This window comes from Pseudomonas peli (assembly GCF_050563605.1).
GTDB classification, from domain to species: Bacteria; Pseudomonadota; Gammaproteobacteria; order Pseudomonadales; family Pseudomonadaceae; genus Aquipseudomonas; species Aquipseudomonas peli_A.
This window is the reverse complement of record NZ_JBNXUH010000023.1, coordinates 1-55674: the sequence shown is the minus strand read 5'-3', so window position 1 is coordinate 55674 and position 55674 is coordinate 1. Positions and strand designations below refer to the sequence as shown.

The window sequence follows — 55674 nt, the reverse complement described above, 5'->3', positions numbered from 1 at the left end:
GATCAAGAGCCCTGAGCTGAACGCCAACTGCGGGCCAGGCGGCAAGATCATTTTCTACAGCGGGATCATCGAAAAGCTGAAGCTCACCGACGATGAGATCGCCGCGATCATGGGCCACGAAATGGCCCACGCCCTGCGCGAGCACAGCCGTGAAGCGATGTCCAAGGCCTATGGTGTCGAGCTGGCGAAACAGGGCGCGGGTGCCTTGCTCGGTCTGGGTTCCGACAGTTTGGCCCTGGCCGATGCAGCGGTGCAGTACGGCATGATGCTGCCGAACAGTCGTGGCAATGAGAACGAGGCTGATCTGATCGGCCTTGAACTGGCGGCCCGTGGTGGCTACAACCCCAATGCTGCAGTCAGCCTGTGGCAGAAAATGGCCGCCGCCAGCGAAGTTGCTCCGCCTGAATTTATGAGCACGCACCCAGCGTCGAGCAGCCGAATCGCTTCTCTGCAGGCAGCGATTCCCAAGGTGATGCCGTTGTATGAGCAAGCGCGCTAAAGCGCAGTAAACAAAAAGCCCCCGATTGGGGGCTTTTTATTGGGCGTTATTTGCTCAGGGCAGTGCCTTGGCGGCAAAGGGCTGGGTGGCCAGGCCCAGTTGTGAGCGGAAGCTTTCCATGTCGAACATGGTGCAGATTTCCTGGATTTCATTGCTCGGGGTAATGGTCCAGAAGGCCATGGCCGAGATGCTCAGCACCTTGTCACTGGGCGGGTAGCCGAGTGCGGGCTTCTGGATGGTGCCGATCAGGGTGCTCCAGGTGACCACTTTGTAGTCTTCGGCAATGCATTCCTCGATCACCACCTGCAGATCCGGCATGGCATGACGGATGTCCTGCACCATCTGGGCAAAGGCGGGGCTGGTCAGCGGCCTGCCGATAAACGAGCTCTTGTAGAGAAAGTCTTTGCTGTGCAGCTGCTCGGCCAGCGCGGTGCGGCCTTTGTTCCACGACAGGTCGATATGGTGGCGTACCAGTTTTTTTCGATCATCCAGTGACATAGGTGTCTCCCTGACGGCTGAGTGGGCAGGATGTTGCGCACTGTAGCAGCCGTCTGGAATCCGAGGTATTGGCCGAAACGCCAGTGCCCTGGCGTCAACTTGATGTCAAATCAGCCCGCTGAACTTCAGTGCCTGATACCCCGCATACACCGCCAGTGCAGCAAAGGCGCAAGCTGCCAGGCGGCGAATCAGGGTCAGCGGCAGGCGTTCGGCGGCGAAATTCCCGGCCAGCACCACAGGTACGTTAGCCAGCAACATACCCAGAGTGGTGCCGATCACCACTAGGATAAAGTGCGGGTACTGAGCGGCCAGCATCACTGTGGCGATCTGGGTTTTGTCGCCCATTTCCGCCAGGAAGAAGGCGATCAGCGTAGTCAGGAATGGGCCGTAGCGCTTGAACTTGGAGCTTTCGTCGTCATCCAGCTTGTCCGGGATTAGCGTCCACAGCGCTACGGCAACAAAGCTGGCGGCGAGAATCCAGCTCAGGGTGGCGGGGGAGAAGAAGCTGGCAACCCAGTTGCCGATAGCGCCTGCGGCGAAATGATTGGCCAGGGTGGCGACCACGATGCCCCAGATGATCGGCCAGGGTTTGCGAAAGCGCGCGGCCAACAGCAAAGCGAGCAGCTGCGTCTTGTCGCCGATTTCGGCCAAGGCAACGATAAAGGTTGGAACAAACAGGGATTCGAGCATCAGGCTTTCCTAAGGGGCGGGTCGACACGGCTATGACACGTACAGCCTTCCCGCCCCGGGTAAGGTGTGCGTGTCATAGGTCTTGTCAAACCGCAGACCCCTCTGAGTGGGCCTTGGGTCGCACGCGCCATGCTCTGCTGAGCAAGTATGTTGACGCGTGCCGGGCGAGCTGGCGCTCGCGGGAGACTACTCCCCTAGGACGCGCGCATTCTGCCCGCGCATCCGTGATAGGGCAAGCCCCGTTTCAGCCTTTGCGGGCGCGGTAGATGCGAAAGCCCTTGGCGTCGGCCAGGGTCAGGCAGGGACCGAGGTGCTGTTCGATCAGCGGCGGGTATTTGAGAAAGCTGTTGGCGACCAGGCGCAATTCGCCTTTGCTGGCGAGGTGCTGACTGGCCTGACGCAGCAGGTGTTCGGTGGCCTGGTAGTGGGTGTGCACGCCTTGGTGAAAGGGCGGGTTGCTGAGGATCGCACTCAGGCCCGTGGGCGCCGCATCGATGCCGTCACCATTGATGACATCGGCCTGTAGGTCATTGGCGGCAAGAGTCAGGCGGCTGCTTTCGACGGCAAAAGCGTCCACATCCAGCAGGGTGATCTGGCTGTCCGGATAGCGGCGTTTCAGCGCCGCGCCGAGTACGCCGGCTCCACAGCCGAAATCCAGAATATGTCCGCTTGGCAAGCCATCGAGGTGTTCAAGCAGCAGCGCGCTGCCAACGTCCAGGCGACCATGGCTGAATACCCCTGGCAGGCTGAGTACCTGCAGCGGCCCGTCGGCCAGGGCCAGTTCATAGCGTTGCGCCAGGCTGTGCAGATCCGGCGTGGCGGGTGCGTGTTCAACCCGTACTTGCCAGAGCTGACAGTGCCGTGCGCTGTCGAGCTTGCGTGCCTGGCCAAAGTTCGCCAGCTGCTTGGCGGCGCGTTCAATGCCGGCGCGTTTCTCTCCGACCAGAAACAGTTCGCGCCCGCCGAGGCGGGCCGCCAGGGCATTGAGCAGGTATTCGGTTAGCTCGCGGGATTTCGGCAGAAACAGCACGGCTGCCTGGAAGTCGCATTCGCCAGGCTGGGTGCCAAAGTGGCAGCGATTGCTGAAACGGGCGTCCAGCAGCGCGTGCTCGCCGGCATGCCAGCTCCAGCCGTGGGCCTCGGGGAATTGACCGAGCAGGTCATCCGCCGGCAAGCCGGCAAGCAGCAGTGGGCCGTTGAATAGATCGGCCTGGCGCAGCAGTACTTTGCTTCGCGGGTCCATAAGCGCTCCTCGAAAAAAGTCGCGTAGCTTAGCTGACAACGCGCATGGGCGTGCCGTTGAAGAAGGCCAAAGCGTTTTCACTGAGCTGGCCGACGATGCGTTGCCGTGCTTCGCGGCTGCCCCAGGCGCTGTGCGGGGTGATGATCAGTCGCGGAATATCCGCAGCGAGCAAGGGGTTGCCGTCTTTCGGCGGCTCCTGGGTCAGTACATCGGTTGCGGCGCCGCCCAGGTGGCCTGCGCGCAATGCGTCAGCCAGGGCCTGCTCGTTGATCAGGCCGCCGCGCGCGGTATTGATCAGGAAAGCTGCGGGCTTCATCAGACTGAGTTCGCGGGCATTAATCATGTTCAGGGTGTCGCTGTTCAGCGGGCAATGCAGGGTGAGGGCATCGACCTGGGGCAGCAGCTCATCCAGTGGCAGACGGTCGGCACGCGCAGGGCGGCCGGGCAACTGGCCGAGCAGCACTCGCATGCCGAAGGCTTCGGCCAGTTTGGCGACTGCGCCACCTAGCTCGCCATGGCCAAGCAGACCAAGGGTTTTGCCGTACAGTTCGACGATTGGGTAATCGAGCAGGCAGAACTGCTGCGCCTGCTGCCAGCGGCCGGCGCGAACGTCCTGTTGGTAATCGGGCAGGCGTGTGGCCAGGGCAAGAAGCAACATTAGGGTGTGTTGCGCCACCGATGGCGTGCCGTAACCCTGGCAGTTGCATACGCTGACGCCGTGGGCGCGGGCGGCAGCCAGGTCTATCGGGTTGGTGCCGGTGGCGGCCACCAGTACCAGCTTCAGCTCCGGGCAGGCGGCGAACACTTCGGCATTCAGCGGCACCTTGTTGCTGATCGCCACCTGCGCGCCCTGCAGGCGTTCGATGGTTTGCGCCTGGGTGCTGTGCGGGTACAGCTGCAGGTCGGCAAAGCAGGCGCTCAGGTTGGACAGGTCGAGGTCGCCCAAGTCGAGTGAGCTGTGGTCGAGAAAGACGGCGCGGTGACTGTTACTCATCAGCTGTATCTATCCTGCGGGTTTGGGCGGGGAGTAAGGTGGCGAGCCTAACAGAATCATTTCGACGTCGCGGAGCCGCCCCATGTACTGGACTGAGTTTTTAGCTGTGGCCCTGATCCACTTGCTGGCCGTGGCCAGCCCTGGCCCGGATTTCGCGATTGTGGTGCGCGAGAGTGTGGCGCATGGTCGGCGTGCCGGCATCTTCAGTGCGATTGGCGTGGGCTGCGGGATTTTTATCCATGTGGCCTATTCGTTGCTGGGTATCGGCTTGATCGTGTCGCAGTCGATTGTGCTATTCAACGCCCTGAAGTGGTTGGCGGCGGCTTACCTGCTGTATATCGGCATTCGGGCGCTGCGGGCCAAACCGGCAAGCCCGAGCGATGCCGAGTTGAGCCTGGATGAGGGCGAGCGCTCGCCGCGTGCAGCTTTTGTTGCAGGCTTTGTAACCAATGGCCTGAACCCCAAGGCCACGCTGTTCTTCCTCTCGCTGTTTACCGTGGTGATCAACCCTCATACGCCGCTGCCGGTGCAGGCGGGCTACGGCGTTTATCTGGCGGTGGCCACAGCGCTGTGGTTCTGCATGGTCGCTCAGTTGTTCAGTCATCAGCGGGTGCGTGCCGGTTTTGCGCGGATGGGCCACTGGTTTGATCGGCTGATGGGGGCTGTGCTGGTGGGGTTGGGCGTCAAGCTGGCATTTAGCGAGTTGCGCTAAACCGAACGCTGCAACGAAAACGCCCCGCATTGCGGGGCGTTTTCATTAGTGCAGAGTCGATTTACTCGTCTTTGCCTTTGCTGCGCATCGCGCGCTGCACTTCGCGGTCGGCGTCGCGTTCTTTCTCGGTGTGGCGCTTGTCGAAGTCTTTCTTGCCCTTGGCCAGGGCAATCTCGCACTTGATCAGGTGCGCCTTCCAATAAATCGACATGGCCACGCAGGCATAGCCTTTTTGCTGGACGGCACCGAACAGCTTGTCCAGCTCGCGTTTATTCAGCAGCAGCTTGCGGGTGCGTGTCGGGTCAGCGATCACATGGGTGCTCGCCGCCGTCAGCGGGGTAATGTGGCAGCCCATCAGCCAGGCTTCGTCGTTCTTCAACAGCACGTAGCTGTCGACCAACTGGGCCTTGCCGGCGCGCAGACTTTTCACTTCCCAGCCGGCCAGGACCAAGCCTGCCTCGAACCTGGATTCGACGAAGTAGTCGTGCATCGCCTTCTTGTTTTGCGCGATGGTGCCTTGCGGATGTTTCTTTTGTTTAGCCATAGGGCGCGCATTATAGGGAGTCACTGGCGCGGGCGCTATGTGTGCGGCGGGGCAAAATCAGCTTTGCCGGGCAGCCTGATGCTGCGCGGTGTCGGCTGCGCTTGAGCCGCCCTGGCGAATCCCCGACAATGCGCGATCTTTTTTCACTAGAGCGGGCTAGCCGAGCATGGCGAACGATAAGGTTTCGATACACGGTGCCTGGGCCAGCCGTTGGGTGTTTATTCTGGCGGCGACCGGTTCGGCTGTTGGCTTGGGCAATATCTGGAAGTTTCCCTATATGACCGGCATGTACGGCGGCGGGGCTTTCGTGATGATGTACCTGGTGTGCATCTTTATGGTCGGTCTACCGATCATGCTTGCCGAAACCCTGATTGGTCGGCGCGGCCGGCAGAGCCCGGTGAATACCCTCAAGACCCTGGCTATCGAGTCGGGCGCTTCGCCGAAATGGTCCTGGGCGGCGCTGGTGGGGATGGTTGCTGCTCTGCTGATTCTGTCGTTTTACAGTGTGGTGGCCGGCTGGTCGCTGGATTACATCCTCAGCATGGGCGGCGGGCAGTTTGCTGGCGTCAGCGCGGAGGGTGCTGGCGCTGCGTTTGGTGCGCTGACGGCTGACCCATGGCGGCTGACCCTGTGGCATACGCTGTTTATGCTGCTGACCGGCTTTGTTATCGCCCGTGGCGTGGTGGCCGGTCTTGAGCGCAGCCTGCGCATCATGATGCCGCTGCTATTTGTGCTGCTGCTGGTGCTGCTGGGTTACAGCATGACCACCGGGCACTTTATGCAGGGCTTCCATTTTCTCTTCGATTTCCAGCCAGATCGCGTGCTCGATGGCGTGCTGGCGGCCATGGGGCATGCCTTCTTTACCCTGAGTGTCGGTGTGGGCGCGATCATGGTCTACGGCTCGTACATGCCGAAGAACGCCTCGATTGGCGGCACCATTCTCACCGTCGGCATCCTCGATACTCTGGTGGCCCTCACCGCCGGGATGGCGCTGTTTCCCATCGTCTTCGCCGGTGGTCTGGAGCCTGGCGCAGGGCCGGGGCTGATGTTTGTCACCCTGCCGGTGGCGTTCGGCAATATCGCCTTTGGCCAGGTGATGGGCACGCTGTTCTTTATCCTAGTGCTGATCGCTGCCTGGACCTCGTCGATCTCCATGCTGGAGCCTGCGGTGGCCTATTTGGTCGAGCGTACCAAGCGCAGCCGAGTGCTGGTGACCAGCGTGTTGGCGTTCCTCTGTTGGGTGGTTGGCATGGGCACGGTGTTGTCCTTTAACTTGGGGGCTGAAGCGAAGTTCTTTGTCTTCGGCGAGGATGGTTTCCACCTGTTCCAGTGGGGCGCTGAGGGCGGGCGGAATTTCTTCGACACCATCGATTACCTGACCAGCCGTATTCTGTTGCCGTTCGGTGGCCTGGCGTTCGCCATATTCGCCGGCTGGGTGCTTAAACGTGAAGCCGTGCGTGAAGAGCTGGCAATGAAAAGCCCGCTGCTATTCAACGTGGTGTATTGGTTGATTCGTGTGGTCGCGCCAATTGGCGTGCTGATCGTGTTTGTCGCAGAGTTGAGCAAATGATCGCCTGCATCCTGTTTAGCCAAGTGGTTGGGTTATGAGTACTCATATTCAGCGTTCGGCGCTGTTGCCTTATCCCGCGCGGGCGCTGTTTGATCTGGTCAATGATGTGGCCAGTTACCCGCAGTTCCTGCCCTGGTGTTCGGCCAGCGAAGTGCTTGAGGCCAGCGACACGCATATGCGTGCCAGTCTGGCGGTGGCGAAGGGCGGCTTGAGCCAGCGCTTTGTCACGGCCAACACCCTAGTGCCGGGCGAGCTGATCAAGCTGACCTTGGTCGAAGGGCCGTTTACTCAGCTATATGGGCATTGGGAGTTCAAGGCGCTGGGCGAAAAGGCCTGCAAGATCAGCTTGGATCTGACTTTCGATTACGCAGGGCCGTTGGTACGGGCGACCCTCGGGCCGCTGTTCAATCAGGCCACTAATACCCTGGTCGATGCATTCTGCCAAAGGGCCAAGCAACTTTATGGATAAGCCAAATATCGTGGTCGAAGTGGTTTATGCCCTGGCCGACAAGCAGAAGTTGCTGCGCCTTAGTTTGCCTTATGGCACCACGGTGCGTCAGGCAGCGGTGCAGTCCGGGATGCAGGCGCATTTTCCCGATCTGGATCTGCACAACAGCCCGCTGGGGATTTTTGGCAAGGCAGTGAGCAAGCCCGATGAGCGCGTGCTGGAAGAGGGTGAGCGGGTGGAGATCTACCGGCCGCTGATTGCCGACCCGAAAGAAGTGCGCAAGCAGCGTGCTGCCAAAGCGGCGCAAGCCAAGGCCGACGATGCCGGTCACTAGCCGCTAAAAACTAGGCCTGCTGGAATGCAGGCGTAAAAAAGCCCGGACATGTCCGGGCTTTTTTATCAGCAAATATTACTGCGGCGTGCTTTCCAGGGGCTCTGGAGTAGGTACTGGCACGACTTTCACGTCGTCCACTTCGCGCTGAATTTGTTCAAGCAGCGAGCCTGGAGCGGGTTTCTCTTCAACCTGCTGCTGAGTGGCTTGCGGAGTGGTAACGCCGCTGTCTTCACCCAGGATGGCCTGATCGCGGCTGACGCCCGGCATAAAGTCGCCAGACAGGCCGACCAGTTGGTCTTCGGCGTTGAAGTTCACGCTGACGCGCTCCTGCAGGCGCTTACCACCACCTGGCTGGATGCTGTACAGGTAATCCCAACGATTGGCGTGGAAGGTGTCAGTGAGCAGGGGGTTGCCCATGATAAACCGCACTTGCTTGCGGGTCATTCCCGGGCGCAACTGGTCTATCATGTCCTGCGTGACGACATTGCCCTGTTGGATGTCGATTTTATAAACCCCGGGGAATGAACAACCGGCGAGTGCGAGTAGCCCCGTAAGGGTGAGGCTGGTCAGCAGGAGTTTGGTTTTTTGCATCGGTGGGCGACTTCCACTATCTTGGCTGGGCAATATAACCCCGGATCATACCCGCAATAAAGGAAGCTGCGAAGCCGCTTCCGTGAGAAAGCAGACCATGGTTGAAAATAGCGAACTACGCAAGGCTGGCCTGAAAGTGACCCTACCACGGGTCAAGATACTGCAAATGCTCGACTCTGCCGGTCAGCGTCACATGAGTGCTGAAGATGTCTACAAGGCACTGATGGAGGCGGGTGACGACGTAGGTTTGGCCACCGTGTACCGCGTACTGACCCAGTTCGAAGCAGCTGGTCTGGTGGTTCGCCATAACTTCGATGGCGGTCATGCGGTCTTCGAATTGGCGGACAGCGGCCATCACGATCATATGGTCTGTGTCGATTCCGGTGAAGTGATCGAGTTCTTCGACGCCGAGATCGAAAAGCGTCAGAAAGAAATCGTCAAAGAGCACGGCTTTGAACTGGTTGATCACAATCTTGTGCTGTATGTGCGCAAGAAAACCTGATTGATGCAGGCATAACAAAGGCGACCCTAGGGTCGCCTTTGTGCTTTCTGCGTGGCGCTGAATCAGGCCTGGGCGCTGCCGACCATCTGCCGGGCATGGGCCAGGGATTCTTCGGTGAGGTCAACGCCGCCGAGCATGCGTGCGATTTCCTCGACTCGCTGCGCTGGGCTCAGTTTACTGACTGCGGTGCGGGTGGCATCGCTTTCGCGAACTTTGTGCACGAACAGATGCTGGTGTCCTTGCGCCGCGACTTGCGGCAGGTGGGTGACGGTCAGTACCTGGCCGCGTTCGCCGAGGCGGCGCAGTAGCTGGCCGACCACTTCGGCGGTGGGGCCGCCGATGCCGACGTCAACTTCATCGAATACCAGGGTTGGCACCCGCGAGGTTTGCGCGGTGATTACCTGAATCGCCAGGCTGATACGTGAAAGTTCGCCGCCCGAGGCGACCTTGGCCAGAGCCTTCAACGGCTGGCCAGGGTTGGCGCTGACCAGAAACTCCAGCTGCTCCAGACCGTTGGGGTGCGGTTCGCTGTTGCTGTTGGCGCTGAGCTTGATATTGAAACGCCCGCCTGGCATGCCGAGGGTCTGCATTTCCTGCTCGACCGCCCTGGCCAGCTGGCTGGCAGCGTTGTTGCGCAGGGTGCTGAGTTCCGCCGCTTTTTCCTGGTAATGCCGCTCGAAGGCGGCCAGTTCGTCGCTCAGGCGTTCGGCAGCCTGGTCATCGGCGTTAAGGCTTTCCAGTTCCTCGAACAGCTGTTGCTGCATGGCGCCCAGCTCTGTTGGCTGGATGCGGTGTTTGCGCGCCAGGGTGTAGATCGCGTCCAGGCGCTCTTCCATCTGGCGCAGGCGTTCAGGGTCGGCGTCGAAATGGTCGAGAAAACGGTTCAGTTCGCCGACGGCTTCTTCTACCTGGATCTGCGCGCTAGCCAGCAGGTTGGTGGCTTCGCTCAGTGCGCCGGGCTGACCCTGGAACGCGCTGAGGCGATTGAGGCTGCTGGTCAGGGCGGACAGCACGTTGCCAGCGTCATTCTCGCTGCACTGCTCGATCACCAGGCGGCAGGCGCTGAGCAGGCTTTCGGCGTTGGTCAGGTTCTTGTGTTCCTGTTCCAGGTTGTCCAGCTCGTCTTCGCCGAGTGCCAGGTTGTCCAGCTCTTCCAGTTGATAGCTGAGCAATTGATGACGCGCGCGTTGTTCGTCGCCGATGCTGGAAACCCGCTCCAGCTCATTCTTGGTCTGCTTCCAGCGTTGTGCGGCGAGCTGCACCTGGCGCGCCAACTCCTGGCTGCCGGCGTATTCGTCGAGCAGGCGGCGGTGGGTATCGGGCTTGAGCAGAGATTGGTGCTCATGCTGGCTGTGGATGTCGATCAACAGTTCGCCGAGGGCCTTGAGATCGCCTTGCGGGCAGGGTGAGCCATTGATATAGCCACGTGAGCGGCCTTCGGCGGTAATCACTCGGCGCAGGATGCATGGGCCGTCATTGTCCAGATCACGCTCGGCCAGCCAGGCGCGCGCTTCGGGGATGTCGTGCAGATCGAAACTGGCGAGGATGTCCGCCTTGTCCGCACCGGGACGTACCACGCCGCTGTCGGCGCGATCACCCAGGGTCAGGCCGAGGGCGTCGAGCATGATCGACTTGCCGGCGCCAGTTTCCCCGCTGATCACGCTCATGCCGGCGTCCAGCTCTAGATCAAGGTGTTCAACGATGGCGTAGTTGTGTACGGACAGGTGCACCAGCATGGCGAGGGCCTCCCAAGTTCATGTCTGGTTATTTATACAGTGTTTTTTTGTGGGCTGACAATCCGTCTGTTGTCCTTGAAACCACATTTTTTGACCCCATATAGCGGTCAGGTACGTGAGTTGAGGCTCGCGTCGGATTTATAAGAGGAGAGACGCATGGCTGACGAACAGACCCTGGATACGCAGAACCCCGATGTACAAACAGCTGCCGAAGCGGCTGCGGGTGATGACCTGGTTGCCCGCGTGCAAGCGCTGGAAGAGCAACTGGCCACTGCGCAGGATCAGTCGCTGCGCATGGCTGCCGATCTGCAGAACGTGCGCCGCCGCGCCGAGCAGGATGTAGAAAAGGCGCACAAATTCGCTCTAGAGAAATTCGCCAACGACTTGTTGCCGGTGGTGGATAGCCTGGAGCGCGGTCTTGAGCTGTCGAGTCCGGATGATGAGGCGATCAAGGCAGTACGTGAGGGCATGGAGCTGACGCTCAAGCTGTTAGGCGACACCCTCAAGCGTCACCAGTTGGAAGCGATTGACCCGCATGGCGCGCCGTTCAACGCCGAGCACCATCAGGCGATGGCGATGCAGGAAAGCACCAGCGTCGAGCCTAACAGCGTGCTCAAGGTGTTCCAGAAGGGCTACATGCTCAATGGTCGTCTGCTGCGCCCCGCCATGGTGGTGGTCAGTAAGGCACCGGTGGAAGCGCCGCCATCGATTGATGAGCAGGCTTGAAATTCGCCGAGCTGCCCCCATTAAACAGTCAAGCGTTTTAGTGCTACCGCCGCTGACAACGATCAGCGGCGGGATTATCAAAGTTTCGGGAGAGTGAATATGGGCAAAATTATTGGTATCGACCTGGGGACCACCAACTCGTGCGTCTCGGTTCTGGAAAACGGTGTCGCCAAAGTTATCGAAAACGCTGAAGGCGCGCGCACCACGCCGTCGATCGTGGCTTATGCCAACGATGGCGAAATCCTCGTTGGCCAGTCGGCCAAGCGTCAGGCAGTGACCAATCCGCATAACACCCTGTACGCGGTGAAGCGTCTGATCGGTCGTCGTTTTGACGAAGATGTCGTGCAGAAAGACATCCAGATGGTGCCATACAAGATTGTCAAAGCTGACAACAACGACGCCTGGGTTGAAGTGAACGGCCAGAAAATGGCGCCGCCACAAATCTCGGCTGAAATCCTCAAGAAGATGAAGAAGACCGCCGAAGACTACCTCGGCGAGCCAGTGACCGAAGCGGTAATCACCGTGCCGGCCTACTTCAACGACAGCCAGCGTCAGGCTACTAAAGATGCCGGCCGTATTGCCGGTCTGGATGTAAAACGCATCATCAACGAGCCTACCGCGGCTGCACTGGCGTACGGTATGGACAAGGCCAAGGGCGATCACACCGTGATCGTTTATGACCTGGGTGGCGGTACCTTCGACGTATCCGTGATCGAAATTGCTGAAGTTGACGGCGAGCACCAGTTTGAAGTGTTGGCCACCAACGGTGACACCTTCCTTGGCGGTGAAGACTTCGATATTCGTCTGATCGACTACCTCGTTGACGAATTCAAGAAAGAAAGCGGCATGAACCTCAAGGGTGACCCGCTGGCCATGCAGCGCCTGAAAGAAGCCGCTGAGAAAGCCAAGATCGAACTGTCCTCGAGCCAGTCGACCGACGTGAACCTGCCGTACATAACTGCAGACGCCACCGGTCCTAAGCACCTGAACGTGAAGATCTCCCGCGCCAAGCTGGAATCGCTGGTTGAAGACCTGGTGCAGCGCACCATCGAGCCGTGCCGTATCGCGTTGAAAGACGCCGGTATCGACATCGGTGCGATCAACGACGTGATCCTGGTCGGCGGTCAGACCCGCATGCCGCTGGTACAGAAGCTGGTGACCGATTTCTTCGGTAAAGAAGCGCGTAAAGACGTCAATCCGGACGAAGCTGTGGCCATGGGTGCTGCTATCCAGGGCGCGGTACTGTCGGGCGACGTCAAAGACGTGCTGCTGCTCGACGTGTCTCCGCTGACCCTGGGTATCGAAACCATGGGCGGTGTGATGACGGCACTGATCGAGAAAAACACCACGATTCCAACCAAAAAATCGCAAGTGTTCTCGACTGCCGACGACAACCAGGGCGCCGTGACCATTCACGTGCTGCAGGGCGAGCGCAAGCAAGCCAGCGGTAACAAGTCTTTGGGCAAATTCGACCTGGCCGAGATTCCGCCGGCTCCGCGTGGCGTACCGCAGATCGAAGTAACCTTCGATATCGACGCCAACGGCATCCTGCACGTTGGCGCGAAAGACAAGGCCACCGGCAAGACTCAGTCGATCGTGATCAAGGCCAACTCCGGTCTGTCTGAAGAAGAAATTCAGCAGATGGTCCGTGATGCCGAAGTCAACGCCGAGGAAGATCGCAAGTTCGAAGAGCTGGCGACCGCGCGTAACCAAGGCGATCAGCTGGTGCACGCCACCCGCAAGATGATCACCGAGGCCGGCGACAAGGCTACTGCTGACGAGAAGACTGCTATTGAAGCCGCATTGAGCGCGCTGGAAGTGGCGATCAAGGGCGACGACAAAGCTGAAATCGACGCCAAGATGACTGCGCTGTCCGAAGTGACCGCACCGCTTGCGCAGAAGATGTACGCCGAGCAGCCGCAGCCAGGCGCGCAAGCCCCGGGTGCTGAGCAAGCCAAGGACGCAGGCGACGACGTGGTCGACGCTGAGTTCGAAGAGGTCAAAGACAACAAATAAATAGGCGCAAGCTTATGCCGCTCTGGCCGGGCGTGACGCGAGTCGCGTTCGGCATGATCCGCCGCGCGGGAGCTTGCTCCCGCGTTGGCGTGTCTGGAGTAGACGATTTAAAGGTGTTGAAGACTTATGGCTAAACGCGATTTTTACGAGGTGCTCGGTGTCGAGCGCGGTGCCAGCGAAGCGGAGCTGAAAAAAGCCTACCGCCGTCTGGCCATGAAGTATCACCCGGACCGCAATCCTGACGATAAGGCCTCGGAAGAGAAGTTCAAGGAAGCCAACGAGGCTTACGAAGTGCTTTCCGATGCGGCCAAACGTTCGGCCTACGATCAGTACGGGCACGCTGGTGTCGACCCGCAGATGGGGGGCGGCGGTGGCGGCCCGGGTGGGGCGAACTTCTCCGACATCTTCGGCGATGTATTCAGTGATTTCTTCGGCGGCGGTGGGCGCGGCGGTCAGCGGGGCGGCGCACAGCGCGGCAGTGACTTGCGCTACACCCTGGAGCTGGACCTGGAAGAAGCGGTACGTGGCACTACGGTGACCATTCGCGTGCCGACGCTGGTCAATTGCAAACCTTGCGATGGCTCGGGCGCGAAGAAAGGCACCACGCCGGTGACCTGTACCACCTGTGGCGGTATTGGTCAGGTGCGCATGCAGCAAGGCTTCTTCTCGGTGCAGCAGACCTGCCCGCGCTGCCACGGCAGCGGCAAGATGATCACCGACCCTTGCGGCTCCTGCCACGGCCATGGCCGGGTGGAAGAGCACAAAACCCTGTCGGTGAAAGTGCCGGCTGGCGTCGATACCGGCGACCGCATTCGTCTGTCTGGCGAAGGCGAGGCGGGTGCCATGGGCGGCCCGGCGGGCGACCTGTACGTGGTGGTGAATGTGCGCGAGCACGCGATCTTCCAGCGCGACGGCAAGCACCTGTACTGCGAAGTGCCAATCAGCTTTGCTGATGCGGCTTTGGGCGGCGAGCTGGAAGTGCCGACCCTGGATGGTCGGGTCAAGCTGAAAATTCCGGAAGGTACGCAGACCGGCAAGATGTTCCGTCTGCGTGGCAAAGGCGTGGCCCCGGTGCGTGGCGGCGGTGCAGGCGATTTGATGTGCAAGGTGGCGGTGGAAACTCCGGTCAACCTGGACAAGCGTCAGCGCGAGCTGCTCGATGAGTTCCGCAAAACCCTGGAGGGCGACAGCTCGCATTCCCCGAAGGCCAATGGCTGGTTCGAAGGCGTTAAGCGCTTCTTTGGCGACCTGTAAATCCCGCTGACAGGCTGCGCGGTCGCTAAGCGGCTGCTGCAGCCGGTGGCGACAGCTTGGAGCTGATAGCTATGCAACGTATTGCTGTGATGGGCGCCGCCGGGCGCATGGGCAAGACCCTGATCGAGGCTGTGCAGCTGGTCGATGGCGCAAGCCTGTGCGCGGCGATTGATCGTGCCGACAGCAGCCTGGTTGGCGCGGACGTCGGTGAGCTGGTAGCGCAGGGCAAGATTGGCGTCAATCTGTCCGGTGATCTGACTGCGGTGCTTGATCAGTTCGATGTGCTGATCGACTTCACTCATCCATCGGTCACTCTGAAAAACCTGGAGATCTGCCGTCAGGCTGGTAAGTCCATGGTGATCGGCACCACCGGTTTTTCCCCGGAAGAAAAGCAGCTGCTGGCCGAGGCCGGCAAGCAGATTTCCATCGTGTTTGCCGCCAACTTCAGTGTCGGCGTCAATCTGTGTCTTAAGTTGCTCGACACTGCGGCGCGGGTTCTGGGCGATGACGTGGATATCGAAATCATCGAGGCGCACCACCGTCACAAGGTCGATGCGCCGTCCGGCACCGCCTTGCGTATGGGCGAGGTAGTGGCCAATGCCTTGGGGCGCGATCTGCAGAAAGTCGCGGTGTATGGCCGTGAAGGTCAGACCGGTACGCGCGAGCGCGAAACCATCGGCTTTGCCACTGTGCGCGCCGGTGATGTGGTGGGTGATCACACCGTGTTGTTTGCCGCCGATGGCGAGCGCGTGGAAATCACCCACAAGGCATCCAGCCGTATGACCTTCGCCAAAGGCGCAGTGCGTGCGGCGTTGTGGCTGCAAAAACGTCAGCCTGGTCTGTATGACATGCAGGATGTTCTGGGTCTCAACTGAGGCATTGTGTCGCAGGAAGGGCTTTTAGCTGGGTCATAGTCGCAACTGGCGGTGGACCAAAAAGGCACTTTCCTGTAAGCTTTCTGCTTTAGTGTGTCCACTAAAGTTGCGCAGAATGAATCAGATAAAAAAGCGGGGTGACGGTTGATACGTCATCCCGCTTTTTTACAATCTGCGTTTGCTTCACGTTTTGATTTCCGGAGGTTTTCTTGAGTAAGCCAGCCCTTAAACCTGCCATTTTGGCTCTTGCTGATGGCAGTATTTTTCGCGGCGAGGCCATCGGTGCCGATGGCCAAACTATTGGAGAGGTGGTTTTTAACACCGCCATGACCGGCTATCAGGAAATCCTTACCGATCCTTCCTATGCCCAGCAGATCGTCACCCTGACCTATCCGCACATCGGCAACACCGGCACCACGCCGGAAGACGCCGAGTCCAACCGCGTGTGGGCAGCTGGCCTGATTATCCGTGATCTGCCGCTGACCTCCAGTAACTGGCGCAACAAGCAGCCGCTGGATGAATACCTCAAGGAAAACGGCACCGTCGCCATCGCCGGTATTGATACCCGCCGCCTGACCCGCATCCTGCGTGAGAAAGGCTCGCAGAATGGCTGCATTCTGGTCGGCGATGACGCCACCGAAGAGAAGGCGCTGGAACTGGCGCGCAGCTTCCCCGGCCTTAAAGGCATGGACCTGGCCAAGGTGGTCAGCTGCACCGAGCGTTACGAATGGCGCTCCAGTGTGTGGAACCTGGAAAACGACAGCCACCCGGAAATCCCGGCCAGCGAGCTGCCGCACCACGTGGTTGCCTACGATTACGGCGTTAAGTGGAACATCCTGCGCATGCTGGTCGAGCGCGGTTGCCGCGTGACTGTGGTGCCGGCGCAGACTCCAGCTAGCGATGTGCTGGCGCTGAATCCCGATGGCGTGTTCCTGTCCAACGGCCCAGGCGATCCCGAGCCGTGCGATTACGCCATTGCCGCGATCAAGGACGTGCTGGAAACCGATATCCCGGTATTCGGCATCTGCCTTGGTCACCAGCTGCTGGCCCTGGCCTCCGGCGCCAAGACCCTGAAAATGGGCCACGGCCACCACGGTGCCAACCACCCAGTGCAGGACCTGAAAACTGGTGTGGTGATGATCACCAGCCAGAACCACGGTTTTGCCGTGGATGAAAGCAGCCTGCCAAGCAATGTGCGCGCCATCCACAAGTCGCTGTTCGACGGTTCCCTGCAGGGTATTGAGCGGACCGACAAGGACGCCTTCAGCTTCCAGGGTCACCCCGAAGCGAGCCCCGGCCCAGCCGATGTGGCGCCGCTGTTCGACCGTTTTATCGAAGCCATGGCCAAGCGCCGTTAAGCCAGCCGACTGACCCAAGGATTCGAGAGAGAGAACATGCCAAAGCGTACAGACATTAAAAGCATCCTGATCCTCGGCGCTGGCCCGATTGTTATCGGCCAGGCCTGCGAGTTCGACTATTCCGGTGCCCAGGCGTGTAAAGCGCTGAAAGAAGAGGGTTACCGCGTCATTCTGGTCAACTCCAACCCCGCCACCATCATGACCGACCCGGCCATGGCCGATGCTACCTACATCGAGCCGATCAAGTGGTCCACCGTGGCCAAGATCATCGAGAAGGAGCGCCCGGATGCGCTGCTGCCGACCATGGGTGGTCAGACTGCGCTGAACTGCGCACTGGACCTGGAAAAGCACGGCATCCTGGAAAAATTCGGCGTCGAGATGATCGGTGCCAACGCCGACACCATCGACAAGGCCGAAGACCGCTCGCGCTTCGACAAGGCGATGAAAGACATCGGCCTGGCCTGCCCGGTTTCTGGCATCGCGCACAACATGGAAGAAGCCTACGGCGTGCTGGAGAAGGTTGGCTTCCCCTGCATCATCCGTCCGTCCTTCACCATGGGTGGCACTGGCGGCGGTATTGCCTACAACCGTGAAGAGTTTGAAGAAATCTGCGCCCGCGGTATCGATCTGTCGCCAACCAGCGAACTGTTGATCGACGAATCGCTGATCGGCTGGAAAGAGTACGAGATGGAGGTGGTCCGCGATAAAAAGGACAACTGCATCATCGTCTGCGCCATCGAAAACTTCGACCCGATGGGCGTGCACACCGGCGACTCGATCACCGTGGCCCCGGCGCAAACCCTGACCGACAAGGAATACCAGATCCTGCGTAACGCCTCTCTGGCGGTACTGCGCGAGATCGGTGTGGAAACCGGCGGCTCCAACGTGCAGTTCGGCATCTGCCCGAACACTGGCCGTATGGTGGTGATCGAGATGAACCCGCGTGTGTCGCGTTCCTCGGCGCTGGCCTCCAAGGCCACCGGCTTCCCGATCGCCAAGATCGCCGCCAAGCTGGCGGTGGGTTACACCCTTGATGAGCTGTCCAACGACATCACCGGTGGTCGCACCCCGGCCTCGTTCGAGCCAGCCATTGACTACGTCGTAACCAAAATCCCGCGTTTTGCCTTCGAGAAGTTCCCGAAAGCTGATGCCCGCCTGACCACCCAGATGAAGTCCGTCGGTGAAGTCATGGCCATCGGCCGCACCTTCCAGGAATCCCTGCAGAAAGCCCTGCGCGGTCTGGAGGTGGGCGTTTCGGGTCTCGATCCGATGCTCGATCTGGCCGATCCTGAAGCCGAAAGCACCCTGCGTCGCGAACTGACCGTGCCAAGTGCTGACCGTATCTGGTACATCGGCGATGCCTTCCGTGCGGGCAAGACCGTCGCCGAAGTCTTCGCGCTGACCAATATCGATGAATGGTTCCTGGTGCAGATTGAAGACCTGATCAAGGACGAAGAGCGGATCAAGACGCTGGCACTGTCCAGCATTGATCGTGACTCGATGTACAAGCTCAAGCGTAAAGGCTTCTCCGATATTCGCCTGGCCAAGCTGCTGGGCGTGACTGAGAAGACCCTGCGTAGCCAGCGCCACAAGCTGAAAGTGCTGCCGGTGTACAAGCGCGTCGACACCTGCGCCGCCGAATTCGCCACCGATACCGCCTACATGTATTCGACCTACGAGGAAGAGTGCGAGGCCAATCCGTCGAGCCGCGACAAGATCATGATCCTCGGTGGCGGGCCGAACCGTATCGGCCAGGGTATCGAGTTCGACTACTGCTGCGTACACGCCGCGCTGGCCCTGCGTGAAGACGGTTACGAGACCATTATGGTCAACTGCAACCCGGAAACTGTCTCCACCGATTACGACACCTCCGACCGCCTGTACTTCGAGCCGGTAACCCTGGAAGACGTGCTGGAAATCGTCCGCGTCGAGCAGCCGAAAGGCGTGATCGTGCAGTACGGCGGCCAGACCCCGCTGAAAATCTGTCGCGCTCTGGAAGAAGCCGGCGTGCCGATCATCGGCACCAGCCCTGACGCCATCGACCGCGCCGAAGACCGCGAGCGCTTCCAGCAGATGGTTCAGCGCCTCGGTCTGCGTCAGCCGGCCAACGCCACCGCGCGTAGCGAAGATGAAGCCCTGGCTCACTCCAAGACCATCGGTTACCCGCTTGTAGTGCGTCCGTCCTATGTACTGGGCGGCCGGGCGATGGAAATCGTCTACCAGGAAGACGAGCTCAAGCGTTATATGCGCGAAGCGGTAAAAGTCTCCAACGACAGCCCGGTGCTGCTCGACCACTTCCTCAACTGCGCCATTGAAGTGGATGTGGATGCGGTGTGCGACGGTGAAACCGTGGTGATTGGCGCGATCATGCAGCACATCGAACAGGCTGGCGTGCACTCTGGTGACTCCGCTTGCTCGCTGCCGCCTTACTCGCTGCCGATGCACATCCAGGATGAGATTCGTGACCAGGTCAAGAAAATGGCCCTGGAGCTGAATGTGGTTGGCCTGATGAACGTGCAGATGGCCGTTCAGGGCGAGGACATCTTCGTAATCGAAGTGAACCCGCGTGCTTCGCGTACCGTACCGTTTGTCTCCAAGTGCGTCGGTGTCTCGCTGGCCAAGGTGGCAGCGCGCGTCATGGCAGGCAAGTCGCTGGCTGAGGCTGGTTACACCAAGGAAATTATCCCGCCGTACTTCAGCGTTAAGGAAGCGGTGTTCCCGTTCGCCAAGTTCCCAGGCGTCGACCCGATCCTCGGCCCAGAAATGAAGTCCACCGGTGAAGTGATGGGCGTCGGCGATACCTTCGGCGAGGCCTTTGCCAAGGCGCAGTCGGGTGCCAGCGAGATTCTGCCAAACGCCGGCGTTGCCTTTATCAGTGTGCGTGATGACGACAAACCGTTGGTAGAAGGCGTTGCCCGCGACCTGATCGGCCTGGGTTTTGAAGTGGTGGCAACTGCCGGTACTGCCAAGCTGATCGAGGCCGCGGGCTTGCCAGTGCGTCGCGTGAACAAGGTGACCGAAGGCCGTCCACACGTGGTCGATATGATCAAGAATGACGAAGTCACTTTGATCATCAACACCACCGAGGGTCGCCAGTCCATCGCCGACTCCTACTCCATTCGTCGTAACGCTCTGCAGCACAAGATCTACTGCACCACCACCATTGCGGCGGGTCAGGCGATCTGTGAGGCGCTGAAGTTCGGTCCCGAGAAGACCGTGCGCCGGCTGCAGGATCTGCATGCAGGAATCAAGGCATGACCAAATACCCCATGACCGTCCAGGGCGCGCGCGCCCTGGAGGAAGAGCACGCTCATCTGACCAAGGTGGTACGCCCCAAGCTCAGTCAGGATATCGGCACCGCGCGCGAGCTCGGTGACCTCAAGGAAAACGCTGAATACCATGCTGCGCGCGAGCAGCAGGGCATGGTTGAGGCGCGTATCCGCGATATCGAAGGTCGTCTGCAGAATGCGGTGATCATCGATGTCACCAGTATCGAACACACCGGCAAGGTGATTTTCGGCACGACCGTCGAGATCGCCAACTGCGAAACCGATGAAAGCGTGGTTTACCAGATCGTTGGTGAGGACGAGGCGGACATCCGGCAGCGCAAGATCTCCGTCGGTTCACCTATCGCCCGTGCCCTGATCGGCAAGAACGAAGGTGACGTGGTGGTGGTGCAGACCCCGAGCGGTGCGCTTGAGTATGAGATCGTCGAGGTTCGCCATCTCTAAGCCGGGTACGCGTGATGCCGGCGCAATCAGCTGGCTGCTGGCTCAGACGCTCTGGGTTGGCGGCCTCTGGTTGTTGCATTTTCTGCTGATACCGGCGATTGCCAAGATCGGCCTGGCCTCATTGCTGGTCGAAGAAATCGGCAATACCCTGCGGCCATTACTGGTTGGTCTGGCGGCGGTTTGCGCCGGCCTGCAGGTGCTGGTGCTAATTCGTGCCGAGCGCCTGGCAAGCCTGTGGCGTGATACCCGTGGGCAATTGCTATTGGTCGTGGTGGCGATGGCGGGCAGTTACTTTGCTGTGCGCCAACTGCTGCCAGAAGCTGAACTGTGGCTGATGTTCAGTTACTTGGTCATGGCCTTTTGCGGCCTGTTGCTGGTGTTGCAGCCGCTGCCGCAAAAGCTCAGGCACAAGCTCTAAGCAGTAAGATTGGGCAGGGTAGGTGGGTTGCAAAGGCGCTGAGCGCGCCTTGCAACGGCTGATAGATCAGCCGTGATGACGGTGAACGTTGGACAGGTTCTTGTTCACTTTCGGGTTCTTGCGGTAGATCAGCGCCATTTTGCCAATCACCTGAACCAGGTCGGCTTTGCTGGCTTTGCACAGTTCGTTGATGGCCGTCAGGCGGTCTTCACGCTCGGTGATGCGTATTTGCACTTTAATCAGTTCATGATCGCCCAGTGCGCGTTCCAGTTCTGTCAGCACACCTTCGGTCAGACCGTTGTCAGCCACAATCAATACAGGCTTCAAATGGTGACCGATAGATTTGAATTGTTTCTTCTGCTCTTGAGTGAGCGGCATAATCTGATTCCTGCATTTAATCTGGTAAAAAACGGCGGTTAGTTTACCCGAGCGCCTTCGGGGCCGCCCAGATATTCATGCGTTGCACATTCGAGGTATTGCGTGGCCCGTTCCAAGACCAGTCAAGGTTGGCTGAAAGAGCATTTCAACGACCCCTACGTCAAAATGGCGCAGAAGGATGGCTATCGCTCGCGCGCCAGCTACAAGTTGCTGGAGATTCAGGAGAAGGATCGCATCCTCAGGCCTGGTATCACTGTAGTTGATCTGGGGGCCGCGCCTGGCGGCTGGTCGCAGGTCACCAGTCGGGTGATCGGTGACAAGGGGCGTTTGATCGCGTCAGATATTCTCGAGATGGACAGTATCCCTGATGTCACCTTTATCCAGGGCGACTTTACCGACGATGCGGTGTTCGCGCAGATTCTCGAAGCCATCGGCGAACACCCGGTAGACCTTGTGATTTCCGATATGGCCCCCAATATGAGTGGGGTAAGGGAATCTGATCAGCCGCGCGCGATGTATCTGTGCGAGCTGGCGCTGGATTTGTCGACCCGAGTGTTGCGTCCGGGTGGTGATTTTCTGATCAAGATCTTCCAGGGTGAAGGTTTCGATCTGTACCACAAGCAGGTGCGTCAGCTGTTCGACAAGGTGCAGATGCGCAAGCCGCTGTCCTCGCGTGACCGCTCCCGTGAGCAATATATGTTGGCGCGGGGCTTTCGCGGCATCTGATGGCTTCAGGATTTACGGCGAATTGTGGTGAGGCTTTGCGGTCTCACAACAAATAAAGGGTTACAGACGGCGTCTGCCAGGTGTGGGCGTTGTGTAGTAAGTTAGATCGGTACATAACTGGTCGTCATGCGAAGCGCGCTTCGACACGGGGCCTGCTTCAGAGGGTAGCTAATTGAACGACATGGCAAAGAATCTGGTCCTGTGGCTGATCATCGCCGCCGTCTTGGTGACGGTGATGAACAATTTTTCCAGCCCCACTGAGTCGAACAAACTCAATTACTCGCAGTTTATCCAGCAGGTTCAGGATGGCGGCGTTAAGCGGGTGACGGTGGATGGTTTCATCATCAGCGGTACGCGTACCGATGGTTCATCGTTCGAGACCGTGCGTCCGGCGATTCAGGACAATGGCCTGATCAAGGACCTGATGGACAACAACGTCGAGATCGTCGGCAAGCAGCCTGAGCAGCAGAGCATCTGGACTCAGCTGCTGGTCGCCAGCTTCCCGATTCTGGTGATCATCGCCGTGTTCATGTTCTTTATGCGCCAGATGCAAGGTGGCGCGGGGGGTAAAGGCGGGCCGATGAGCTTCGGCAAGTCCAAGGCGCGCCTGCTCTCGGAAGATCAGGTCAAGACTACCTTCGCTGACGTTGCCGGTTGCGACGAGGCCAAGGAAGAAGTCAGCGAGCTGGTTGAGTTCCTGCGTGATCCGGGCAAATTCCAGCGTCTAGGCGGGCGTATCCCGCGCGGCGTGCTGATGGTTGGCTCGCCAGGTACCGGTAAGACTCTGCTGGCCAAAGCGGTTGCCGGTGAAGCCAAGGTGCCGTTCTTCACCATTTCTGGTTCGGACTTCGTGGAAATGTTCGTCGGTGTCGGTGCATCCCGTGTGCGCGACATGTTTGAGCAAGCCAAGAAGCACGCGCCGTGCATCATCTTTATTGACGAAATCGACGCCGTGGGTCGCCATCGTGGCGCCGGTATGGGTGGTGGTCACGACGAGCGTGAGCAGACCCTCAACCAGTTGCTGGTGGAGATGGACGGCTTCGAAATGAATGACGGCATCATCGTCATTGCCGCTACCAACCGTCCTGACGTGCTCGACCCTGCTTTGTTGCGTCCGGGTCGTTTCGACCGTCAGGTCGTGGTTGGCCTGCCGGATATCCGTGGCCGCGAACAGATTCTTAAAGTGCATATGCGCAAAGTGCCAATGGGCGAAGACGTTGCCCCGGCAGTGATTGCGCGTGGTACACCGGGCTTCTCCGGTGCCGACCTGGCCAACCTGGTCAACGAGGCATCGCTGTTCGCTGCCCGTGCCGGTAAGCGTGTGGTCGAGATGAAAGAGTTCGAGCTGGCCAAAGACAAGATCATGATGGGCGCCGAGCGCAAGACCATGGTCATGTCGGACAAGGAAAAGCTCAACACCGCATTCCACGAAGCCGGCCACGCGATTGTCGGGCGCCTTGTGCCTGAGCATGATCCGGTCTACAAGGTGTCGATCATTCCGCGCGGTCGTGCTTTGGGCGTGACCATGTTCCTGCCTGAGGAAGATCGTTACAGCCTGAGCAAGCGTGCACTGACCAGTCAGATCTGCTCGCTGTTCGGTGGCCGTATCGCCGAAGAAATGACTCTGGGCTTCGATGGCGTCACCACTGGTGCGTCCAACGACATCATGCGTGCCACCCAATTGGCCAAGAACATGGTCACCAAGTGGGGTTTGTCGGAAAAACTCGGCCCGCTGATGTATGCGGAAGAAGAGGGTGAAGTATTCCTTGGTCGTAGCATGGGTAGTAATCAGAGCAACGTCTCTGCCGACACCGCGAAGATGATTGACCAAGAAGTGCGCAGCATCATTGATGAGTGCTACGGCACCGCCAAGCGCCTGCTGCAGGAAAATCGCGACAAGCTCGATGCGATGGCTGAAGCGTTGATGAAGTACGAAACCATTGATGCCGAGCAGATCGAAGACATCATGAATGGTCTCGCGCCGCGCGAGCCGAAAGGCTGGCAGGGCGGTGACGACAACAACGGTACGCCGACTGCGCCAGTTGAAGTCGCTGAGTCCACAGAGAAGCCAATTGGTGGCCCAGCCGCAGAGCTCTAAGGTTTTCCATGTCTGTTGCGCCAACCTTCGACCGGCTGCCCTGTGGCAGCCGGTTTCTTGATTTAAGCCGTCCGCAAGTGATGGGCATCCTCAACGTCACTCCCGACTCCTTCTCCGATGGTGGGCGCTACGGTCAGCGTGATGCGGCCTTGCGCCATGCCGAGGCGATGCTGCAGGCGGGGGCGACACTGATTGATGTCGGTGGTGAGTCGACGCGCCCTGGCGCTCGCGCTGTCTCTCCGGTTGAAGAGTTGGAGCGGGTTGCGCCGGTCGTCGAGGCTATTGCGCGCGAACTGGATGTGATTATTTCGGTGGACACCTCAACGCCTGCAGTCATCCGCGAAACAGCGCGGTTGGGCGCGGGCTTGATCAATGACGTGCGTTCATTGCAGCGTGATGGTGCGCTGGATGCGGCGGCGGATAGCGGTTTACCGGTGTGCCTGATGCATATGCGCGGCGAACCCACCACCATGCAGCAGAATCCTCAGTACCCTGATGTAGTGGCGGAAGTGCGCGAGTTTCTGCTTGAGCGGCTGGCCGCCTGTGCGGCAGCTGGGATTGGTGCTGAGCGAGTCATTCTTGATCCGGGTTTTGGTTTTGCGAAAACCCTGGAGCACAATCTTTCGCTGTTCAAACACCTGCAGGCGTTGCATGCGCTGGGTCGGCCTCTGCTGGTCGGGGTGTCGCGCAAGAGTATGATCGGCAAGGTGCTAGGGCATGAAGTGGGCGAGCGGCTATGCGGCAGCCTGGCTTTGGCTGCGTTGGCGCTGAGCAAAGGCGCGCGCATTCTGCGAGTGCACGATGTGGCGCAAACGGTTGATGTGGTACGGATGATCGCCGCGGTTGAAGCGGCCGAATAAGTTAGAAGGAATTGTGGGATGGGTAGAAAATATTTTGGTACTGACGGTATTCGTGGGCGTGTCGGTGACTTCCCTATTACCCCGGAGTTCATGCTCAAGCTCGGCTGGGCGGCCGGGATGGCGTTTCGCAAACAGGGCAAGTGCCGCATTCTGATCGGCAAGGACACGCGCATCTCCGGCTATATGTTCGAGTCTGCTCTGGAGGCTGGCCTGTCCGCCGCCGGCGCAGATGTAATGTTGCTCGGCCCAATGCCGACGCCGGCAATCGCCTACCTGACCCGTACCTTCCATGCTGAAGCTGGCATCGTTATCAGTGCCTCGCACAATCCCCACCACGACAACGGCATCAAGTTCTTCTCCGGGCAGGGCACCAAGCTGCCGGACGAGATCGAGCTGATGATCGAAGAGTTGCTTGATCAACCGATGACCGTGGTCGAGTCAGAGCAACTGGGCAAGGTCTCGCGAATCAACGATGCCGCCGGGCGCTATATCGAATTCTGCAAGAGCAGTGTGCCGAGCAGTACCGACTTTGCCGGGCTGAAGATCGTTGTCGATTGCGCTCATGGCGCGGCGTACAAGGTGGCACCAAGCGTATTTCGCGAGTTGGGCGCGCAGGTCACGGTGCTTTCGGCGCAGCCCAATGGCTTGAATATTAATGACAACTGCGGTTCGACCCACGTCGAAGCGCTGCAGGCTGAAGTGCTGGCGCAGCAGGCTGATCTGGGTATCGCCTTCGATGGCGATGCGGATCGGGTGTTGATGGTCGATCACTCCGGTGCGGTGGTTGATGGTGATGAGTTGCTGTTTATCATTGCTCGCGATCTGCTGGAGCGCGGCAAGCTACAAGGTGGCGTCGTCGGTACACTGATGAGCAACCTCGGGTTGGAGCTGGCTCTGGCTGATCTCGGTATTCCGTTTGTGCGTGCCAAGGTCGGTGACCGTTACGTGATTGCCGAGTTGCTGTCGCGCAACTGGCAGTTGGGTGGTGAGAATTCAGGGCACCTAGTGTGCTTCCAGCACACCACGACGGGTGATGCAATTATCGCCGCGCTGCAGGTGCTGATGGCGCTCAAGCGTCGTCAGCAGACCCTGGGCGAGGCGCGTCTGGGTATGCAGAAGTGCCCGCAGGTGTTGGTGAACGTACGCTTTGCTGGCGGCGTGGATCCGTTGGAACATCCGGCTGTACAGCAGGCCAGTGCGCGGGTAACCGAGCAAATGGCCGGCCGTGGGCGGGTGCTGCTGCGCAAATCCGGCACCGAGCCGTTGGTGCGGGTTATGGTTGAAGGTGATGACGAAGGCCAGGTGCGCGGCTATGCCGATGAATTGGCTAAAGTTGTTGCGGATGTATGTGCTTGATTCGGCTTGCCAGTCGGGTAGCTGTTGGGTAACATCTGCGCCCTCTTTGACCGACGAGGTAAAGCATGCGTCGCCCAATGGTTGCTGGTAACTGGAAAATGCACGGTACCCGCGCCAGCGTCGCAGAGCTGATCAACGGTCTCAATCAGCAGGTGTTGCCTGTTGATGTAGATGTAGCGGTTTTTCCGTCTTGTTTGCATCTTTGCCAGGTGGTTGATGGTCTGGCAGGCAAGGCTGTTGCGGTAGGCGCGCAAGATTGCGCTACCGAAGCGCAGCAAGGTGCTTTGACGGGTGAAGTGGCGGCAAGTCAGTTGTATGACGCGCGCTGTTCGCTGGTGTTGGTTGGTCACTCCGAGCGTAGGTCGCTGCTGGGTGAAAGTGATGAAGTTGTGACGCGAAAGTTTGCTGCGGCGCAGTCTTCGGGCTTGCTTCCAGTGCTGTGTGTTGGTGAGACCCTGGCTCAGCGTGAGGCGGGGCAGACACTTGAAGTGGTTGCGGCGCAGTTGTCTGCGGTGACTGATGCCTTGGGTGTGGAGGTGTTTGCCGATGCAGTCATCGCTTATGAGCCGGTTTGGGCTATTGGTAGCGGTTTGACTGCGTCACCTGTGCAGGCGCAGGAAGTGCATGCGGCGATTCGTGCGCAGTTGGCGGCGAAAAGTCCTGAGTTGGCTGGCAAGGTAAGAATTCTTTATGGTGGCAGCGTCAAGGCCGCCAGTGCTGCCGAGTTGTTCGGTATGCCGGATATCGATGGGGGGCTTGTAGGTGGAGCCTCTCTGAATGCGGGTGAGTTCGGTGCGATCTGTCGCGCCGCAGGAAGCTAAAGAAATGCTGGAAACAGTTATCGTTGTTCTTCATCTGCTGGGCGCCATCGGTGTGGTTGCGCTGGTTTTGTTGCAGCAGGGTAAAGGCGCGGATGCAGGTGCCTCGTTTGGTGGTGGCGCTTCTTCTACCGTATTCGGTAGTCAAGGAAGTACTACCTTTCTGAGTCGAGTTACTGCTATACTCGCCACCGCTTTTTTCATGACTAGCTTGGGTTTAGCGTTCTTTGCTAAAGACAAAGCTGATGGTATGGCTCAGGTCGGTTTGCCTGATCCAGCAGTCTTGGAAGTACAACAGGCTGCCCCAGCTGTTGAAGATGTACCTGTTCTTGATGCAGCTAAGCCGGCTATCGAAGCGGCGGACGTACCTCAGGCTCCAGAGCAGCAGTAACACGCAGTAAGTTGTACGCAACAAACGATTTTGCCGAGGTGGTGGAATTGGTAGACACGCTACCTTGAGGTGGTAGTGGCCATAGGCTGTAGGGGTTCGAGTCCCCTTCTCGGTACCAATTTTCAAGAAGGCCCGCTCGATGCGGGTCTTTTTGTTGCTGGAGCGTCGATTGACCCTGGTTAAGGTTCAGTCGTATAATCCGGCCCCAGCTTTGATGTGGGATTGAGCAGTAAGGTCGCTCCTCGGATGTTGAGTCCGAAGTTGGCTGGGTTAAGCCAGCCCCCGCATTGAGTTGCAGAGGAGCCCCTTTTAAGGGGCTTTTTGCTAGCTGGGCGACAGCTTTGCCGGCCTTTAGAGGGCGGTTTGATGATGGGCGATTCGCCCATTTTTTATTTTTACAGCATGCGCGAGGGGTTCAGGTGTCGAGCAAGCTAGAACAGTTGCAGGCCTTGGTGGCCCCGGTAGTCGAGGCTCTTGGCTACCAATGTTGGGGTGTCGAGTTCCTGTCACAAGGGCGGCATTCTCTGCTGCGAATTTATATTGATAAACAGCCTGACGGCGTGTTGATCGAAGACTGTGAAATTGTCAGTCGGCAGATCAGCGGTGTTCTCGATGTCGAGGACCCGATCAGCGCTGAGTACACCCTCGAGGTGTCCTCGCCAGGTATGGATCGGCCGCTGTTCACCATTGAACAGTTCGCCAGCCATGCCGGTGAGCAAGTAAAGATCAAGCTGCGTTCGCCTTTTGAAGGTCGACGCAACTTCCAGGGCCTTCTGCGCGGTGTGGAAGAGCAGGACGTGGTAGTGCAGGTGGATGACCATGAATTCCTGTTGCCGATCGACATGATCGACAAGGCCAACATTATCCCCAGGTTTGATTGAGACGCGGATCCCCCGCAAGTGGCGCGGATAGCGCGGATCCAATGGATTGCGAAAGGCGAGGCGTACGATGAGCAAAGAAGTACTGCTGGTTGTTGAGTCGGTATCCAACGAAAAGGGCGTACCGGCTAGCGTAATTTTTGAGGCGTTGGAGCTGGCTTTGGCCACTGCTACCAAGAAGCGTTTTGAAGATGAAGTCGAGTTGCGTGTGGCGATCAATCGTCAGACCGGCAACTACGAAACATTCCGCTGCTGGACAGTGGTCGAAGAAGCTGACTTTGATGATCCTGCACACCAGGTCACCACTGACATGCCGCGTGCAGTTGAAGCCAATGCAAAAGTTGGTGAAGTGCTGGAAGAAAAGATCGACTCCATCGAGTTCGGTCGTATTGCCGCGCAAACTGCCAAGCAAGTGATTGTGCAGAAAGTCCGCGAAGCTGAGCGTGCTCAGGTGGTCGAGGCTTATCGCGAGCGTCTGGGTGAAATCATCTCCGGCACCGTGAAGAAAGTTACCCGTGACAGCGTGATCGTTGATCTGGGTAACAACGCAGAAGCCATGCTGGCTCGCGAAGACATCATCTCTCGCGAAACTTTCCGTGTTGGTGTGCGCCTGCGTGCCCTGCTCAAGGAAATTCGCACCGAGAACCGCGGCCCGCAGCTGATCCTCTCGCGCACCGCGCCGGAAATGCTGATCGAGCTGTTTCGCATCGAAGTGCCGGAAATCGCTGAAGAGCTGATTGAGGTTATGGGTGCGTCCCGTGATCCAGGTTCGCGCGCCAAGCTGGCCGTGCGCTCCAAAGACAAACGCATCGACCCGCAGGGTGCCTGTATCGGTATGCGCGGTTCGCGCGTGCAGGCGGTCTCCGGTGAGTTGGCGGGTGAGCGTGTGGATATCGTGCTGTGGGATGACAATCCTGCCCAGTTCGTAATCAACGCCATGTCGCCTGCTGAAGTGGCCGCCATTATTGTCGACGAAGATGCCCACGCCATGGACATCGCCGTTGGCGCAGACAACCTTGCTCAGGCCATTGGCCGCGGCGGTCAGAACGTGCGTTTGGCCAGTCAGTTGACTGGTTGGACCCTGAACGTGATGACCGAGGCGGACATTCAGGCCAAGCAGCAAGCGGAAACAGGCGACATCCTGCAGAACTTTATCGACGAGCTGGAAGTCGACGAAGAACTGGCCCAGGTGTTGGTCGAAGAAGGCTTCACCAGCCTTGAAGAAATTGCCTACGTACCGATGGAAGAAATGCTCAGCATTGATGGCTTTGACGAGGATATCGTCAGCGAGCTCCGCGCCCGTGCCAAAGATCGCCTGCTGACTAAAGCCATCGCCAATGAGGAAAAGCTGGCAGATGCCCACCCAGCCGAAGACTTGCTCTCGCTTGAGGGGATGGATAAGGCGCTTGCGCATGAACTGGCAGTGCGCGGCGTTGTTAACCGCGAAGACCTGGCCGAGCAGTCTATTGATGACCTGCTCGACATCGACGGTATCGACGCTGAGCGAGCCGGCAAGTTGATCATGGCCGCCCGAGCCCATTGGTTCGAGTAAGCAGTTGCGGCCTGAGGAGAGAAATGCATGACGCAAGTCACGGTTAAAGAACTGGCCCAAGTGGTCAATACACCGGTTGAACGCCTGCTACAGCAAATGAGTGAGGCAGGTTTGCCGCACAAGAGTGCTGAGCAAGCAGTGACTGACAGTGAGAAGCAGGCCCTGTTGGCCCACCTCAAGAGCAGTCACGGCGACAGTAAAACAGAAGAGCCGCGCAAGATTACCTTGCAGCGCAAAACTACCAGCACCCTGCGGGTTGCCGGTAGCAAGACCATCAGCGTCGAAGTGCGTAAGAAGAAGACCTTCGTCAAGCGCAGCGCTGAAGAGATCGAAGCTGAGAAGCAGCGTGAGCTGGCTGAACAGCGCGCTGTAGCTGATGCTGCCAAGGCCAAGGCTGAAGAAGAAGCCAAGCGTCGCGCCGCAGAAGATGCACAGCGCCCGGCCTCTGCCCCCGTTGCTGGCGAAGCAGTGGTTCAAGCAGCTCCGGCTGTAGCGGTTGAGCTGCCGGTAATGGCTGCTCCTGCGGCAGACGAGCGCAAGAAAGATGAGCCGCGTCGCCCCGATAAAGCGCGTAATGATGATGCCGATCGTCGTGGTGGTGAGCGCAAGACCACCCAGCATCGTCCGAGCGTCAAGGAAAAGGCTCCGGCTCCACGTGTTGCTCCGCGCACCATTGACGAGGAAAGCGACAGCTTCCGTCGTGGCGGTCGTGGCAAGGCCAAGCTGAAGAAGCGTAATGCTCACGGCTTCCAGAGCCCAACGGGTCCGATCGTGCGTGAAGTGAAGATCGGCGAAACCATCACTGTGGGCGATCTGGCTCAGCAGATGTCGGTCAAAGCCGCTGAAATCATCAAGTTCATGTTCAAGCTGGGTACCCCTGCGACTATCAACCAGGTTCTGGATCAGGAAACTGCCCAACTGGTTGCTGAGGAGCTGGGCCACAAGGTCACCCTGGTCAGCGACACGGCTCTGGAAGACTCCCTGGCTGAGTCGCTGAAGTTCGAAGGCGAGACCTTTGCCCGTGCGCCGGTTGTTACCGTAATGGGTCACGTTGACCACGGTAAGACCTCGCTGCTCGACTACATTCGTCGTGCCAAGGTTGCTGCTGGCGAAGCCGGTGGTATCACTCAGCATATCGGTGCCTACCACGTAGAAACCGAGCGCGGCATGGTTACCTTCCTCGACACTCCGGGCCACGCCGCGTTTACCGCGATGCGTGCCCGTGGTGCCAAGGCGACCGATATCGTGATCCTGGTGGTTGCAGCGGACGACGGCGTGATGCCGCAGACCATTGAAGCTGTTCAGCATGCCAAGGCTGCTGGCGTTCCGCTGGTTGTTGCGGTGAACAAGATCGACAAGCCAGGTGCTGACCTTGATCGCATTCGTAGCGAACTGTCGGTACACGGCGTGACTTCGGAAGAGTGGGGCGGTGAAACGCCGTTCGTCTCTGTGTCGGCGAAAGTCGGTACCGGTGTCGACGAGCTGCTCGAAGCCGTACTGCTGCAAGCCGAGATCCTCGAGCTGAAAGCCACTCCATCGGCCCCAGGTCGTGGTGTTGTGGTTGAGTCGCGCCTTGATAAAGGCCGCGGTCCGGTTGCTACCGTACTGGTTCAAGACGGTACCCTGCGTCAAGGCGACATGGTGCTGATCGGTTCCAACTTCGGTCGTATCCGCGCCATGCTCGATGAGAACGGCAAGCCGATCAAAGAAGCTGGTCCGTCGATCCCAGTCGAGATTCTCGGCCTGGACGGCACTCCGGATGCTGGCGACGACATGAGCGTACTGGCTGACGAGAAGAAAGCCCGCGAAGTTGCGCTGTTCCGTCAAGGCAAGTTCCGCGAAGTGAAACTGGCCCGTGCTCACGCCGGCAAGCTGGAAAACATCTTCGAGAACATGGGCCAGGAAGAGAAGAAGACGCTCAACATCGTCCTCAAATCCGACGTCCGTGGTTCGCTGGAAGCGCTGCAAGGCTCGCTCGGCGGCCTGGGTAACGATGAAGTGCAAGTGCGTGTGGTCGGTGGCGGCGTCGGTGGTATCACCGAATCCGATGCCAACCTGGCGCTGGCCTCCAACGCTGTACTGTTCGGCTTCAACGTGCGTGCCGATGCTGGTGCGCGCAAGATCGTCGAGCAGGAAGGTCTGGATATGCGTTACTACAACGTGATCTACGACATCATCGAAGACGTCAAGAAAGCCCTGACCGGCATGCTCGGCAGCGATGTTCGCGAGAACATCCTGGGTATCGCCGAAGTGCGTGACGTATTCCGTTCGCCGAAGTTCGGTGCGATTGCCGGTTGTATGGTGGTCGAGGGTACGGTCTTCCGTAACCGTCCGATCCGCGTACTGCGCGACGACGTGGTGATCTTCGAAGGCGAGCTGGAATCCCTGCGTCGCTTCAAAGACGATGCCTCCGAAGTGCGTAACGGCATGGAGTGCGGTATCGGCGTGAAGAGCTACAACGACGTCAAGGTCGGCGACAAGATCGAAGTGTTCGAGAAAGTCCAAGTGGCTCGTAGCCTGTAAGCACGAGTCGCAACACGCAGCGCCCGGCCCCGCTTTTGCGCGGCCGGGCGTTTGCCGCTTTTAGGTCCGCTGCTTTTTCGAGCAGTGTGACGAGTGAAGGTAGTAGAAATGGCCAAAGAATTTAGCCGGGCCCAGCGCATCGGCGACCAGATACAGCGCGAACTGGCGCAGTTGATCCGCTTGGAAATCAAAGATCCGCGTCTTGGCGGCCTGGTGACCATCACTGCGGTGGAAGTTAGCCGCGACTCCAGCCATGCCAAGGTGTTCGTCACCATCATGGGTGGTGAGCCGGAAGAAGGTGTCGATCCCGTCGTGCAGAGCATCAAGGTGCTCAACGATGCCAGCGGCTTCCTGCGTATGCAGTTGGGCAAGGCAATGAAGCTGCGCAGCGTGCCGAACCTGCGTTTCCATTACGACGAAAGCGTGATTCGCGGTGCGCAGCTGTCGGCACTGATCGAGCGTGCAGTCAGCGAAGATCGTCAGCACGGTGATGAACCCGAGGCCAAGGAGTAAGCGCGTGGCCCAGGTCAAACGTATTCGTCGTGCCGTCGATGGCATCATCCTGCTGGATAAGCCCAAGGGCTTTAGCTCCAACGCCGCCTTGCAGAAGGTGCGCTGGTTGCTGAATGCCGAGAAGGCTGGGCACACCGGCAGCCTCGATCCCTTGGCCACTGGCGTATTACCGCTGTGCTTCGGTGAGGCGACCAAGTTCTCCCAGTACCTGCTGGATGCCGACAAAGGCTACGAAACCCTGATGCAACTGGGCGTCACCACCACCACTGCGGATGCTGAAGGCGAAGTGCTGGAGCGTCGTCCGGTGACCGTTGGTCGCGCCGATATCGAAGCGGTTCTACCCGGTTTTCGTGGTGAAATCAGCCAGATACCGCCAATGTACTCGGCGCTCAAGCGCGACGGGCAGCCACTTTACAAGCTGGCCCGTGCCGGTGAAGTAGTGGAGCGCGAGCCGCGTTCTGTTACTATTGCGCGCCTGGAATTACTGGGCTGTGAGGCGGAGCAAGCGCGCCTGGCGGTCGATTGCAGCAAAGGCACTTATATCCGCACCCTGGTCGAAGACATTGGCCACCTGCTGGGTTGCGGTGCACACGTTGCAGAGCTGCGCAGAACCAAAGCCGGCCCCTTCGACTTGAGCCGCACCGTAACGCTCGAAGAGCTGGAGCGGGTGCATGGCGAAGGTGGCAACGAGGCCGTTGACCAGTTCCTGCAACCGGTCGACAGCGGCCTGCAACACTGGCCGCTGCTGCAGTTCTCCGAGCACAGTTCGTTTTACTGGCTGCAAGGGCAGCCGGTACGCGCCCCGGAAGCGCCGAAGTTCGGCATGGTACGGGTGCAAGATCACAATGGTCGCTTTATCGGTATCGGTGAAGTGAGCGAAGACGGGCGCATTGCGCCGCGTCGATTGATTCGGTCGGCATGACCGTAGCGCAGGCAGGGGGTTTCGGCTCTGGTCTGCGTGTATCGAGGGTGGCTGTTAATAGGCGCGGTCATACCTCACTTAAAAACACGGGAAGCGATTCCCGGCCTATTGCGACTGTTTCGGCAGTTGCCTAACTGAGAGGATTGCCCACATGGCACTCAGCGTTGAAGAAAAAGCCCAAATCGTAACTGACTACCAGCAAGCTGCTGGCGACACCGGTAGCCCGGAAGTGCAAGTTGCACTGCTGTCCGCCAACATCAACAAGCTGCAAGGCCACTTCAAGGCCAACGGTAAAGACCACCACTCGCGTCGTGGCCTGATCCGTATGGTTAACCAGCGTCGTAAGCTGCTGGATTACCTGAAGGGCAAGGATGTTAGTCGTTACAGCGCCCTGATCGGTCGCCTGGGTCTGCGTCGCTAAGCAATGCTTACGCGTAGCTGACTGCCGAAGCTGGAAGTGGGGTTTGCCCCTGCTTCCAGCTTTTGCTTTTCTGCTTTAGCTGTTTTGGACGATAGCGGGTCCGATTCCCGTCACCGCCCACACATTCTGCAAGACCCGTTTGTTCACGTTGACGTGATAGAACGGTTGCAAGAAACGCTTTCCCCAAGGGCAACAAAGAGAAGGAAAACACCGTGAACCCGGTAATCAAGAAGTTCCAGTTCGGTCAATCGACCGTTACCCTCGAGACAGGCCGTATCGCCCGTCAAGCCTCCGGCGCAGTACTGGTCACCGTTGACGACGACGTCGCTGTACTGGTCGCCGTAACCGGCGCCAAGACTGCCGACCCAAGCAAGGGCTTTTTCCCGCTGTCCGTGCACTATCAGGAAAAAACCTACGCAGCCGGCAAGATCCCTGGCGGTTTCTTCAAGCGTGAAGCACGCCCTTCCGAAAAAGAAACCCTGACCTCGCGTCTGATCGACCGTCCGATCCGTCCGCTGTTCCCAGAAGGTTTCCAGAACGAAGTGCAGGTTATCTGCACCGTGATCTCCACCAGCAAGAAGACCGATCCGGACATCGCTGCGATGATCGGTACCTCGGCTGCGCTGGCCATCTCCGGCATTCCGTTCAACGGCCCGATCGGTGCCGCGCGCGTAGCCTTCCACCCGGAAACCGGCTACCTGCTGAACCCGACTTACGAGCAACTCAAGGCCTCGAGCCTGGACATGGTCGTAGCCGGTACCAAAGACGCCGTACTGATGGTTGAATCGGAAGCCAAAGAGCTGACCGAAGACCAGATGCTGGGCGCTGTACTGTTCGCCCACGACGAATTCCAGGTTGTGATTCAAGCCGTTGCCGAGCTGGCCGCCGAAGCCGCTAAGCCGACTTGGGACTGGCAGCCAAAAGCTGAGAACACTGCACTGCTGAGCGCTATCCGTAGCGAATTCGGTGAGGCGATTTCCCAGGCTTACACCATCACCGTCAAGCACGAGCGTTATGCCCGTCTGGGCGAGCTGCGCAATGAAATCGTTGCCAAGTTCTCCGGTGAAGAAGGCCAGCCGTCTGCTGGTGAAGTGAAAGACGCTTTCGGCGAAATCGAATACCGCACCGTGCGCGAGAACATCGTCAACGGCAAACCGCGTATCGATGGCCGTGACACTCGCACCGTGCGTGGCTTGAACATCGAAGTCGGTGTACTGGCCAAGACCCACGGTTCGGCGCTGTTCACCCGTGGCGAAACTCAGGCTCTGGTAGTCGCTACCCTCGGTACCGCGCGCGACGCTCAGCTGCTCGACACCCTCGAAGGCGAGCGCAAAGACCCCTTTATGCTGCACTACAACTTCCCGCCGTACTCGGTGGGCGAGTGTGGTCGTATGGGCGCTACTGGTCGCCGCGAAATCGGTCACGGCCGTCTGGCCCGTCGTTCGGTTCAGGCCATGCTGCCAGCTGCCGACGTGTTCCCGTACACCATTCGTGTGGTGTCGGAAATCACCGAGTCCAACGGTTCCAGCTCCATGGCTTCGGTTTGCGGCGCATCCCTGGCCCTGATGGACGCCGGTGTACCGATGAAGGCACCGGTTGCCGGTATCGCCATGGGTCTGGTTAAGGAAGGCGATAAATTCGCTGTTCTGACCGACATCCTCGGCGACGAAGACCACCTGGGCGACATGGACTTCAAAGTAGCCGGTACCGCCAATGGCGTCACCGCGCTGCAGATGGACATCAAGATCCAGGGCATCACTGAAGAGATCATGGAAATCGCCCTGAATCAGGCGCTGGAAGCACGCCTGAACATTCTCGGTCAGATGAACAAGATCATCGCAACCTCGCGCACCGAGTTGTCGGCTAACGCCCCAACCATGATCGCGATGAAGATCGACCAGGACAAGATTCGCGACGTAATCGGCAAAGGTGGTGCAACCATCCGCGCTATCTGCGAAGAAACCAAGGCCTCGATCGATATCGAAGACGACGGTTCGATCAAGATCTTCGGCGAAACCAAGGAAGCGGCCGAGGCTGCGCGTCAGCGCGTACTGGGCATCACCGCGGAAGCCGAGATCGGCAAGATCTACGTCGGCAAGGTTGAGCGCATCGTCGACTTCGGCGCATTCGTTAACATCCTGCCGGGCAAAGACGGTCTGGTGCACATCTCCATGCTGAGCGACGCTCGCGTTGAGAAGGTGACTGACATTCTGAAAGAAGGTCAGGAAGTTGAAGTTCTGGTACTGGACGTGGACAACCGCGGCCGTATCAAGCTGTCGATCAAAGATGTAGCTGCTGCTAAGGCGTCGGGCGTTTAATCGCCGCGTCGCTTAACAGCAGAAAAGAGGGCCCTCCGGGGCCCTCTTTTTTTGCCTGTAGATAAAGCGTTTAGCCTCGTCGTCCATAGCGGCCGCAGCTGTCGTGCAATATGCCTTGCTCGGTTGGCCCTAGCATGCAGATTGCACGGCGCATGATGTTTTCTTATTTTAGTAAGTCGTTGATATTTAAAGATTAAATTATTAAATAGAGGTTGGCACAGCGCTTGCGATAGTACTGGGGAGGCTGCAGCTCGTAGTGGCTTGCAGATTGTTCAGTACACGCAGGAGGCATTACCTATGAAAAAGCCAATCAAGCATTTCGCAGTAACCGCCATGACCGCCACCGCACTGGGCCTGTTGCTCGCCGGGCCGGTTCTGGCTGCTGGCACCCCGACTGTGCAGCCAATCATGCTGGCCGCCAGTGAAACGATGGATAAAGCAGAAGATGCGGTAACCGACACCTGGATTACCAGCAAAGTGAAGTCGACCTTCCTGGCCGATGACAGCTTGAGCGGTATCGATATCAAGGTCGAAACCAATAAGGGTGTTGTTACGCTCTCCGGGGTTGTTGCCAGCTCCGCCGAACGTGATCTGGCCATTGCCAAGGCAGGCGAGATCAAAGGCGTCACTGCCGTATCTGCTGAAGCGTTGAAAACCGCTCAGTAATCCATGGATGCGAGCCAGGCGAGCTAACTCCGTCTGGCCGCCACTCAACGACGAGGACAAACAGATGAATGCTGACGTAATCAAAGGCAAGTGGAAGCAAATCAATGGCCGCATCAAGGAACGTTGGGGCAACCTGACCGATGACGACCTGGACGTCGCCGAAGGCCATAGCGAGTACCTGGCCGGCAAGCTGCAAGAGCGCTACGGCTGGACCAAGGAAAAGGCTCAGGACGAGCTGCGTGATTTCAGCAGCAAGCTGTAATCAGGCGTAAAAAAGCCCCGCAGGCATAACCTGCGGGGCTTTTTTGTGGTTCTTCTGGAAGGGCTTAGCTGCCGCGTTTACTTTCCACGCTCTTCAGGCGGCCGCCTTCGAACCTCAAGTAGTAGTTCATGCCGTTACGCGGGCCATAGACCCACTCCTCGACGAGAAACTCGTTATTGCCGTGGGCATCCAGGGTGTAGCCCAGCATGTCGCGGGCAATCGGTTCGCCACATTTGCTGGCGACCTCTGTGGTGCGGTCGCCGGTGCTGGCGATGCCTTTCTCGCAGCGCAGGGTGCTGGCCTGGGCGCTGGTTGCCAGAAGCAGCAGGGAGAGGCTGAGTGCTATCCGTTGCATGGTGCAATGTCCTTATCGTTGGTTTGGGTGAGTGCTGGGTGTTGCTAGTTACGGCGTTTGCTGTCGATCTTGATTAGTCGATTGCCTTGGAAGCGCAGAAATTGGTACATGCCGTTACGCGGTCCGTATGACCACTCTTCGACCGCGACTTCATTGTAGAAACCGTATTCATCCAGCACTTCGCGGTAGCCGAGAAAGTCACGACTCAGTGGTTCGCCGCATTTGCTGCTGACTTCGCTGGTGGTGTCATCAAGGCTGACCAGCCCGCTGTCGCAGCGCAGGGTTGAAGATGCCTGCACGCACAAGGGCGCAAACACCAGCAGAGCAGTAATCAGTCGTTTCATCGGTTAGCGACTACGACGCCGTTCGATGGCGCGCAGGCGCGTGCCTTCGAAGGTGAGAATGCTCAACATGCCGTTATGCGGGCCGTAGACCCATTCCTCTATCTGGTATTCGCGGCGCTCGTTTGGGCCGAGGGAGTAGCCGACCAGGTCGCGGAAGGCCGGTTCGCCGCATTTCTGCAGCACCTCGAAGCGCCGGTCATCCAGGCTTACCAATTGGCTGCCGCAGCGCAAAGTCTCAGCCTGAGCCAGAGACGATGCGCCCGTCAGGGCAAGGAGCAGCGTTGTAGCCAATGCACGCATATTACGAAGACCTTACTCGCTGCCGAGATGCAGGGTGGTGGCGACGCGGCCATCGGCGTCAGCCTGTGCAATATTGACATCCAACAGGTAGATGCGTTCGTCGGCCAGGCCGCCGCGCTCGACCAGATAACTCTTAATTTCTGCCGCCCGCGCCTGGGCCAGCTGCCGCTGCAGCAGTTCGCTCTGCGCCCAGGATTGCAGCACGCCTTCGCGCATTTTCGCGCTGCGCTCCTCGTCTTCTAATTCGGCCCACTCGGCTGGTGGCTGTTGCTTGAGGCGGGTGCGGTAGATGCCTTCGAGCAGCACCGCTTTGTCGTCCTCATCTACTACCAGCTCACTGGCTTCGGCAGGCACATCATCGCCACGGCGTTGCAGCATCTTGTACCAGGTGTTCTGGTATTCGCGCTCCAGGCGCGCAGCAGCCAGTGGTGGGCCGTCGCTGCTCTGCGCGCTCATGCCTTCGACTTCCAGGCGCAGGGTCGGACGCTCCTTCAAGGCGCTGGCCAGGGTGTCCAGGGCCTTCTGTGCGTCACCGTCGAGTTCGCTGTCGCCGGCATTGAAGCGCACGGTGCTGAGGTCAACGTCACTGCCGCCGCTGACCAGGCCGCCGATAAATTTGAACGGTGCCTGCGCGGCGCGTAGTACCAGGTTGCGCAGGGTCTGCCAGACGATGGGCATAACGCTGAACTGCGGGCTGTTAAGGTCGCCCTGCACGGGCAGCTGGATGCTGATATTGCCGTCGGTGTCTTTGAGCAGGGCAATGGCCAGGCGGATTGGCAGGTCCATGGCGTCCTTGCTGTCGACTTTCTCGCCCAGCTGCAGGTCTTCCAGTAGCAGTTTGTTCTCGGCGTTGAGCTGACCCTTCTCGATCTGGTAATGCAGGTCGAGGTTGAGGCGGCCCTTGCGGATGCGGAAACCGGCGAACTTGCCGGAGTAGGGCGTAAGGGTGGTCAGCTCGACATTCTTGAAGCTGGTGGCGATATCCAGGCTGTTCATCGGGTCGAACGGCGTGAGCTTGCCCTTGATGCTGACGGGCGCGTACTTGTCGACCTTGCCCTGAATATCGACGCTGGCGGTTTTCGGACTCTGGTTGTCGAGTGTGCCGATCTGGCCGTTGAGTTGCTGAATAGCCGTGGCGAAGTTGGGCGTCAGGCTGAAGTCGGCAAAGTTCGCCGAGCCGTCCTTGATGCTGATACCGCCGATGCGCATCGGCAGCGGTTTACTTGCCGCAGCGGGCTTGGCGTTGGCCTCTTCCGGCTGTGGAATCATCAGGTCGTTGATATTGGTGGTGAGGTCTTCGTTGATGATAAAGCGCACATAAGGCTGCTGCAGTTTGACCTGGCCGATCACCAGGCCCTTGCCGTGTTGATAGTCGATCCCTTCCACCAGCACTTGCTGCCATTTGAGGAAGTCGCGGTCCTTGAGCGTGTCGAGGGTATGCAGCTGGCTGATCTCTGCTTGCCCGCCAATGCTGAAGGCCAGTGGTTCGACGCTCTGCAGATCCACCGCCAGGTCGCTGCCGAGCTTGCCGCTGCGCAGTTCCAGGCGTACGAAGGGGCTCAGGTAGGTCTGCGCCAGGCGCAGGTCGATATCGCGGGTGGCAACCTGCAGCTTGGCAGTGGTCGGGGTCAGTTGCACCTGGCCGTCGGCCTTGATCTGCCCGGTCTTGTTCACTCCGGTGTCGAGCTTGAGAGCGAAGGGCGAGGTGCCCAGGCTGTCGAAGTCGTTTAGATCAAGGTTGAGTGGTGCCAGGTCGATTTTGACTTCCGCACCGCCGGCGCGGTCGGCCAGATGCACCTGATAGTCGCGCAATTGCACGTCACGCAGGATTACCTGCCAGGGTTTGCTGGGCTCTTCTGGCTGGCCTGCAGTGGCGGTTTCCAGGTCAGCGGATTGCTCCGCAGTAGTCGGCTCGGTTGGCTCTTTTACCGGCTCGGCTTCTGTTGCTGCCGAGCCTGCGCCACCCTCATTTGGAGCTGGAGCTGGAGCTGGAGCTGGAGCTGGAGTCGGTTTGGCGGGTTGGCTGGCGAGCAGCTTCTGCCAGTCGAGCTGGCCATCGGCCTCGCGCGCGGCCCAGGTTTCCAGCTTCTGACTCCGAATCTTGCCAACGATGACCTGTTGCTTGGCCAGGTCCACGCTGGTTTCGCTGATATCCAGGCTTTCCAGGCGCAGCAGCGGTTTGTCCGCCGGGCTCTTGATGGCAAAGCTGCTGAGGCTGAGCTGGGTGTTGCTCAGTAGCAGTTCGGTGCCTTTGGCCAAGTTCAGGCTGTAGTCGCTGTTGAGGTTAACGATGCCGTCTTCCAGAACCAGCGGCACCGCATCGCGGACGTAGGGCCACACGCCTTTCAGCTTGCCGTCCGTGAGTTTCAGATTGCCGCTGGAGCTGATCGGTACCAGGCTGATGCGTCCGGTCCAGTCAAGGCGTCCGCCTTGCGGGCCGGTAGCGACCAGGCTCATGTCGGCATTGTCGTCTGGCAGGGTGCTGAGGTTGAACAGCTCGAAGTTGAGGTCGTCGTAAATAAACTCGATCGGCTCGCTCGGGCGCAGGTCCTGAAAGTGCACGTTGCCGCCGCTCAGTTTGATCCGCGCGATACGCAGCGGGAACGGCTCGCCTGCTGGTTCTTCGACCGCAGGCTCGGCGCTAGGCGGGACGTTGAACAGCTGGGTCAGGTTAAGTCGGCCGTCCTTGCCGAACAGCACTTCGCTGTGCGGTTTGTCCAACTCGATATCAGCCAGGTGCAATACGCCGCTCCACAGGCTGTCGAGTTGCAGATTGACATACAGGCGTTCGAAGGCGATCTGCTGCTGCTCGGGCTCGCCAATCTGCAGGCCCCAGAGGCTGAGCTCCAGACTGAACGGATTGAGTTGCAGGCGTTGCAGTGTGGCGGGTACTTCGGCGTATTGCGCCAGCTGCTGGTTGGCGATGCGCAAACCGATACCGGGCAGAATCAGAAAGCCCAGCAGGCTGTAGAGGGCAACGGCGATGGCAATGGCGCTGGCAGCGCGCTTTATTCCTTTAAGCATAAAAACGTCATCTATCCCGACGAGAAGTGCCTTGGAGTATGGCACGCGTGTGCAGTTCCGCAGAGGCTCTGCGTGGGGATTTTCTGCGAACTTCTGCGGGGATCAGAACTGCAGGATCAGGGTTTTCAGTGGTGGCTGGCCATCCTGCGAGGGGAAGTCACTGGCCGGTGGCAGCACCTGGCAATCGCGCACCGGGCGGCCGAGCTTTTCCGCGCAGCGCAGCACCTGTTCGCGCCAATCTGCCATGGCGACTTTTGCCAGGTTGTTGCAGCAGATCAGCACGCCATCATCTGCGGTGGCGAGAATCGCCGGCTTGAGCAGGCTCTGGTAATCGCGCAGCAGATCGACGGTGCCGAAAGCGCTCTTGGCCCAGGCGGGCGGGTCGAGCAGCACCAGATCGAACTGACGCTGCTCAAGGCGCGCATAGTGCGGCAACTTCTGCCCGCGACGGGCGTTGATCGGCAGGCCCGCCAGTTGGCGAATCGCCGGGAAGTAGTCCGATTGCACAAACTGCATGGGTTGCAGCTGCGGATTGAGCTGACCATTCTCGCGACCGACCGTCAGATTTCCCTCGGCAAAATCCAGATTAAGTACCTCGCTGGCCCCTCCGGCAGCTGCACTCAAACCCACGCCACAGGTGTAGGCGAACAGGTTGAGCACCGATTTACCGGCACTGTGCGCTTTGACCCAGCCGCGGGCGTTGCGCAGGTCAAGAAACAGCAGCGGGTCTTGTCCAGCATGGCGGCCGCGTACGCGGTAATTGAGGCCCCATTCATGGCCGATCAGATCTTCCAGTGCAGCAGGCTCTGACTGGTAGACCGCATCAGTGCGGTCGATCCGCGAGTTGCCCTGTGAGCGGTCGTTGTAGACCAGTAGCAGTTGTGTGCCGAGGCTGGCCTGGCACTGTTCGGCCAATAGCAGCAGCTCGTCACGACTCAGGCTCTGGTGGAAGCTCTGTACCAGTAATTGCGGGCCATAACGGTCGATGGTCAGGCCGCCGGCACCTTCCTGGCTGCCATGGAACAGGCGATAGCAGTCGGTGCCCTGTTGCTGCAGTTCGGCCAACAGGTCTTGACGGTTAAGCAGTGCGGCGCGCAGCGCCTGATCGAGGGAGGGCATGCGCGGCGACTCGAAAAAGGAGGGTGCGCAGTTTATCAAGATTCACCTGCCGGGACGCAGGCTCGGCAGAAACAGCAAGGGCACCCGAAGGTGCCCTTTAATTTGCGAGTGTTATTTGATCAGACGATGCGGTTAACGCCAGTGCGATCGGCACCATCAGCAGCGATACGGTTAACGCCAGTGCGGTCAGCGCCATCAGCAGCGATGCGGTTGCGGCCAGTACGGTCGGCACCATCAGCAGCGATACTGTTAACGCCAGTGCGGTCAGCGCCATCAGCAGCGATGCGGTTAACGCCGGTACGATCAGCGCCATCGGCAGCGATGCGGTTAACGCCGGTACGATCAGCGCCGTCAGCAGCGATGCGGTTAACGCCGGTACGGTCAGCACCATCAGCAGCGATACGGTTGCGACCGGTGCGGTCGGCGCCGTCAGCAGCTACGCGGTTACCGCCGGTACGATCGGCACCGTCTTCGGCGATGCGGTTGCTCAGGGTGCGTTCTGCGCCGTCTGCGGCAAAAACATTGCTGGCCAGGCTGGCGGCAAGCAGGGAAGCGATCAGGTACTTGTTCATCTGGGTGTCCTCGGAAGAGTGGGTAAGTGGCTACGGGGCTAATGTTGCGCCGCAGCCCGACTCTTGAGAAACGCAGGCGGTCAATAGCAATCATCATTGTTGTCGATGGTAAATAAAAAAGCCGGTCCCCTGATTGATGGGAACCGGCTTTTTTGTCGCTATAGCTGAGCGGTGTTATCAGGCCCGTTCGATCGCCAGTGCCACGCCCTGGCCGCCGCCGATACACAGGGTGGCCAGGCCTTTCTTGGCGTCGCGCTTGATCATCTCGTGCAGCAGTGTCACCAGCACGCGGCAGCCAGAGCCGCCAATCGGGTGGCCGAGGGCGATTGCGCCGCCGTTGACATTGACCTTGCTGGCGTCCCAATTCAGCTCTTTGCCCACTGCCAAGGCTTGTGCGGCGAAGGCTTCGTTGGCTTCGATCAGGTCGAGGTCAGCCAGGTTCCAGCCGGCCTTGGCCAGGCAACGCTGGGTGGCGCTGACCGGGCCGATGCCCATGATCGCCGGGTCGACGCCGGCATTGGCGTAGCTGGCGATCTTCGCCAGTACCGGCAGGCCGAGGGTCTGGGCTTTTGCAGCGCTCATCAGCAGCACGGCGGAAGCACCGTCGTTGAGGCTGGAGGCGTTGCCGGCGGTGACGCTGCCGTCTTTCTTGAACGCGGGCTTGAGTTTGCCCAGGGATTCGGCGGTCGTGCCGGCGCGCGGCTGTTCGTCAGTGGCGAAGGCCAGTGGCTCGCCTTTGCGCTGCGGAATCATGATCGGGGTGATTTCATCGACAAAGCGCCCGGCCTCGATAGCAGCCACGGCTTTTTGCTGCGAGGCGGCGGCGAAGGCATCCTGGGCTTCGCGGCTGATGTTGTATTTCTCCACCAAATTCTCGGCGGTGATGCCCATGTGGTAGTCGTTGAAGGCATCCCACAGGCCGTCGGTGATCATGGTGTCGACCAGCTTGGCGTGACCCATGCGCAGGCCGGTGCGCGCGCCGGGCATAACGTAGGGCGCCAGGCTCATGTTTTCCATACCGCCGGCGATGATCACCTCGGCGTCGCCGCAGCGGATTGCCTGGGCACCGAGGTGCAGGGCTTTCAGGCCCGAGCCGCAGACCTTGTTCAGGGTCAGCGCTGGCACGGCGTGCGGCAGGCCGGCGAGGATCACCGCCTGCCGCGCCGGGTTCTGCCCGCTGCCTGCGGTGAGTACCTGGCCGAGGATCACTTCGTCGACCTGCGCGCCGTCCAGGCCGGTTTGTTCCAGCAGGCGGCGGATTACCGCTGCACCCAGTTCCGGTGCCGGGATATTCGCCAGCGCACCCTGAAAGCTGCCGATGGCGGTGCGGGTGGCGGCAACGATGACGACGTCTTGCATAACGCGATCCTCACAAGTAACAGGCGCGGCGGGCCGCGAGAGGTCGCTATGGTGGCACAGCGGCTTTGTTCACGGCCAGCGCGCGAACCGGCCGGTCAGCCGCGTGGCGGCAGGTTCAGACGCCGACGTGCACGGTGAATGGCGCCGCCGCGTACCGCCCAGCGCAGCACGGGGGCCAGGCTGTGTACACCGGCGTGGATCATCCGGCTGTGCGCCGGGCTGATCTGCTGGCCGAGCATCTCCTGCGCCCAAGCCGGCAGCAGGTCGATACCGGCCTGCATCAGCAGCTTGGCCGCCGGGGCGGCGAGTGCGCTGGGTGCCGGTGCGCCGAGCAGGATGCGCAGAATCTCCAGGGAGCGTCTATCGCAGAGCAATTCGGGGCGTACTGCCGCCAGATAGGCCGCGACTTCGGCGCGCGAACGCGGCACCTCGGTGGCACCCAGGCGTTCGGCGATCAAGGCGATTTCCGCGTAGTAGAGGTCCTGATCAGCCTCGCTCAGCTGCGGGTTGCGGTAGCGCAGGTGGGCCTGGAGAAAGCTGTGCACCTCGGCCACATGCACCCAGGTCAACAATGCCGGGTCACTGGCGGCATAGGCGCGGCCATTGGGGGCGGTGCCGCTGACCTTGAGGTGAATGGTTTTGACCTTGTCGATCAGCCAGTCGGCATCGGCGCGTGAGCCGTAGGTGGTGCCGGAAATAAACTGCCCGGTGCGACGCAGGCGACCGAGCAGGTCATCACGAAAATTCGAGTGGTCCCACACCCCGGCCAATGCCAACGGATGCAGGGCTTGCAGCAGTAGGGCACTGATGCCGCCGATCAGCATGCTGGTGAAGTCGCCATGCACCTGCCAGCTCACCGAATCCGGGCCGAACAGGCCGGGGTCGCCCTGGGGCTTTTCAAAGTCGATCTGGCCGAGGGCGATACCGCTCAGGCTTAGGACTTGGCTTTCGATACGGCGGCGCAGGAATTCCATAGGGGCTCTGCAGGACGGCCATGTTTTGCGCATGGCTGTCCTACGTCTGGGTTCAGCGGTTCAGGCGTTGCTCGATCAACCCGTCCACCACAGTAGGGTCGGCCAGGGTCGAGGTGTCGCCCATATTTTCCAGCTCGTTGCAGGCGATCTTGCGCAGGATGCGCCGCATGATCTTGCCCGAACGGGTTTTCGGCAGGCCCGGTGCCCACTGGATCAGTTCGGGTTTGGCGAAGCTGCCGATTTCCTTACCGACCAGGGTCAGCAGTTCCTTCTTCAAGGCCTCGTTGAGCTCCACGCCGTTCATCGGCGTAACGAAGGCGTAGATGCCCTGGCCCTTGATGTCATGCGGGTAACCGACCACGGCGGCTTCGGCTACGGCGTCATGCAGCACCAGGGCGCTTTCCACTTCTGCGGTGCCTATGCGGTGACCGGAGACGTTGATCACGTCATCCACCCGGCCGGTGATCCAGTAGTAACCGTCCTCGTCGCGGCGCGCGCCGTCGCCGCTGAAGTAGTAACCGGGGTAGGGCTTGAGGTAGGTGTCGATCATCCGCTGATGGTCGCCGTAAACGCTGCGAATCTGGCTTGGCCAGCTGTCCTTGATCGCCAGTACGCCGCTACCGGCGCCATCAATCTCCTTGCCCTGTTCATCCAGCAGCACTGGCTGTACGCCGAAGAACGGCCGGGTTGCCGAACCGGGTTTGAGGTCGGTGGCGCCGGGCAGTGGGGTGATCAGGATGGCGCCGGTTTCAGTCTGCCACCAGGTGTCGACGATCGGGCAGCGGCGTTCGCCGACCACGTTGTAATACCACTCCCAGGCTTCCGGGTTGATCGGCTCGCCGACGCTGCCGAGCAGGCGTAGGCTGGTGCGTTCGGTGCATTCGACCGGACCAGTGCCCTCACGCATCAGCGCACGCAGGGCGGTGGGAGCGGTGTAGAAAATGTTCACCTGGTGCTTGTCGATCACCTGCCAGAAGCGCGAAGCCGTCGGGTAGTTGGGCACGCCTTCGAAGATCAGGCTGGTAGCGCCGTTGGCCAACGGACCGTAGACGATATAGCTGTGCCCGGTGACCCAGCCAACGTCGGCGGTGCACCAGTAAATATCGCCTTCGTGGTAGTCGAACACGTATTTGTGGGTCATCGCCGCCATCAGCAGATAGCCGCCGGTGCTATGCAGCACGCCTTTGGGTTTGCCGGTGGAGCCGGAGGTGTAAAGGATAAACAGCGGATCTTCGGCGTCCATTGGCTCCGGTGGGCAGTCGCCGTCGGCGTCGCGCAGGGCTTCGTGGTACCAGATATCGCGGCCTTCCACCCAGTCGATATCACCCTGGGTGCGTTCGACCACCACCACCGTGCTGACTGCCGGGCAGCTTTGCAGCGCCTTGTCGACATTGGCCTTGAGCGCCACGTACTTGCCGCCGCGCACGCCTTCATCGGCGGTAATCACCGTGTGGCAGTCGGAGTCCAGAATGCGGTCACGCAAAGCATCCGGTGAGAAGCCGCCGAACACCACCGAATGCACCGCGCCGATACGCGTGCAGGCGAGCATGGCGTAGGTGGCTTCGGGGATCATCGGCATATAGATGCACACCCGGTCGCCCTTTTTCACCCCACGGCTCTTCAGCACGTTGGCCAGGCGGCTGACGTTGTGGTGCAGCTTTTTGTAGGTGATATGCGCCGATTCGCTGGGGTTGTCGCCTTCCCAGATCAGCGCGATCTGCTCGCCGCGCTTTTCCAGGTGGCGGTCGATGCAGTTGTAGCTGACGTTCAGCTGGCCACCCTTGAACCAGGAGCCCTGGCCGCTGAGCAGATCACCCTGCTGCACGCTGGTCCAGGGTTTGCTCCAGTCGAGAAAGGCCTTGGCCTGTTCGGCCCAGAAGATTTCCGGCTGCTCAATCGACTGCTGGTAAAGACGCAGGTAGTCGTCGTTGTCCAGGTGGGCGCGTTGGCGCACGGCGTCGGGCACGGGGTGGCGGGTAATTTCGAACATGGCGGGTCCTTGTTGTTGTGTTCCGCAATGCCCGTAAGGGTGCACCCAAGCGGGTGCTTGGTTCAAGTGTTGTGGCCGCTCAAGGCGGCGAGACCGGCCCAAGGTAGGGGCTGGGGTATTCCAGCTGCAGGGCAACCAGGCGCGCAGTCGCGTGGCCGTGCCGGCTGGCGATATTCGCCAGGGCCTGCTGCAGGGCATGGCTCGCAGGCCCCTTGACGATGCTGAGGCTGTGCATACCCGGCTCGCTGTGCGCCTGGTCAGGGATCAGGCGCAGGCCGCTGCGTGTAACCAGCGGCGCGGTGGCGATGCTTAGCACCTGTGAGCGGTAGGTGCGCGCGTGGGCATCGGCGCTCAGGGCCAGGGCGATTTCGTCTATCCCAGTATGCACGGGGATGGCCAGGGTTTCATGGGCCCAGAACGCCAGCCAGTTGCCGGCCAGTGTCAGGTAGTCAGCGCGTTGCAGAGTGAAGGCGCGGCTATCGTGGGCGGCCGACCAGTCGGATAAACCCAGTTCATCGGCAAGCTGCTGCGCTCGTGTCGGCCCGGCAATGGCCTCGACCAGCGCCAGGGATACCGGCATGGCGGCGCTGACCCCCGAGCTGCTGATCATCGCGCCATCGACCACATAGCGGCGCTGCTCCAGCCATTGGGTTTGCGGGAATTGTGCATGGCGTTCGCTGGCCGAATACCAATGCCCGGTAGCGCGTCGTCCATTGAGCAGGCCAGCGTGGGCCAGGCTGAATACGCCGTCGCAGATGCCCAGCACAGTCGCGCCCTTGCTCGCCTGCGCGCGAATCCAGGTGAGCAGGCGTACATCATCGTTATGGTGAGTCGCCGCCACGATCAGGTAGTCGGCACCCTGCGGATAGCGTGCGTCGAACTCGGCTGTGCTGACATCGGCGGCAAAGTTCAGCGCTGGCAGCATCGTGATGGCGCCAGGCTCAGGGGCGACGGCCAGTACCTCGGCGATATCGGCGCGTTTGAGAACCCCGTAGGGCACCACGAAATCGACCAGTTCGGTCATGCGGTTCTCGCCCAGCACGGCAATCACCGGGCGTGCGCGGCCGTGGCGGGGCACATAGGCGGCGATGGCTTCGTCGGTTATCGGTGGCGGTGTCGCGGCAAGCAGGCCGTTTGTGTCGAACAATAGGCTAAGGCACAGGCTGAGCAGCAGAAGGCGAGTAGGCATGGGTGGTCTCCAGTCGAGGTTTGAGTCTCGCCTGGCTGTGCTTGGCAGTAATGCCATTCTTGAGTGAATATCTGCCAATGCCGCAGGCTCGCGCGCTTTTGAATAAGCGCCAAGGATGATTGAGATGCCCGAGTTGCCACTGTCGCCGCCCGCTGACCTGCAGGATGTACTGCTGCTGGTTTTCGACAACTTCCAGTTGCTCGATGCCAGTGGGCCGCTGGAAGTCTTTGCCGTGGTTAATGATCGTCTGGCGGCTGCCAGTTTGCCGCCGCGCTATCGCCTGCGTCTGGTTTCGCAGCACGGCGGCGAGGTGCGTGCTTCGGCGGGTGTGGTGTTACTGACCGAGCCATTGCCGTCGGTTGCGCAACTGGCTGGGGCGACGCTGTTAGTGGCCGGTGGTTTTGGCGTGATGCAGGCGCTGGCTGGCGGGCAGTTGGCCGCCTGGTTGCGGCAGGCCGCCGAGCAGTTGGCGCGCTGTTGTTCGGTGTGCACCGGGGCATTTCTGTTGGGCCAGGCGGGGCTGTTGGATGGCCGTATGGCGGTTACCCATTGGCGCTATGTCGAGCTGCTGCAGCGCAGCTTTGCGCGCATCGAGGTATGCGCCGACGCGCTGTTTATCAAGGATGGCAACTGCTACAGCTCGGCCGGCGTGACCGCCGGGATTGATCTGTGTCTGGCGCTGGTCGAGGAAGACTGCGGTCCGGCAATGGCCTTGGACGTAGCCAAGGATTTGGTGCTGCCACTCAGGCGCAGCGGCGGGCAACGCCAGTTCAGCGCCGAGTTGCTGGCGCAGACCGGGGCGCCCGGCGGCCTGGCAGCAAGCCTCAAGCAATGGCTGCAGCCCAGGCTGCAACAGCGGCTGGATAACGAGGCAATGGCAGCGGGGCTGGCGCTGTCGGTGCGCACATTGCACCGCCGTTGCCGTGAGGAGCTGCAGATGACGCCGGGGCATTATCTGCAGCAGCTGCGCCTGGAGGCAGCCTGCCGCCAGTTGGAGCAGGGCGCACGCTCACTCAAGCGCGTGGCTGAGCAGTGCGGCTTTGTTTCGCTGTACAACCTGCGGCGCTGTTTCAGCCAGCATCTGGGGGTTACCCCAGATGAGTATCGTCAGCGCTTCTGCCGCTACTAAGCCCGATTAGCCGCGATGACGTTCGCGGAAGTGCTGGATCAGGCCCTGCGTCGAAGCATCGCTGGCCGGTGTGTCGAGCTGGCCGGTCAGGCGCTGATAGACGCCCTGGCCCAGCTCCTTGCCCAGCTCAACGCCCCACTGGTCGAAGGCGTTGATGCCCCAGATGGCGCTCTGCACAAACACCTTGTGTTCATACAGCGCGACCAGCGCGCCGAGGCCGAACGGGTCAACGCGGTTGAGCGCGAGGATATTGCTCGGACGATTACCGGGAATCATCTTGTGCGGCGCCAGGCGCTGCACTTCTGCTTCATCCATGCCTTTTCCGCGTAGCTCGGCCTCAGCCTCGGCGCGGGTCTTGCCGTGCATCAGTGCCTGGCTCTGTGACAGGCAGTTGGCAAACAGCCACTGGTGGTGGTCGGCCAGCGGGCTGAAGCTGTTCACCGGCACTATAAAGTCCGCTGGGATCAGCTCGGTGCCCTGGTGCAACAACTGGTGGTAGGCATGCTGACCGTTGCAGCCAACGCCGCCCCAGATCACCGGACCGGTGTTGAACGTTACCGGACTGCCATCCTGGCGCACCGATTTACCGTTGGACTCCATATCCAACTGCTGCAAGTGCTTGGTGAAGTTACGCAGGTAGTGGTCGTAGGGCAGGATCGCCTGGCTTTTCGCACCCCAGAAGTTGCCGTACCAGATACCCAGCAGGGCCATCAGCACCGGCATGTTTTCGGCCAGCGGCGCCTGGGTAAAGTGCTGGTCCATGGAGTAGGCGCCGGCCAGCAGTTCCTTGAAGTTGGAGATGCCGATGGCCAGGGCGATTGGCAAGCCGATGGCCGACCACAGCGAATAACGCCCACCGACCCAGTCCCACATCGGGAAGATGTTTTCCGCCTTTATGCCGAAGTCGATGGCGGCAGTCGGGTTGCTGGTTACCGCAATAAAGTGTTTGTGCAGTTCGGCTTCCGGGCCGCCCAGAGCCAGGTACCAGTCGCGTGCGGCCAGGGCGTTCTTCAGGGTTTCCAGGGTGCCAAAGGATTTTGACGAGACAATAAACAGGGTGGTCTGCGGGTTCAGGCGCGCAGTCAGCTCACGGAATTCGCTGCCGTCGATATTGGCCAGGTAATGGCAGCGCACGCCGCGTTGGGTGAAGGGCCGTAGCGCTTCGGAAACCAGTTGCGGGCCGAGGAACGAACCGCCGATGCCGATATTCACCACCTCGGTGATTGGCTTGTCGCTGTAGCCGCGCCACAGCCCGCTGTGAATGCGGCTGACCAGCTCGGTCATCTGATTGAGCACGCGATGGACTTGTGGGATCAGGTCGACGCCGTCGAGCTCCAGGCGTCGGCCAATCGGGCTGCGCAGGGCTGTGTGCAGGGCAGCGCGGCCTTCGGAAGCATTGACCTGCTCGCCGCTGAACAGGGCGTTGATGGACTCCGGCAGGCCGGCCTGTTCGGCCAGTTGCACCAGCAGGTTCAGGGCCTTTTCGTCGATCAGGTTCTTCGAGTAATCCAGCAACAGGCCGCAGCTGCTCAGGGAGAAGCGATTGAACCGTTGCGGATCGCTGGCAAAGGCCTCACGCATGCTGAAGTCGTTCATCTGCTCGCGCTGCTCGCGTAGCGCCTGCCAGGCGGGCAGGGTGGTGACGTCATGCGGTTGCTGGTAATAGGCCATTGGTGCGTGTTCCTTTCCTGTGTGCGTCCAATCAATCATGCAAAAAGGCCCGGAGTGATCCGGGCCTGGAGTGTAGCTGGTAGGTGCGGCTGGCGAACCTGCCCAAGTAGACCCCTGAAAACCGTCTGGGTTGCCGCGCCGGTGTTTGCAGTGGTCTGTCAGTGCCTGTTGATCAGGCTGGAGTATCGAGGTCGAAGGCCAGGTTGTCGATCAGCCGGGTGCTGCCAATAAAGGCGGCCACCAGAATCACCAGCTGACGATCATCGGCGGTGGCCTGGCGCAGGCTGTTCGATTCGCGTACTTCCAGGTAGTCCGGGCGAAAACCGGCGGCGCTGTGTTGCTGCTGCGCTGCTGCAACCAGCGTGGCGTAGTCGCGTTCGCCGGCGCGGATCGCTGCGGCCATCTCCTGCAGTGAACGGTACAGCACGGGCGCTGCTTCACGCTGTTCGGCGTTCAGGTAGCCGTTGCGCGAGGACAGCGCCAGGCCGTCTTCGGCGCGTACGGTGGGCTCGCCGATAATCTGGATCGGCATATTCAGGTCACGCACCAGGGTGCGGATTACTGCCAGTTGCTGGAAATCCTTCTGGCCGAAGATCGCCAGATCCGGCTGCACCATATTGAACAGCTTGCTCACCACGGTGGCGACGCCTTCGAAGTGCCCAGGGCGACTTGCGCCGCACAGGCCTTCGGAAACGCCCGGTACGCTGACGCGGGTCTGGCCGTCCATGCCGTGCGGGTAGATTTCCTCGACATCCGGAGTAAACAGCAGGTGGCAACCGGCTTCGACCAGTTTTTCCTGGTCGGCGAGCAGGGTGCGTGGGTATTTGTCGAGGTCTTCGCTGGGGCCGAATTGCAATGGATTGACGAAGATGCTGGCGACCACGAAGTCAGCGCGCTGGACGGCTTTCTCCACCAGTGCGGCGTGGCCGGCGTGCAGGTTGCCCATGGTCGGCACGAAGGCGATCTGTTTGCCTTCGGCGCGTGCCTGGGCGACAGCGGCGCGCAATTCGCGCACGCTTTTAACTGTGTTCATGCAGAAAATCCGTGTTCGGCTGCTGGGAAGCTCTGGTCTTTGACCGCTTTGACGTAGGCGCTGATGGCGTGCTGGATGCTGCTCTGGCCGGCCATAAAGTTCTTCACGAACTTCGGCGTGCGGCCGCTCAGCGACAGCCCAAGCATGTCGTGCAGTACCAGTACCTGGCCGTCGGTTGCGGCGCCGGCGCCGATGCCGATCACCGGGATTTTTACGGCTTGGCTAATTTCAGCAGCGAGCTCGCTGGGTACGCATTCGAGCAGCAGCATGGCGGCGCCGGCTTGCTCCAGGGCCATGGCGTCGGCACGCATCTGCCGCGCCTGAGACTCCTGACGCCCCTGCACTTTATAACCGCCGAGGATATTCACCGCCTGTGGGGTCAAACCCAGGTGGGCGCAAACCGGTACACCACGCTCGGCCAGTTGGCGAATCGGCTCGGCCAGCCAGGCCGCGCCTTCGAGCTTGACCATATGCGCGCCAGCCTGCATCAGAGCGGCACTGTTATTCAGGGTCTGCTCAATGGTGGCATAGGCCATAAACGGCAGGTCGGCGAGGATCAGCGCGCCCTGGTTGCCACGTTTGACGCTGGCAGTGTGGTACGCCATCTCGGCGACAGTGACGGGCAGCGTGCTGTCATGGCCTTGCAAGACCATGCCGAGGGAATCGCCCACCAGCAACACATCGACACCGGCCTGGCAGGCCGTCTGGGCGAACGTGGCGTCATAGCAGGTCAGCATGGCGATCTTCTCGCCGCTCTGCTTGAGGCTTTGCAGGGTGGTCAGGGTTACATCAGGCATGAAAACTGTCCTCACTCAGGCGTTCAGTCAGCAGTTGTGCTGCTTCAAGTTGGCCTGCATTGGCCTCGAATTGCACCGGTGCGGGGCAACGGGACGCCTATAGTCCTGATGGGGGGGCTCGAAGTCAATTGCAGGTGTTACCGGCCTGTTACTGGCGTTACCGCCAATGCACCTGCTGGCTGCCGAGGTTAGCGCTGCGACGGCTGCATGACCCGGTAGTCGAGATTGACCTGCTCTCAGGTCAGCTCTGCTTCGTTAAGGCGTTCCAGCCCGACAAAGGGGCATGCGCTAAGCAGCTCCGTCAGCGCGCGGCCATCCGGTAGCTGCAGCGCTGGAGCGATTTCCGCCAGCGGGTAGAGGACAAAGGCGCGGGCGTGCATATGGTAGTGCGGCACGGTCAGGCGTGGTTCATCCAGCAGGCGTTCGCCGAACAGCAGGATATCCAGGTCGAGGGTACGTGGCCCCCAGCGTTCGGCCTTGCGCGTGCGGCCCTGTTCCAGCTCGATGGTTTGCAGAGCATCAAGCAGGGCTAGTGGGCTGAGTTCGGTCTCCAGCGCCGCCACGGCATTTACATAGCGCGGCTGGTCCGCCGGGCCGAGTGGGTCGCTGGCATAGAAGGAAGATTGGGCGATCAGGCGGGTGTGCGGCAGCGCGGCCAGGGCGGCCAGGGCGCTGCGCAGTTGGGCGAGCGGGGTGGCCAGGTTACTGCCCAGGCCGATATACACGCGCTCCATCATTCACTCGCGGCGGGGCTGCCGGCATCACTGGCTGGGCCGCGCTTGCGCTTGCTGTTGTTGCGCTTGCGCTTGCGTGGCCCGGCGGGGCCATCGTCCTTGCTGCTGAGGTCGCGGATCATATTGCGGCGCTCGCTATCGCTGACGTCCTGATAACGGGTCCACCACTCGCCGAGGCCGCCGGTTTCCTCGCCGGCGCTTTCACGCAGCAGAAGGAAATCGTAACCGGCGCGGAAACGTGGGTTTTCCAGCAGCATGTCGGCGCGTTTGCCGCTGCGGCGTGGCAGGCGTTCCTGCATATCCCAGATTTCGCGGATCGGCATGGTGAAGCGTTTGGGCACGGCGATGCGCTGGCATTGCTCGCTGATCAGCTCGTGAGCAGCTTCCTGCATGGCCGGGATCGGCGGCATGCCGCGATCCTGCAGCTTGATCACGCGGGCCGGCAGGGCTGGCCACAGCAGTGCAGCAAGGAGGAAGGCTGGAGTAACCGTCTTGCCTTGTTGAATGCGCTGGTCGGTGCTGTCCAGCGCATTACGGATCAACTGGTCGGTGTAGTCCGGGTTGAGTTTCAGCGCTTCGGCGCTGGCCGGGAACAGCTGGCCGAACAGGCCGTAATCCACCAGCAGCTCATAGGTGTAAACCGCGTAGCCGGCGAGGAACAGCTTGAGCACTTCATCGAACAGGCGCGCGGCGGGGATGCCACCGAGCAGCGGAGCCAGCTTGTAGATCGGCGCGGCGCTGTGTTTCTCGATGTCGAAATCCAGCTTGGCGGCAAAACGCACCGCGCGCAGCATGCGCACTGGGTCTTCCTGGTAGCGCTGGGTCGGGTCACCGATCAGGCGGATCAGGTGATTGCGGATGTCGTGTACGCCATTGGCGTAATCGAGAATACGCTCGGTGCTTGGGTCGTAATACAGAGCATTGATGGTGAAGTCGCGGCGCTGGGCGTCGTCTTCCAGGCTGCCATACACGTTGTCACGCAGGATGCGCCCGCTCTCGTTGCGCGAGGACAGGTTGCTGTTCTCTTCCTCATCGCCTTCGGGATGATTGGCGCGGAAGGTGGCGACTTCGATGATCTCGCGGCCGAAATGCACGTGGACCAGCTTGAAGCGCCGACCGATTACCCGGGCGTTACGGAACTCGGCACGCACCTGTTCCGGTGTGGCGCTGGTGGCCACGTCGAAATCCTTGGGGTCGATATCCAGCAGCAGGTCGCGCACACAGCCACCAACCAGATACGCCTGGTAGCCGGCCTGTTGCAGGCGTTCGACCACGCTGATGGCGTAGCGGCTGATTTCACCGCGCTCGATAGGGTGCTGGCTGCTGCTCAGCACTTCGGGCGTGCTGTGCGAGTGTTTGCCACGGCGGATGGGGGTACGGAAGGACTTGAACAGCTTTTTCAGCATGGGAGGCACTGTTTGACTAAATGACTGGCCAGAGTATATGCCGGCCGCAGGAATGGCGCGGATTCTAGCATTGAGTCGGGGTTTGATGCAGGAAACGGCGGGAGACTGCTGCAGGCGGGGANGTTTGAAGCTACTGGGGGAGCCGAAGCTNCCCCCCCAAATTGGKGSGKGCTCTTTTTTTWTTWTTATGGSGGGSTTGTTKTTTTTTTTTTTTTTTCCCTTTCCTCCCCCTCTCTTTTATACAACTCCCCGCCCCC

53 protein-coding genes, 1 tRNA gene and 1 riboswitch (1 of these 55 only partly in view) are annotated in these 55674 nt (G+C 60.1%); of the genes, 31 read left to right on the top strand and 23 right to left on the bottom strand.

Annotated features, from left to right (window positions below; all coding sequences use genetic code 11):
- On the top strand, positions 1–499 hold the 3' portion of the coding sequence (locus tag ACQ4LH_RS19070; RefSeq protein ID WP_430698637.1) for a M48 family metallopeptidase. It extends 314 nt beyond the left edge of the window; 499 of the gene's 813 nt are visible here — the last part of the coding sequence; its start codon lies beyond the left edge, outside the window; the stop codon is at positions 497–499.
- A 54-nt stretch (positions 500–553) separates the two neighbouring features.
- Here the strand turns inward: ACQ4LH_RS19070 and ACQ4LH_RS19065 are convergent, their stop codons facing one another.
- The 4 genes from ACQ4LH_RS19065 to ACQ4LH_RS19050 all read right to left on the bottom strand — a co-directional run bounded on the left by ACQ4LH_RS19065 (position 554) and on the right by ACQ4LH_RS19050 (position 3924).
- Entirely contained in the window at positions 554–997 is a 444-nt protein-coding gene (locus tag ACQ4LH_RS19065) for a ketosteroid isomerase-related protein (protein ID WP_430698636.1), read from the bottom strand.
- 105 nt (positions 998–1102) lie between these two features.
- Positions 1103–1687 carry a TMEM165/GDT1 family protein gene (locus tag ACQ4LH_RS19060; RefSeq protein ID WP_430698635.1) on the bottom strand — a complete coding sequence of 195 codons (585 nt, stop codon included), beginning with the start codon at positions 1685–1687 and terminating at the stop codon, positions 1103–1105.
- A 70-nt stretch (positions 1688–1757) separates the two neighbouring features.
- Positions 1758–1894: riboswitch (yybP-ykoY riboswitch) on the bottom strand.
- 37 nt (positions 1895–1931) lie between these two features.
- Positions 1932–2930, bottom strand: a complete 999-nt coding sequence (locus ACQ4LH_RS19055) for a methyltransferase (protein WP_430698634.1) — start codon at positions 2928–2930, stop codon at positions 1932–1934.
- A gap of 28 nt (positions 2931–2958) precedes the next feature.
- On the bottom strand, positions 2959–3924 hold the full coding sequence (locus ACQ4LH_RS19050) for a 2-hydroxyacid dehydrogenase (RefSeq protein ID WP_430698633.1): 966 nt from the start codon (positions 3922–3924) through the stop codon (positions 2959–2961).
- Positions 3925–4006: 82 nt separating this feature from the next.
- Here ACQ4LH_RS19050 and ACQ4LH_RS19045 point away from each other — a divergent pair, with 82 nt between their 5' ends.
- On the top strand, positions 4007–4636 hold the full coding sequence (locus ACQ4LH_RS19045; protein WP_160088720.1) for a LysE family translocator: 630 nt from the start codon (positions 4007–4009) through the stop codon (positions 4634–4636).
- A gap of 61 nt (positions 4637–4697) precedes the next feature.
- On the opposite strand, the gene smpB is transcribed toward ACQ4LH_RS19045, so the two are convergent.
- Complete coding sequence (gene smpB / locus ACQ4LH_RS19040) at positions 4698–5180, bottom strand: SsrA-binding protein SmpB (RefSeq protein ID WP_090255207.1); 483 nt, start codon at positions 5178–5180, stop codon at positions 4698–4700.
- A 166-nt stretch (positions 5181–5346) separates the two neighbouring features.
- Between smpB and ACQ4LH_RS19035 the strand changes: the two genes are divergently transcribed.
- Genes ACQ4LH_RS19035 through ACQ4LH_RS19025 form a run of 3 tightly spaced genes read left to right on the top strand, consistent with a single transcriptional unit; the run spans position 5347 to position 7532 of the window.
- Positions 5347–6750, top strand: coding sequence for a sodium-dependent transporter (locus ACQ4LH_RS19035; RefSeq protein WP_430698632.1), 1404 nt, complete (start codon positions 5347–5349; stop codon positions 6748–6750).
- Between the two features lie 34 nt (positions 6751–6784).
- Positions 6785–7219: a type II toxin-antitoxin system RatA family toxin gene (locus ACQ4LH_RS19030; RefSeq protein ID WP_282876645.1), complete on the top strand. Its 435-nt coding sequence runs from the start codon at positions 6785–6787 to the stop codon at positions 7217–7219.
- Positions 7212–7532, top strand: a complete 321-nt coding sequence (locus ACQ4LH_RS19025) for an RnfH family protein (RefSeq protein WP_430698631.1) — start codon at positions 7212–7214, stop codon at positions 7530–7532. The genes ACQ4LH_RS19030 and ACQ4LH_RS19025 overlap by 8 nt, the downstream gene beginning before the upstream one ends.
- A gap of 75 nt (positions 7533–7607) precedes the next feature.
- Here the strand turns inward: ACQ4LH_RS19025 and ACQ4LH_RS19020 are convergent, their stop codons facing one another.
- On the bottom strand, positions 7608–8123 hold the full coding sequence (locus ACQ4LH_RS19020; protein ID WP_430698630.1) for an outer membrane protein assembly factor BamE: 516 nt from the start codon (positions 8121–8123) through the stop codon (positions 7608–7610).
- A 97-nt stretch (positions 8124–8220) separates the two neighbouring features.
- Between ACQ4LH_RS19020 and fur the strand changes: the two genes are divergently transcribed.
- Positions 8221–8625 carry a ferric iron uptake transcriptional regulator gene (gene fur / locus ACQ4LH_RS19015; protein WP_136665255.1) on the top strand — a complete coding sequence of 135 codons (405 nt, stop codon included), beginning with the start codon at positions 8221–8223 and terminating at the stop codon, positions 8623–8625.
- A 62-nt stretch (positions 8626–8687) separates the two neighbouring features.
- On the opposite strand, the gene recN is transcribed toward fur, so the two are convergent.
- Positions 8688–10361: a DNA repair protein RecN gene (gene recN / locus ACQ4LH_RS19010; RefSeq protein ID WP_430698629.1), complete on the bottom strand. Its 1674-nt coding sequence runs from the start codon at positions 10359–10361 to the stop codon at positions 8688–8690.
- Between the two features lie 156 nt (positions 10362–10517).
- Here recN and grpE point away from each other — a divergent pair, with 156 nt between their 5' ends.
- The 8 genes from grpE to ACQ4LH_RS18970 all read left to right on the top strand — a co-directional run bounded on the left by grpE (position 10518) and on the right by ACQ4LH_RS18970 (position 20739).
- Complete coding sequence (gene grpE, locus ACQ4LH_RS19005; protein ID WP_430698628.1) at positions 10518–11087, top strand: nucleotide exchange factor GrpE; 570 nt, start codon at positions 10518–10520, stop codon at positions 11085–11087.
- A 99-nt stretch (positions 11088–11186) separates the two neighbouring features.
- Positions 11187–13103: a molecular chaperone DnaK gene (gene dnaK, locus ACQ4LH_RS19000; protein WP_430698626.1), complete on the top strand. Its 1917-nt coding sequence runs from the start codon at positions 11187–11189 to the stop codon at positions 13101–13103.
- A 126-nt stretch (positions 13104–13229) separates the two neighbouring features.
- Positions 13230–14357 carry a molecular chaperone DnaJ gene (dnaJ, locus tag ACQ4LH_RS18995; RefSeq protein WP_430698625.1) on the top strand — a complete coding sequence of 376 codons (1128 nt, stop codon included), beginning with the start codon at positions 13230–13232 and terminating at the stop codon, positions 14355–14357.
- Between the two features lie 71 nt (positions 14358–14428).
- The gene (gene dapB / locus ACQ4LH_RS18990) at positions 14429–15232 is read left to right on the top strand and encodes a 4-hydroxy-tetrahydrodipicolinate reductase (protein WP_430698624.1); all 804 of its coding nucleotides are present in this window, start codon (positions 14429–14431) and stop codon (positions 15230–15232) included.
- A gap of 209 nt (positions 15233–15441) precedes the next feature.
- A complete protein-coding gene (gene carA / locus ACQ4LH_RS18985; RefSeq protein ID WP_430698623.1) occupies positions 15442–16590 on the top strand; it encodes a glutamine-hydrolyzing carbamoyl-phosphate synthase small subunit in 1149 nt (382 codons plus the stop codon).
- Positions 16591–16626: 36 nt separating this feature from the next.
- Positions 16627–19848, top strand: coding sequence for a carbamoyl-phosphate synthase large subunit (gene carB / locus ACQ4LH_RS18980; protein ID WP_430698622.1), 3222 nt, complete (start codon positions 16627–16629; stop codon positions 19846–19848).
- Entirely contained in the window at positions 19845–20321 is a 477-nt protein-coding gene (greA, locus tag ACQ4LH_RS18975; protein WP_305594367.1) for a transcription elongation factor GreA, read from the top strand. The genes carB and greA overlap by 4 nt, the downstream gene beginning before the upstream one ends.
- On the top strand, positions 20293–20739 hold the full coding sequence (locus tag ACQ4LH_RS18970; protein WP_430698621.1) for a DUF4149 domain-containing protein: 447 nt from the start codon (positions 20293–20295) through the stop codon (positions 20737–20739). The genes greA and ACQ4LH_RS18970 overlap by 29 nt, the downstream gene beginning before the upstream one ends.
- Before the next feature lie 66 nt (positions 20740–20805).
- Here ACQ4LH_RS18970 and yhbY read toward each other — a convergent pair whose 3' ends face one another.
- Complete coding sequence (gene yhbY, locus ACQ4LH_RS18965; RefSeq protein ID WP_305594371.1) at positions 20806–21117, bottom strand: ribosome assembly RNA-binding protein YhbY; 312 nt, start codon at positions 21115–21117, stop codon at positions 20806–20808.
- Positions 21118–21219: 102 nt separating this feature from the next.
- On the opposite strand from yhbY, the gene rlmE reads away from it, so the two are divergent.
- The 16 genes from rlmE (at position 21220) to ACQ4LH_RS18885 (ending at position 37421) form a co-directional block, all read left to right on the top strand.
- Complete coding sequence (rlmE, locus tag ACQ4LH_RS18960) at positions 21220–21843, top strand: 23S rRNA (uridine(2552)-2'-O)-methyltransferase RlmE (RefSeq protein WP_430698620.1); 624 nt, start codon at positions 21220–21222, stop codon at positions 21841–21843.
- 181 nt (positions 21844–22024) lie between these two features.
- The gene (gene ftsH, locus ACQ4LH_RS18955; RefSeq protein WP_430698619.1) at positions 22025–23941 is read left to right on the top strand and encodes an ATP-dependent zinc metalloprotease FtsH; all 1917 of its coding nucleotides are present in this window, start codon (positions 22025–22027) and stop codon (positions 23939–23941) included.
- An 8-nt stretch (positions 23942–23949) separates the two neighbouring features.
- Positions 23950–24801: a dihydropteroate synthase gene (gene folP, locus ACQ4LH_RS18950; protein WP_430698618.1), complete on the top strand. Its 852-nt coding sequence runs from the start codon at positions 23950–23952 to the stop codon at positions 24799–24801.
- A gap of 18 nt (positions 24802–24819) precedes the next feature.
- Entirely contained in the window at positions 24820–26157 is a 1338-nt protein-coding gene (gene glmM / locus ACQ4LH_RS18945) for a phosphoglucosamine mutase (protein WP_430698617.1), read from the top strand.
- A 65-nt stretch (positions 26158–26222) separates the two neighbouring features.
- On the top strand, positions 26223–26978 hold the full coding sequence (tpiA, locus tag ACQ4LH_RS18940) for a triose-phosphate isomerase (protein ID WP_430698616.1): 756 nt from the start codon (positions 26223–26225) through the stop codon (positions 26976–26978).
- A gap of 4 nt (positions 26979–26982) precedes the next feature.
- Positions 26983–27366, top strand: a complete 384-nt coding sequence (gene secG, locus ACQ4LH_RS18935; RefSeq protein ID WP_430698615.1) for a preprotein translocase subunit SecG — start codon at positions 26983–26985, stop codon at positions 27364–27366.
- A gap of 32 nt (positions 27367–27398) precedes the next feature.
- Positions 27399–27484: transfer RNA gene (locus ACQ4LH_RS18930), tRNA-Leu, on the top strand.
- A gap of 301 nt (positions 27485–27785) precedes the next feature.
- Positions 27786–28247, top strand: coding sequence for a ribosome maturation factor RimP (rimP, locus tag ACQ4LH_RS18925; protein WP_305594381.1), 462 nt, complete (start codon positions 27786–27788; stop codon positions 28245–28247).
- 67 nt (positions 28248–28314) lie between these two features.
- On the top strand, positions 28315–29796 hold the full coding sequence (gene nusA, locus ACQ4LH_RS18920) for a transcription termination factor NusA (protein WP_430698614.1): 1482 nt from the start codon (positions 28315–28317) through the stop codon (positions 29794–29796).
- A gap of 27 nt (positions 29797–29823) precedes the next feature.
- On the top strand, positions 29824–32319 hold the full coding sequence (infB, locus tag ACQ4LH_RS18915; protein WP_430698613.1) for a translation initiation factor IF-2: 2496 nt from the start codon (positions 29824–29826) through the stop codon (positions 32317–32319).
- Between the two features lie 108 nt (positions 32320–32427).
- Complete coding sequence (gene rbfA, locus ACQ4LH_RS18910) at positions 32428–32832, top strand: 30S ribosome-binding factor RbfA (RefSeq protein WP_275961683.1); 405 nt, start codon at positions 32428–32430, stop codon at positions 32830–32832.
- A gap of 4 nt (positions 32833–32836) precedes the next feature.
- Complete coding sequence (gene truB / locus ACQ4LH_RS18905; RefSeq protein ID WP_275961682.1) at positions 32837–33754, top strand: tRNA pseudouridine(55) synthase TruB; 918 nt, start codon at positions 32837–32839, stop codon at positions 33752–33754.
- A 151-nt stretch (positions 33755–33905) separates the two neighbouring features.
- On the top strand, positions 33906–34175 hold the full coding sequence (rpsO, locus tag ACQ4LH_RS18900) for a 30S ribosomal protein S15 (protein ID WP_275961681.1): 270 nt from the start codon (positions 33906–33908) through the stop codon (positions 34173–34175).
- 212 nt (positions 34176–34387) lie between these two features.
- Entirely contained in the window at positions 34388–36493 is a 2106-nt protein-coding gene (pnp, locus tag ACQ4LH_RS18895) for a polyribonucleotide nucleotidyltransferase (RefSeq protein WP_430698612.1), read from the top strand.
- 297 nt (positions 36494–36790) lie between these two features.
- Positions 36791–37159 carry a BON domain-containing protein gene (locus ACQ4LH_RS18890; RefSeq protein WP_430698611.1) on the top strand — a complete coding sequence of 123 codons (369 nt, stop codon included), beginning with the start codon at positions 36791–36793 and terminating at the stop codon, positions 37157–37159.
- A 64-nt stretch (positions 37160–37223) separates the two neighbouring features.
- Positions 37224–37421, top strand: coding sequence for a CsbD family protein (locus tag ACQ4LH_RS18885; RefSeq protein WP_305594391.1), 198 nt, complete (start codon positions 37224–37226; stop codon positions 37419–37421).
- 64 nt (positions 37422–37485) lie between these two features.
- Here the strand turns inward: ACQ4LH_RS18885 and ACQ4LH_RS18880 are convergent, their stop codons facing one another.
- The 10 genes from ACQ4LH_RS18880 to ACQ4LH_RS18835 form a co-directional block, all read right to left on the bottom strand.
- The gene (locus ACQ4LH_RS18880) at positions 37486–37776 is read right to left on the bottom strand and encodes a DUF2845 domain-containing protein (protein ID WP_170049074.1); all 291 of its coding nucleotides are present in this window, start codon (positions 37774–37776) and stop codon (positions 37486–37488) included.
- A gap of 44 nt (positions 37777–37820) precedes the next feature.
- The gene (locus ACQ4LH_RS18875) at positions 37821–38120 is read right to left on the bottom strand and encodes a DUF2845 domain-containing protein (protein WP_430698609.1); all 300 of its coding nucleotides are present in this window, start codon (positions 38118–38120) and stop codon (positions 37821–37823) included.
- 3 nt (positions 38121–38123) lie between these two features.
- On the bottom strand, positions 38124–38420 hold the full coding sequence (locus ACQ4LH_RS18870; RefSeq protein ID WP_430698608.1) for a DUF2845 domain-containing protein: 297 nt from the start codon (positions 38418–38420) through the stop codon (positions 38124–38126).
- A 12-nt stretch (positions 38421–38432) separates the two neighbouring features.
- Entirely contained in the window at positions 38433–41444 is a 3012-nt protein-coding gene (locus tag ACQ4LH_RS18865; RefSeq protein WP_430698607.1) for a DUF748 domain-containing protein, read from the bottom strand.
- Between the two features lie 102 nt (positions 41445–41546).
- On the bottom strand, positions 41547–42563 hold the full coding sequence (locus ACQ4LH_RS18860) for a class I SAM-dependent rRNA methyltransferase (protein WP_430698606.1): 1017 nt from the start codon (positions 42561–42563) through the stop codon (positions 41547–41549).
- A 119-nt stretch (positions 42564–42682) separates the two neighbouring features.
- Positions 42683–43135 carry a phage infection protein gene (locus tag ACQ4LH_RS18855; RefSeq protein ID WP_430698605.1) on the bottom strand — a complete coding sequence of 151 codons (453 nt, stop codon included), beginning with the start codon at positions 43133–43135 and terminating at the stop codon, positions 42683–42685.
- Between the two features lie 177 nt (positions 43136–43312).
- Positions 43313–44494 carry an acetyl-CoA C-acetyltransferase gene (locus ACQ4LH_RS18850; protein WP_430698603.1) on the bottom strand — a complete coding sequence of 394 codons (1182 nt, stop codon included), beginning with the start codon at positions 44492–44494 and terminating at the stop codon, positions 43313–43315.
- Between the two features lie 95 nt (positions 44495–44589).
- Positions 44590–45468, bottom strand: coding sequence for an oxygenase MpaB family protein (locus ACQ4LH_RS18845; protein ID WP_430698602.1), 879 nt, complete (start codon positions 45466–45468; stop codon positions 44590–44592).
- 52 nt (positions 45469–45520) lie between these two features.
- The gene (gene acs, locus ACQ4LH_RS18840) at positions 45521–47458 is read right to left on the bottom strand and encodes an acetate--CoA ligase (RefSeq protein ID WP_430698600.1); all 1938 of its coding nucleotides are present in this window, start codon (positions 47456–47458) and stop codon (positions 45521–45523) included.
- A gap of 79 nt (positions 47459–47537) precedes the next feature.
- Positions 47538–48647: a DJ-1/PfpI family protein gene (locus tag ACQ4LH_RS18835; RefSeq protein ID WP_430698599.1), complete on the bottom strand. Its 1110-nt coding sequence runs from the start codon at positions 48645–48647 to the stop codon at positions 47538–47540.
- A gap of 124 nt (positions 48648–48771) precedes the next feature.
- Here ACQ4LH_RS18835 and ACQ4LH_RS18830 point away from each other — a divergent pair, with 124 nt between their 5' ends.
- Positions 48772–49776, top strand: a complete 1005-nt coding sequence (locus ACQ4LH_RS18830; RefSeq protein ID WP_430698598.1) for a GlxA family transcriptional regulator — start codon at positions 48772–48774, stop codon at positions 49774–49776.
- Positions 49777–49782: 6 nt separating this feature from the next.
- On the opposite strand, the gene pgi is transcribed toward ACQ4LH_RS18830, so the two are convergent.
- From pgi to ACQ4LH_RS18805, 5 genes are all read right to left on the bottom strand, one after another.
- Complete coding sequence (gene pgi, locus ACQ4LH_RS18825) at positions 49783–51447, bottom strand: glucose-6-phosphate isomerase (protein ID WP_430698597.1); 1665 nt, start codon at positions 51445–51447, stop codon at positions 49783–49785.
- 172 nt (positions 51448–51619) lie between these two features.
- Positions 51620–52480 carry a pantoate--beta-alanine ligase gene (gene panC / locus ACQ4LH_RS18820; protein ID WP_430698596.1) on the bottom strand — a complete coding sequence of 287 codons (861 nt, stop codon included), beginning with the start codon at positions 52478–52480 and terminating at the stop codon, positions 51620–51622.
- The gene (panB, locus tag ACQ4LH_RS18815) at positions 52477–53277 is read right to left on the bottom strand and encodes a 3-methyl-2-oxobutanoate hydroxymethyltransferase (protein ID WP_430698595.1); all 801 of its coding nucleotides are present in this window, start codon (positions 53275–53277) and stop codon (positions 52477–52479) included. Before panB ends, panC begins: the two co-directional genes overlap by 4 nt.
- A 236-nt stretch (positions 53278–53513) precedes the next feature.
- Positions 53514–54014: a 2-amino-4-hydroxy-6-hydroxymethyldihydropteridine diphosphokinase gene (gene folK / locus ACQ4LH_RS18810; protein ID WP_430698594.1), complete on the bottom strand. Its 501-nt coding sequence runs from the start codon at positions 54012–54014 to the stop codon at positions 53514–53516.
- Positions 54011–55417 (bottom strand): polynucleotide adenylyltransferase PcnB, encoded by a 1407-nt coding sequence (locus ACQ4LH_RS18805; RefSeq protein ID WP_430698593.1) that lies wholly within the window; start codon positions 55415–55417, stop codon positions 54011–54013. The genes folK and ACQ4LH_RS18805 overlap by 4 nt, the downstream gene beginning before the upstream one ends.
- Positions 55418–55674: the final 257 nt, after the last annotated feature.

Excerpts from the sequence above, each read along its gene's own strand:
- dnaJ (WP_430698625.1), top strand. The coding sequence starts at position 13,230 with ATGGCTAAACGCGATTTTTACGAGGTGCTCGGTGTCGAGCGCGGTGCC.
- tpiA (WP_430698616.1), top strand. The coding sequence starts at position 26,223 with ATGCGTCGCCCAATGGTTGCTGGTAACTGGAAAATGCACGGTACCCGC.
- ACQ4LH_RS19060 (WP_430698635.1), bottom strand. The coding sequence starts at position 1,687 with ATGCTCGAATCCCTGTTTGTTCCAACCTTTATCGTTGCCTTGGCCGAA.
- glmM (WP_430698617.1), top strand. The coding sequence starts at position 24,820 with ATGGGTAGAAAATATTTTGGTACTGACGGTATTCGTGGGCGTGTCGGT.
- ACQ4LH_RS19020 (WP_430698630.1), bottom strand. The coding sequence starts at position 8,123 with ATGCAAAAAACCAAACTCCTGCTGACCAGCCTCACCCTTACGGGGCTA.
- ACQ4LH_RS18890 (WP_430698611.1), top strand. The coding sequence starts at position 36,791 with ATGAAAAAGCCAATCAAGCATTTCGCAGTAACCGCCATGACCGCCACC.
- ACQ4LH_RS19050 (WP_430698633.1), bottom strand. The coding sequence starts at position 3,924 with ATGAGTAACAGTCACCGCGCCGTCTTTCTCGACCACAGCTCACTCGAC.
- panC (WP_430698596.1), bottom strand. The coding sequence starts at position 52,480 with ATGAACACAGTTAAAAGCGTGCGCGAATTGCGCGCCGCTGTCGCCCAG.
- dnaK (WP_430698626.1), top strand. The coding sequence starts at position 11,187 with ATGGGCAAAATTATTGGTATCGACCTGGGGACCACCAACTCGTGCGTC.
- fur (WP_136665255.1), top strand. The coding sequence starts at position 8,221 with ATGGTTGAAAATAGCGAACTACGCAAGGCTGGCCTGAAAGTGACCCTA.
- ACQ4LH_RS19035 (WP_430698632.1), top strand. The coding sequence starts at position 5,347 with ATGGCGAACGATAAGGTTTCGATACACGGTGCCTGGGCCAGCCGTTGG.
- ACQ4LH_RS18885 (WP_305594391.1), top strand. The coding sequence starts at position 37,224 with ATGAATGCTGACGTAATCAAAGGCAAGTGGAAGCAAATCAATGGCCGC.
- pgi (WP_430698597.1), bottom strand. The coding sequence starts at position 51,447 with ATGGCCTATTACCAGCAACCGCATGACGTCACCACCCTGCCCGCCTGG.
- ACQ4LH_RS18970 (WP_430698621.1), top strand. The coding sequence starts at position 20,293 with ATGAGATCGTCGAGGTTCGCCATCTCTAAGCCGGGTACGCGTGATGCC.
- ACQ4LH_RS18880 (WP_170049074.1), bottom strand. The coding sequence starts at position 37,776 with ATGCAACGGATAGCACTCAGCCTCTCCCTGCTGCTTCTGGCAACCAGC.
- ACQ4LH_RS19045 (WP_160088720.1), top strand. The coding sequence starts at position 4,007 with ATGTACTGGACTGAGTTTTTAGCTGTGGCCCTGATCCACTTGCTGGCC.
- dapB (WP_430698624.1), top strand. The coding sequence starts at position 14,429 with ATGCAACGTATTGCTGTGATGGGCGCCGCCGGGCGCATGGGCAAGACC.
- ACQ4LH_RS18845 (WP_430698602.1), bottom strand. The coding sequence starts at position 45,468 with ATGGAATTCCTGCGCCGCCGTATCGAAAGCCAAGTCCTAAGCCTGAGC.
- grpE (WP_430698628.1), top strand. The coding sequence starts at position 10,518 with ATGGCTGACGAACAGACCCTGGATACGCAGAACCCCGATGTACAAACA.
- ACQ4LH_RS19030 (WP_282876645.1), top strand. The coding sequence starts at position 6,785 with ATGAGTACTCATATTCAGCGTTCGGCGCTGTTGCCTTATCCCGCGCGG.
- ACQ4LH_RS19065 (WP_430698636.1), bottom strand. The coding sequence starts at position 997 with ATGTCACTGGATGATCGAAAAAAACTGGTACGCCACCATATCGACCTG.
- ftsH (WP_430698619.1), top strand. The coding sequence starts at position 22,025 with ATGGCAAAGAATCTGGTCCTGTGGCTGATCATCGCCGCCGTCTTGGTG.
- ACQ4LH_RS18830 (WP_430698598.1), top strand. The coding sequence starts at position 48,772 with ATGCCCGAGTTGCCACTGTCGCCGCCCGCTGACCTGCAGGATGTACTG.
- infB (WP_430698613.1), top strand. The coding sequence starts at position 29,824 with ATGACGCAAGTCACGGTTAAAGAACTGGCCCAAGTGGTCAATACACCG.
- smpB (WP_090255207.1), bottom strand. The coding sequence starts at position 5,180 with ATGGCTAAACAAAAGAAACATCCGCAAGGCACCATCGCGCAAAACAAG.
- ACQ4LH_RS18850 (WP_430698603.1), bottom strand. The coding sequence starts at position 44,494 with ATGCAAGACGTCGTCATCGTTGCCGCCACCCGCACCGCCATCGGCAGC.
- acs (WP_430698600.1), bottom strand. The coding sequence starts at position 47,458 with ATGTTCGAAATTACCCGCCACCCCGTGCCCGACGCCGTGCGCCAACGC.
- ACQ4LH_RS19055 (WP_430698634.1), bottom strand. The coding sequence starts at position 2,930 with ATGGACCCGCGAAGCAAAGTACTGCTGCGCCAGGCCGATCTATTCAAC.
- folP (WP_430698618.1), top strand. The coding sequence starts at position 23,950 with ATGTCTGTTGCGCCAACCTTCGACCGGCTGCCCTGTGGCAGCCGGTTT.
- secG (WP_430698615.1), top strand. The coding sequence starts at position 26,983 with ATGCTGGAAACAGTTATCGTTGTTCTTCATCTGCTGGGCGCCATCGGT.
- folK (WP_430698594.1), bottom strand. The coding sequence starts at position 54,014 with ATGATGGAGCGCGTGTATATCGGCCTGGGCAGTAACCTGGCCACCCCG.
- rbfA (WP_275961683.1), top strand. The coding sequence starts at position 32,428 with ATGGCCAAAGAATTTAGCCGGGCCCAGCGCATCGGCGACCAGATACAG.
- ACQ4LH_RS18875 (WP_430698609.1), bottom strand. The coding sequence starts at position 38,120 with ATGAAACGACTGATTACTGCTCTGCTGGTGTTTGCGCCCTTGTGCGTG.
- yhbY (WP_305594371.1), bottom strand. The coding sequence starts at position 21,117 with ATGCCGCTCACTCAAGAGCAGAAGAAACAATTCAAATCTATCGGTCAC.
- rpsO (WP_275961681.1), top strand. The coding sequence starts at position 33,906 with ATGGCACTCAGCGTTGAAGAAAAAGCCCAAATCGTAACTGACTACCAG.
- ACQ4LH_RS18865 (WP_430698607.1), bottom strand. The coding sequence starts at position 41,444 with ATGCTTAAAGGAATAAAGCGCGCTGCCAGCGCCATTGCCATCGCCGTT.
- ACQ4LH_RS19025 (WP_430698631.1), top strand. The coding sequence starts at position 7,212 with ATGGATAAGCCAAATATCGTGGTCGAAGTGGTTTATGCCCTGGCCGAC.
- nusA (WP_430698614.1), top strand. The coding sequence starts at position 28,315 with ATGAGCAAAGAAGTACTGCTGGTTGTTGAGTCGGTATCCAACGAAAAG.
- ACQ4LH_RS18870 (WP_430698608.1), bottom strand. The coding sequence starts at position 38,420 with ATGCGTGCATTGGCTACAACGCTGCTCCTTGCCCTGACGGGCGCATCG.
- carB (WP_430698622.1), top strand. The coding sequence starts at position 16,627 with ATGCCAAAGCGTACAGACATTAAAAGCATCCTGATCCTCGGCGCTGGC.
- ACQ4LH_RS18805 (WP_430698593.1), bottom strand. The coding sequence starts at position 55,417 with ATGCTGAAAAAGCTGTTCAAGTCCTTCCGTACCCCCATCCGCCGTGGC.
- ACQ4LH_RS18855 (WP_430698605.1), bottom strand. The coding sequence starts at position 43,135 with ATGAACAAGTACCTGATCGCTTCCCTGCTTGCCGCCAGCCTGGCCAGC.
- greA (WP_305594367.1), top strand. The coding sequence starts at position 19,845 with ATGACCAAATACCCCATGACCGTCCAGGGCGCGCGCGCCCTGGAGGAA.
- recN (WP_430698629.1), bottom strand. The coding sequence starts at position 10,361 with ATGCTGGTGCACCTGTCCGTACACAACTACGCCATCGTTGAACACCTT.
- panB (WP_430698595.1), bottom strand. The coding sequence starts at position 53,277 with ATGCCTGATGTAACCCTGACCACCCTGCAAAGCCTCAAGCAGAGCGGC.
- ACQ4LH_RS18860 (WP_430698606.1), bottom strand. The coding sequence starts at position 42,563 with ATGCCCTCCCTCGATCAGGCGCTGCGCGCCGCACTGCTTAACCGTCAA.
- ACQ4LH_RS18835 (WP_430698599.1), bottom strand. The coding sequence starts at position 48,647 with ATGCCTACTCGCCTTCTGCTGCTCAGCCTGTGCCTTAGCCTATTGTTC.